This is a genomic window from Gilliamella sp. B2887, from assembly GCF_026537015.1.
Lineage (GTDB): Bacteria > Pseudomonadota > Gammaproteobacteria > Enterobacterales > Orbaceae > Gilliamella.
Genome location: NZ_JAFNMX010000013.1, coordinates 1 through 57,671 on the forward strand (window position 1 = coordinate 1; position 57,671 = coordinate 57,671).

The 57,671-nt window shown below is 35.3% G+C and carries 48 protein-coding genes and 2 pseudogenes (1 of these 50 running past the window's edge); 18 read left to right on the top strand and 32 right to left on the bottom strand.

Annotation, left to right across the window (positions count from 1 at the left end; all coding sequences use genetic code 11):
• The 8 genes and pseudogenes from J3U13_RS09865 to J3U13_RS09900 form a co-directional block, all read left to right on the top strand.
• A pseudogene (locus J3U13_RS09865) lies at positions 1–974 on the top strand (hypothetical protein); the annotation flags it as partial.
• Positions 949–1,704: a hypothetical protein gene (locus J3U13_RS09870; protein ID WP_267341809.1), complete on the top strand. Its 756-nt coding sequence runs from the start codon at positions 949–951 to the stop codon at positions 1,702–1,704. The pseudogene J3U13_RS09865 and the gene J3U13_RS09870, both read left to right, overlap by 26 nt.
• Before the next feature lie 115 nt (positions 1,705–1,819).
• Positions 1,820–2,191 carry a hypothetical protein gene (locus tag J3U13_RS09875; RefSeq protein ID WP_267341811.1) on the top strand — a complete coding sequence of 124 codons (372 nt, stop codon included), beginning with the start codon at positions 1,820–1,822 and terminating at the stop codon, positions 2,189–2,191.
• Between the two features lie 178 nt (positions 2,192–2,369).
• Positions 2,370–2,927 carry a hypothetical protein gene (locus tag J3U13_RS09880; protein WP_267341813.1) on the top strand — a complete coding sequence of 186 codons (558 nt, stop codon included), beginning with the start codon at positions 2,370–2,372 and terminating at the stop codon, positions 2,925–2,927.
• 90 nt (positions 2,928–3,017) lie between these two features.
• Complete coding sequence (locus tag J3U13_RS09885; RefSeq protein WP_267341815.1) at positions 3,018–3,521, top strand: hypothetical protein; 504 nt, start codon at positions 3,018–3,020, stop codon at positions 3,519–3,521.
• A 304-nt stretch (positions 3,522–3,825) separates the two neighbouring features.
• Complete coding sequence (locus J3U13_RS09890) at positions 3,826–4,983, top strand: hypothetical protein (RefSeq protein WP_267341817.1); 1,158 nt, start codon at positions 3,826–3,828, stop codon at positions 4,981–4,983.
• 17 nt (positions 4,984–5,000) lie between these two features.
• Positions 5,001–5,690, top strand: coding sequence for a hypothetical protein (locus J3U13_RS09895; RefSeq protein WP_267341818.1), 690 nt, complete (start codon positions 5,001–5,003; stop codon positions 5,688–5,690).
• Positions 5,691–5,759: 69 nt separating this feature from the next.
• On the top strand, positions 5,760–6,788 hold the full coding sequence (locus tag J3U13_RS09900; protein WP_267341819.1) for a DUF6708 domain-containing protein: 1,029 nt from the start codon (positions 5,760–5,762) through the stop codon (positions 6,786–6,788).
• 505 nt (positions 6,789–7,293) lie between these two features.
• On the opposite strand, the gene J3U13_RS09905 is transcribed toward J3U13_RS09900, so the two are convergent.
• From J3U13_RS09905 to ilvG, 6 genes are all read right to left on the bottom strand, one after another.
• Positions 7,294–8,274 (bottom strand): Gfo/Idh/MocA family protein, encoded by a 981-nt coding sequence (locus J3U13_RS09905; RefSeq protein WP_267341821.1) that lies wholly within the window; start codon positions 8,272–8,274, stop codon positions 7,294–7,296.
• A 461-nt stretch (positions 8,275–8,735) separates the two neighbouring features.
• A complete protein-coding gene (gene ilvA, locus J3U13_RS09910; RefSeq protein WP_267341822.1) occupies positions 8,736–10,277 on the bottom strand; it encodes a threonine ammonia-lyase, biosynthetic in 1,542 nt (513 codons plus the stop codon).
• Positions 10,278–10,279: 2 nt separating this feature from the next.
• Complete coding sequence (ilvD, locus tag J3U13_RS09915; protein ID WP_267341823.1) at positions 10,280–12,130, bottom strand: dihydroxy-acid dehydratase; 1,851 nt, start codon at positions 12,128–12,130, stop codon at positions 10,280–10,282.
• A 128-nt stretch (positions 12,131–12,258) separates the two neighbouring features.
• Entirely contained in the window at positions 12,259–13,188 is a 930-nt protein-coding gene (locus J3U13_RS09920) for a branched-chain amino acid transaminase (RefSeq protein WP_267341825.1), read from the bottom strand.
• 169 nt (positions 13,189–13,357) lie between these two features.
• Complete coding sequence (gene ilvM, locus J3U13_RS09925; RefSeq protein WP_267341827.1) at positions 13,358–13,588, bottom strand: acetolactate synthase 2 small subunit; 231 nt, start codon at positions 13,586–13,588, stop codon at positions 13,358–13,360.
• Between the two features lie 3 nt (positions 13,589–13,591).
• Positions 13,592–15,268 carry an acetolactate synthase 2 catalytic subunit gene (gene ilvG, locus J3U13_RS09930; RefSeq protein ID WP_267341828.1) on the bottom strand — a complete coding sequence of 559 codons (1,677 nt, stop codon included), beginning with the start codon at positions 15,266–15,268 and terminating at the stop codon, positions 13,592–13,594.
• Between the two features lie 919 nt (positions 15,269–16,187).
• Here ilvG and J3U13_RS09935 point away from each other — a divergent pair.
• The 3 genes from J3U13_RS09935 to J3U13_RS09945 all read left to right on the top strand — a co-directional run bounded on the left by J3U13_RS09935 (position 16,188) and on the right by J3U13_RS09945 (position 18,635).
• Positions 16,188–17,075: an SDR family oxidoreductase gene (locus tag J3U13_RS09935; protein WP_267341829.1), complete on the top strand. Its 888-nt coding sequence runs from the start codon at positions 16,188–16,190 to the stop codon at positions 17,073–17,075.
• A 140-nt stretch (positions 17,076–17,215) separates the two neighbouring features.
• Positions 17,216–17,743 (top strand): hypothetical protein, encoded by a 528-nt coding sequence (locus J3U13_RS09940; RefSeq protein ID WP_267341831.1) that lies wholly within the window; start codon positions 17,216–17,218, stop codon positions 17,741–17,743.
• A gap of 469 nt (positions 17,744–18,212) precedes the next feature.
• Complete coding sequence (locus J3U13_RS09945; protein ID WP_267341835.1) at positions 18,213–18,635, top strand: hypothetical protein; 423 nt, start codon at positions 18,213–18,215, stop codon at positions 18,633–18,635.
• A 79-nt stretch (positions 18,636–18,714) separates the two neighbouring features.
• Here J3U13_RS09945 and J3U13_RS09950 read toward each other — a convergent pair whose 3' ends face one another.
• The 6 genes from J3U13_RS09950 to J3U13_RS09975 all read right to left on the bottom strand — a co-directional run bounded on the left by J3U13_RS09950 (position 18,715) and on the right by J3U13_RS09975 (position 24,333).
• On the bottom strand, positions 18,715–19,950 hold the full coding sequence (locus J3U13_RS09950) for an MFS transporter (RefSeq protein WP_267341836.1): 1,236 nt from the start codon (positions 19,948–19,950) through the stop codon (positions 18,715–18,717).
• Positions 19,951–20,135: 185 nt separating this feature from the next.
• Positions 20,136–21,251, bottom strand: coding sequence for a cupin domain-containing protein (locus J3U13_RS09955; RefSeq protein ID WP_267341837.1), 1,116 nt, complete (start codon positions 21,249–21,251; stop codon positions 20,136–20,138).
• A complete protein-coding gene (locus J3U13_RS09960; RefSeq protein ID WP_267341838.1) occupies positions 21,241–22,026 on the bottom strand; it encodes a YchF/TatD family DNA exonuclease in 786 nt (261 codons plus the stop codon). The genes J3U13_RS09955 and J3U13_RS09960 overlap by 11 nt, the downstream gene beginning before the upstream one ends.
• 12 nt (positions 22,027–22,038) lie before the next feature.
• Positions 22,039–23,217, bottom strand: coding sequence for a lipopolysaccharide assembly protein LapB (lapB, locus tag J3U13_RS09965; protein ID WP_267341840.1), 1,179 nt, complete (start codon positions 23,215–23,217; stop codon positions 22,039–22,041).
• 5 nt (positions 23,218–23,222) lie between these two features.
• Entirely contained in the window at positions 23,223–23,534 is a 312-nt protein-coding gene (locus J3U13_RS09970) for a LapA family protein (protein ID WP_267341841.1), read from the bottom strand.
• 79 nt (positions 23,535–23,613) lie between these two features.
• Positions 23,614–24,333, bottom strand: coding sequence for a phosphatase PAP2 family protein (locus J3U13_RS09975; RefSeq protein WP_267341842.1), 720 nt, complete (start codon positions 24,331–24,333; stop codon positions 23,614–23,616).
• Positions 24,334–24,429: 96 nt separating this feature from the next.
• Here J3U13_RS09975 and ribA point away from each other — a divergent pair, with 96 nt between their 5' ends.
• Positions 24,430–25,041: a GTP cyclohydrolase II gene (gene ribA, locus J3U13_RS09980; protein WP_267341843.1), complete on the top strand. Its 612-nt coding sequence runs from the start codon at positions 24,430–24,432 to the stop codon at positions 25,039–25,041.
• A gap of 117 nt (positions 25,042–25,158) precedes the next feature.
• On the opposite strand, the gene J3U13_RS09985 is transcribed toward ribA, so the two are convergent.
• From J3U13_RS09985 to zipA, 4 genes are all read right to left on the bottom strand, one after another.
• A complete protein-coding gene (locus J3U13_RS09985) occupies positions 25,159–25,347 on the bottom strand; it encodes a 2-hydroxymuconate tautomerase (protein ID WP_267341844.1) in 189 nt (62 codons plus the stop codon).
• Between the two features lie 9 nt (positions 25,348–25,356).
• Positions 25,357–25,872, bottom strand: coding sequence for an S-ribosylhomocysteine lyase (gene luxS, locus J3U13_RS09990; RefSeq protein WP_267341845.1), 516 nt, complete (start codon positions 25,870–25,872; stop codon positions 25,357–25,359).
• Positions 25,873–25,933: 61 nt separating this feature from the next.
• A complete protein-coding gene (gene ligA / locus J3U13_RS09995; RefSeq protein ID WP_416380214.1) occupies positions 25,934–27,970 on the bottom strand; it encodes an NAD-dependent DNA ligase LigA in 2,037 nt (678 codons plus the stop codon).
• A 221-nt stretch (positions 27,971–28,191) separates the two neighbouring features.
• On the bottom strand, positions 28,192–29,103 hold the full coding sequence (gene zipA / locus J3U13_RS10000) for a cell division protein ZipA (protein WP_267341847.1): 912 nt from the start codon (positions 29,101–29,103) through the stop codon (positions 28,192–28,194).
• Positions 29,104–29,495: 392 nt separating this feature from the next.
• On the opposite strand from zipA, the gene J3U13_RS10005 reads away from it, so the two are divergent.
• Positions 29,496–30,692 (top strand): efflux RND transporter periplasmic adaptor subunit, encoded by a 1,197-nt coding sequence (locus J3U13_RS10005; protein ID WP_267341848.1) that lies wholly within the window; start codon positions 29,496–29,498, stop codon positions 30,690–30,692.
• Between the two features lie 19 nt (positions 30,693–30,711).
• Positions 30,712–33,924 carry an efflux RND transporter permease subunit gene (locus tag J3U13_RS10010; protein WP_267341849.1) on the top strand — a complete coding sequence of 1,071 codons (3,213 nt, stop codon included), beginning with the start codon at positions 30,712–30,714 and terminating at the stop codon, positions 33,922–33,924.
• Positions 33,925–34,109: 185 nt separating this feature from the next.
• Here J3U13_RS10010 and ruvC read toward each other — a convergent pair whose 3' ends face one another.
• From ruvC to J3U13_RS10045, 7 genes are all read right to left on the bottom strand, one after another.
• Entirely contained in the window at positions 34,110–34,598 is a 489-nt protein-coding gene (gene ruvC / locus J3U13_RS10015; protein WP_267341850.1) for a crossover junction endodeoxyribonuclease RuvC, read from the bottom strand.
• On the bottom strand, positions 34,598–35,341 hold the full coding sequence (locus J3U13_RS10020) for a YebC/PmpR family DNA-binding transcriptional regulator (protein ID WP_267341851.1): 744 nt from the start codon (positions 35,339–35,341) through the stop codon (positions 34,598–34,600). Before J3U13_RS10020 ends, ruvC begins: the two co-directional genes overlap by 1 nt.
• A 624-nt stretch (positions 35,342–35,965) precedes the next feature.
• A complete protein-coding gene (gene fis / locus J3U13_RS10025; protein ID WP_034883623.1) occupies positions 35,966–36,262 on the bottom strand; it encodes a DNA-binding transcriptional regulator Fis in 297 nt (98 codons plus the stop codon).
• Between the two features lie 7 nt (positions 36,263–36,269).
• Complete coding sequence (gene dusB, locus J3U13_RS10030) at positions 36,270–37,277, bottom strand: tRNA dihydrouridine synthase DusB (protein ID WP_267341852.1); 1,008 nt, start codon at positions 37,275–37,277, stop codon at positions 36,270–36,272.
• Between the two features lie 36 nt (positions 37,278–37,313).
• Positions 37,314–38,180 carry a 50S ribosomal protein L11 methyltransferase gene (gene prmA, locus J3U13_RS10035; protein ID WP_267341853.1) on the bottom strand — a complete coding sequence of 289 codons (867 nt, stop codon included), beginning with the start codon at positions 38,178–38,180 and terminating at the stop codon, positions 37,314–37,316.
• Positions 38,155–39,606, bottom strand: a complete 1,452-nt coding sequence (gene panF, locus J3U13_RS10040) for a sodium/pantothenate symporter (RefSeq protein ID WP_267341854.1) — start codon at positions 39,604–39,606, stop codon at positions 38,155–38,157. Before panF ends, prmA begins: the two co-directional genes overlap by 26 nt.
• Positions 39,607–39,613: 7 nt before the next feature.
• Positions 39,614–39,850 carry a YhdT family protein gene (locus J3U13_RS10045; RefSeq protein WP_267341856.1) on the bottom strand — a complete coding sequence of 79 codons (237 nt, stop codon included), beginning with the start codon at positions 39,848–39,850 and terminating at the stop codon, positions 39,614–39,616.
• Between the two features lie 174 nt (positions 39,851–40,024).
• Between J3U13_RS10045 and ilvC the strand changes: the two genes are divergently transcribed.
• Both ilvC and J3U13_RS10055 read left to right on the top strand, forming a co-directional pair.
• Positions 40,025–41,503: a ketol-acid reductoisomerase gene (gene ilvC, locus J3U13_RS10050; protein ID WP_267341858.1), complete on the top strand. Its 1,479-nt coding sequence runs from the start codon at positions 40,025–40,027 to the stop codon at positions 41,501–41,503.
• Positions 41,504–41,801: 298 nt separating this feature from the next.
• A complete protein-coding gene (locus J3U13_RS10055; RefSeq protein WP_267341860.1) occupies positions 41,802–42,383 on the top strand; it encodes a cell division protein ZapC domain-containing protein in 582 nt (193 codons plus the stop codon).
• Positions 42,384–42,804: 421 nt separating this feature from the next.
• Here the strand turns inward: J3U13_RS10055 and J3U13_RS10060 are convergent, their stop codons facing one another.
• The gene (locus tag J3U13_RS10060; RefSeq protein WP_267341861.1) at positions 42,805–43,905 is read right to left on the bottom strand and encodes a YcbX family protein; all 1,101 of its coding nucleotides are present in this window, start codon (positions 43,903–43,905) and stop codon (positions 42,805–42,807) included.
• A gap of 301 nt (positions 43,906–44,206) precedes the next feature.
• Entirely contained in the window at positions 44,207–44,692 is a 486-nt protein-coding gene (gene greB / locus J3U13_RS10065; protein WP_267341862.1) for a transcription elongation factor GreB, read from the bottom strand.
• A 42-nt stretch (positions 44,693–44,734) separates the two neighbouring features.
• Here greB and J3U13_RS10070 point away from each other — a divergent pair.
• Both J3U13_RS10070 and J3U13_RS10075 read left to right on the top strand, forming a co-directional pair.
• Positions 44,735–46,900 (top strand): annotated as a pseudogene (locus J3U13_RS10070) (Tex family protein); the annotation flags it as partial.
• Positions 46,901–47,483: 583 nt separating this feature from the next.
• Positions 47,484–48,950 carry a hypothetical protein gene (locus J3U13_RS10075; RefSeq protein ID WP_267341863.1) on the top strand — a complete coding sequence of 489 codons (1,467 nt, stop codon included), beginning with the start codon at positions 47,484–47,486 and terminating at the stop codon, positions 48,948–48,950.
• A gap of 189 nt (positions 48,951–49,139) precedes the next feature.
• On the opposite strand, the gene J3U13_RS10080 is transcribed toward J3U13_RS10075, so the two are convergent.
• The 7 genes from J3U13_RS10080 to add form a co-directional block, all read right to left on the bottom strand.
• On the bottom strand, positions 49,140–50,006 hold the full coding sequence (locus J3U13_RS10080; RefSeq protein WP_267341864.1) for a YjjW family glycine radical enzyme activase: 867 nt from the start codon (positions 50,004–50,006) through the stop codon (positions 49,140–49,142).
• Complete coding sequence (locus tag J3U13_RS10085; protein WP_267341866.1) at positions 49,981–51,528, bottom strand: YjjI family glycine radical enzyme; 1,548 nt, start codon at positions 51,526–51,528, stop codon at positions 49,981–49,983. Before J3U13_RS10085 ends, J3U13_RS10080 begins: the two co-directional genes overlap by 26 nt.
• 139 nt (positions 51,529–51,667) lie before the next feature.
• A complete protein-coding gene (gene ushA / locus J3U13_RS10090) occupies positions 51,668–53,341 on the bottom strand; it encodes a bifunctional UDP-sugar hydrolase/5'-nucleotidase UshA (protein ID WP_267341868.1) in 1,674 nt (557 codons plus the stop codon).
• Between the two features lie 29 nt (positions 53,342–53,370).
• Positions 53,371–54,672, bottom strand: coding sequence for a pyrimidine-nucleoside phosphorylase (locus J3U13_RS10095; RefSeq protein WP_267341870.1), 1,302 nt, complete (start codon positions 54,670–54,672; stop codon positions 53,371–53,373).
• 171 nt (positions 54,673–54,843) lie between these two features.
• Positions 54,844–55,263: a cytidine deaminase gene (locus tag J3U13_RS10100; RefSeq protein ID WP_416380215.1), complete on the bottom strand. Its 420-nt coding sequence runs from the start codon at positions 55,261–55,263 to the stop codon at positions 54,844–54,846.
• A gap of 4 nt (positions 55,264–55,267) precedes the next feature.
• Positions 55,268–57,244: a bifunctional 2',3'-cyclic-nucleotide 2'-phosphodiesterase/3'-nucleotidase gene (locus tag J3U13_RS10105; protein ID WP_267341874.1), complete on the bottom strand. Its 1,977-nt coding sequence runs from the start codon at positions 57,242–57,244 to the stop codon at positions 55,268–55,270.
• A 33-nt stretch (positions 57,245–57,277) separates the two neighbouring features.
• Positions 57,278–57,671, bottom strand: partial view of an adenosine deaminase gene (gene add, locus J3U13_RS10110; protein WP_267341875.1) — the final stretch only. It continues 770 nt past the right edge of the window; the window shows 394 of its 1,164 coding nt (coding positions 771–1,164); its start codon lies off the right edge, out of view; it ends in the stop codon at positions 57,278–57,280.

The following is a 57,671-nucleotide window of genomic DNA, read 5'->3' on the forward strand; positions in this document are numbered from 1 at the left end:
TATTGGGCATAATAAATGGGTTAGAAGATAAGTATAAATTATGGGAAAAAACCAAAGAAAAAGCGACAAAAATGCTGTGGTGGGATGATGTCGCTAAAGGATTAGCTAAGCAAAGTCAACAGACAGAACAAAGTGACACTGAAACAGAAAAAGATAAAACAGAAGACAGCTCAAAGCAACAAACCGAAACATCATCAACGCCTGCCACTTTAAGTCAAAATGGTAAAGTTTGGTTTATGCACCCGATTGCAATACAGATGTTTAAACGATGTTATTGTAATCGGGATTTTGATGTTAACGATATTGAAATGATAGTTAAACAGTTAAGGCAATCAGCTGGTTTAAATACTTTAGAGTTGTTTTCAAAAAAGAATTGTAAATTAGATAATAAAGATAAAACTTATCAACGTTTTACTGAAGAATTAAATCAAATGATGAAAAAATATAATATTAATACATGTATAAGGAAAATACACTTTATAGCTCAATCTTTTGTAGAGTCTGATAAATTTCAAACTTTAAAAGAATATGGTGAAAGTTTTTCATATGATCCTTGGAGAGGTAGAGGAATAATTCAACTAACCCATGCTGGAAATAAAAATGGTACTATAGGATATAAACAATATTTTAACTTTTTGGGTAAGTTTGATTTTGAAAAAGATTACGAAGTATTAAATAGTGATTTACATATTGCAATAGATGTGGGAGGTTATTTTTGGACAAGAGGAAAATTGCTAGATAAAGGAGAATATCTTAAAAGTAGTACCAAACTAAATGGAGAATGGCAATATTATAAAAAAACCAAAATGGCTAATTATACCACAATAGATATTAATATAGTCGCTGATCGAGATCATGTGGAGCAGGTAACATATTTAGTTAATGGGGGATACAATCATTTAAATGAGCGTATTAAATACACAAACAAATTAAAAGAGATTTTTGATTATGATGAATGTATCAATAAAATTTAAACTAATATTATTTGTCTTTTTGATTGTTTTCTTTAGGTATTCATATGCTGAGAAATTGACATTTAATATTAATCACAATGTGATTAATAAGGCAATTATTGATACAGAAAATAAAAGGAATGTAATTGAACTTTATCATAATAACAATTTGATTACAAAAATCCCTAGTTTTGATGAAGATGGTGGCAATCGTTTTGAGAGATTATTAACTCGTTATGATGAAAATAATTTAATAAGAGTAATTACATCTTTTCCTGATAGAGGGTATTTCAAAATTTATTATGATATAGGTTTAGATAAAAATACTAATTTATATATGCTTAATAAAGTAAGCTATGAAACACAGGAATGGTCATCAAACGGAAAATTCACAGTAAAATATTGTTATAGCCACATTAAAATTAATTTGGATAGTTTCTTCAATAACGATGAGTTATTTGGTGAAGTAAGGCCTACATTTGATGGGTGGAAAAATGGTAAAGAAAAAGGTCATTGTGTTAAGGGTAATATTAAAATTAATTATGAAAATGCTTATAATTTAGTCATGAAGTCTTATTTATTCAATAATCCCAATATGAATAAACAAACAAAAATGTATTTAATTAAAGGTGATGTAGTTCATTTATTGACGAAGAATAATGAATTTTATCATATTGAGTATACTACATCGAAAAATAAAATCATAAAAAAATGGCTTCATTGTTCAGCTATTGATGCTTGTATTTATTGATAAAAATGAAAACCCTTAAATCTTAATTGCTTTACTAGTAAATTATAAAAGTGAATGGTATGAAGAGCTGGATGCAGAAGGAAAGCGACCGGAATGGGAAGCATTAAACAGTGAAATGACCGATGATGCGGAAAACTATTTGGGTTATATAAAAGACGGCGATGAAGCAAAACGTGATGCATATGTTAGTAAGATGGACGCAAGCAAAAAAGAATCAATAAAACAAGGCTTAGAACAACAAAAAAGAGATTATCAACGTTTTCCAGATGGTTATGAAGATGCACCCGAAAAGAAATTGACACAAGGACAATTAGCTTTATATGGCAAAATACAAGCATTAGAAAAGCAGCAGACACAACAAAGTGATGCGACCACTGAAAACAGTAAAACATCACCCCCCTCAACTAAACAAACTGAAACTTCATCAACACCTGCCACTTTAAGTCAAAATGGTAAAGTTTGGTTTATGCATCAGTTGCCCTTATGAATTACTTTAAATTTAAAGCAGGCATTGTGACATATCATATCTATCAAGATGGAAAAATCGAAAAGCATATACATGAAACATACTCCCTGGTTTTGAGCGAAAATATAAATATGTCTATCATGATAAGAATAAAAAAATACATGAGTTAGGTATTTTTACTGTTCATGTGACTAAGGCTATGGCAAGAGGAAATATTCCACAAGCACAAAACGTGGAATTAATTAATGTTAAGGAATTTGAAAATGGTTACATTTCTTCTGATGGTAGTGTTAAAGCAAAATTTGCAACATTTAATAGTGATCATCATAGATGGTATATAAATCCTAGTTGTTTTGCTGGGTTGCTCGGCGCTATGTTAGAACTAAATGCTGATTATTTAGGCTTTAACGGATTTAGCACTCATGACGCTAAATCTGTAGAGAGCAAATCTCATATAAATGGGATTGCAGGCGACCTAAGGTATATATCAGAAAAGAGAAATGGTGAGCCAATGTTGCTATCTTATTCAACTTTTGATTTTGATGAGCAAGAAAAATTTAATACTGCATTATATAAATTTGGTTGGGCTAGAACGTCGTTAATGTATTCGGAATATCTTACATATAAGAAACAATCAAATACTTTACTTAAATATACAAAACATATGAAAAAAGATCCGCCAAATGGATATAGATATCATCATCATTTACATATATGCGGTTTTGATTTTAACTTAATTATAAATGTACAGGATTAAAAATGATCAGATTTCCATTTTTCTATATATGCATTTTATTAGTCTCGTTCTTTTCTTTTGCAGAAGATAAAAATCTTAATAATATCCTTTATGAATTTAAAGGATATTCAAAAAAAAACATCTTCCTATCATTCTTTGAAAGACTTTTTTGCGGATAATAATCAAATATATGATGAAAAAAATCCATTGAATGCGCTTTATGATCCCAATACACCTTTATTAAGCATGGTTGATCATAGAAAACCTTACACAGGTGAAGCTATATTATTTAAAAAGCTTCTGCTTGATAACAAGCTAAATGTGTTCCTTTTTGCTTATTGGGATCGTAATGATCAAGATTCATATTATAACCTTCCAACTCTTGAATTACAGATTTTTGATAAGAGTAATCAACTGATTAGCAAAATGATTGTTGTGGATGGTGCACAAGCAGAGTGCTCAATCAATAAAAGAACACGTATTTATAAAAATAAGAAATTTGAAATAATAGAATCAGAATATTGCATTGATATAGAAACAGACAAGCTTATGACTGAACAACATAAGGTAAGTTATTATTTAATTGATAATATGGGTAATATTAATTTTGAATAACGATTATGACAAAGTTTAAATTAGACTAATCAAAGGCATTTTTCATCACCTTTATTCTTCTATATTAAATAATATTCTAATAAAAATACAATATTAATCAAAGCGTTAAATAAAGCATAAATAACATAGGAGATTGAAAAAATGGTTAGAAGATTACAGCACTGCGATGCAGAAATTTATTTTTAATAAATAATTAGTTGTTAACCCTAATACACCAGATGATGGATATGTTTCTTATATTCCTCACTATAAAAAATTAATCACTCTTGGCGGAGAAAATGGTAAGGATTTACACAATAATCATATGCACTTTGAAAACTTTCTAAAAAAACAGCAAGGGGTTGCCATAGTCGTTAATGATGCCATTGGTATTACCCAAAGTTTAAATAATCGGTATCATCAAGCACTTGAACACCAGATGAAACCATGGATGGAACACAAGGATTCAGAAGGCATATCCAACGAACACCGTTTAATTGTCTACCGCCAGCTATTAGGTTTTAAACAATCTTTTCATAACCATCGAATCAGGCAACTAATCAAGCACAATAAACAGTGGGAAAAGGTTGCAAATTGGGGTAACGACAAAATCCCCCTTCCTGCAATTGGTGATCTATCGAATAATAAAAGTCGGGAAATATTTCAAAATGCCGAAGAAGCCTTAATCAAGCAAAAAACGGAAGAACTGTCTGAAAAAGAGTTTCAAAAATTCTATTGGGATCGCCTATCGCAAGACAAATTTAAACGTTTTGAACAAGAATTCAATGAACGAAGCCAAAGTGCCGAACAACTTGCCGAAAAACGTGCTGATGATTACTTAAAGTGGTTAAAATCGCATCAATTAATCTCGGCACTAGACTTATATGATGATACCATTCCGCTAGACGGAATCATGTTTCAATTACAAATGGGGGTTTGCTTGTGTGGTGCAAGTGGATCATCAAAAGTCAGAAAAGTGTTAGACGAATGGTGGCTTGAACCGCAAGTGACTCTGACCAACTTATGTATGCGAACCTACCTATTTAACAACAAAGCGTTAATCGCCGATATTAACGAATACTTGGATATTCAACAAAACATAGCGATTAATGAGTCTGCTGATAATAATAGCAATCAGCCAAATGTCGATAAAGCGATTAACTTACTCAACAAATTGACTAAACATGTTAATCGGACTGGGTCGGTTATCAATCAGATAGCGGATCGCGGTTTTCCAATAGCATTGTTATCGGTTCCCTTTGCTGATCTTGTCAGAAGTTTTTTAAGAGTCACGACTCAAAAATTTAATCAAACAATTCAAAACCGCCTAGGCAACTTAATTTTTGCTAAAATTAGTGAGAAGGCATTAGAAATGTATGACTCGGGCTATAATATCAACGGGCATTCTTTTACAGCCATCCCGAAACGAGGCGCACGACAAATCACCCGACTTGCCATCAAAATTTCAACCATGCCGATTTAGTCAATACCAAAATCGCCATGATCGTATTTGCATTTAGTAGTTACGAAACACTCAAAAAAATAATAAATGGCAAACGGGAATTAGCCGAATTAACCGCATCCCTAATGGCAAGTGCAGCAGCGGGCACGCAAATCCTGACCAGTGCGATCAAAAGTTGTATCGAAGGTAACCCAACATCAAAAACTGCTACCGTAACCTATAATGCGTTTGGGCGATTATTTTTATGGTCGACGAGTTTTGCGTTGATGACTGGGGGAGTATCTACTGTTTTGGATTTTTTAGATGGTAATAAAGCCGTTAGCCAAGATAATTATAATATTGCAATGGCTTACTATGTAAAATCACTTGCAACTTTTTCCCTTAGTATTTCTCAATTTGTAGCTGCTTTAGGTGCATTAGTGCCATGGTTTGATAATATTATCACAACCAGTATTGAACGGACTTTTTGGGTAAATGTAGCTGAAGTCGGGATAGTCATCGGTCGCTTTGCCATTGGTCGAGCTGCGGCAGTGTGGCTGGCGGCAATTAATTTTTACGCGTCTATGATTATTATTGTGGTCAGTGTCTACCTGATTATTTTTGATGATAATGCCATGCAAAAATGGTTTGATCGCTGCTGTTTTAGTAAGGACCTTGAACGTAAAAAATTTAAAGATTTAGGCGACGAACTCACCGAATGGCATCAAGCACTACAGGAGACTTTTTAATATGTACGCAGGCGAATTTTTATTATGGTTTGGTAACGCCATGAAATCCGAAACCCCAAAAAATTAAAAATGGGCTATAACCATGCCGATATGACACTCAAAGAGGTGCAAAAAGACTATACCCAAGAATCGGTCAGTGATAATCCCAGACCAATAGGACCTTACTACGCTTATAACGATCGCTATTTAGAAATTCGAGGCGGAATGTTTGAAAATTTTCGAGGGATTCTAACTTGGATATCTTTACTTGTTTTTTTTATTCCTTTTAGTTCAGGGTTTTACTGTGTTGATAGCTTTCTAATATTATATTTTGACGAAACAAATAATGCTGTTGGGCATGTTATATCAATAATTTTTTATTCAATTATTTTTTTACCAACATCATATTTATGTTTCCGCTATTTCCGTTATATCTATCGTTTTGAACTCTTCACCATACGCCATATTCGGGTACGCTTTAATCGGGTGACAAGGCAAGTCTATATTCAGCGCCCTAAATATTGCGGTGGCACAGTAGTGTTTAAATGGGAACATATTATGCCATCGAACTTTGGCGAGAGCGGCTCGGATATGGGCGGCACCAATATGGTCAATTTAATGACCTTTCACCCGTATAAAACCGGTTTTCCGATAGCGCACTCAGTGGGCATTGGCAAAAACACCTATAATCCACAAGACTATAAAGACGAATGGGAATTTATCCGCCGTTATATGGAGCATGGACCGGATACTCTACCTAAACCCCGTTTAAGCACCCATTTACCGATGCCTTTCCACGGTTTTAGTGGTCATGTAAGCCCGATGATTCACGCAGCAAAAAATGCGCCTACTTTTTGGATGTATATTTTATTAATCCCGGTATTTTTAATTTTATTGCCGTTTTATACTGTGGGTTACTTTATTTCGGAATGTTTATGCTGGCAACCCCGTTGGTCAAAAGTGATTCGTCAAGCCGGCAAACCAGGCAAACCAATCCCGAAAGAAACCACCTTAGCGGACTACCCCCCAAAAGTACAACAAGCCATATTAGAAAGCCGTTTAGAATGGGGCGTACGTGACGAAAAGACAGGCAAATGGGTAGATTATGGCAATGGTTAAAATCACAATGCGAATGAATCATAATAAAAACACAAGGACATAAGGTAAGGACATAAGAAAAATGTACGTAGGCGAGTTTTGCATTTTGTAGTTGAATGTGATAAGAATAAAAAAACAAACGGTATACACTCCTAAATTTTTTTTACAAACATGCTTTAAACGTTTATGTAAGATTGCAATTCCGCTTTTTAATGAATATGTGATTGATCTTTCGTATTAATTTTAAATTTAATCAAATTCCAAAATTGAAATTTTTGGTGAAGGATTTTTATCCCTTCTATTGTTTATTTGTTTTTTTCTTCTTGTATAAGTATATAAGTGTTAAATGTATTACCATAAAAGCCAGGTTGACCCATTTCTCAAGATTCTTTTAAATGTTCGCTCATCGTTTTCATAATGACTTTTAGTTTTGCCATTGTGCATTACTTAAAAAGGGATAATCCATATTTTGGAGAGCGTAAAGGATAGTGGCAATTTTGTTATTTTGAAATCTATTTTTTAAATTTTAAGTTTTATCAGATGGAAATGTTACGCTAATTTGTTTTCTTATTTCGGTTAGTATTGCTGATGACATTAATGAGTAATGTAAAGCTTTATGATTGATTTGCCTTTGTTGATAAAGTTTGGCAAATGCCAGTGCTTCATAATACATTTCGTTGCTGTTTTGCTTAAGCGTTATTTCTTGTCGTTTCCCTTGTCTTGGTTGATAAAAAACTTCTTCACAGCACGATAAATGGTTGATGATTAATGCACCATCCTCACCTTGTATCTCACTTGGAATATAGGAGTTAGTGACTTTAGAGTGCCAAATAATAATATCAAAATCATCATAGTTTAGTTGAACCGTACCATGGGCATCAACCCCGGTATCAAGCCGTGAACCACTGGCGATTATCCTATTAGGTTTTTTCCATAACCCTATTGCAAAATTAAGTGGATAAACGCCAATATCCATGATCGATCCATTTGAAAATTGAGGATTAAAGGTATTGGGATTTTCACCGTTTAAATAATTAGGATAACGTGATGAATATTGACAATAATTCAAAAATACTTTGTGTATCTTTCCTAATTTGGGTAGAAAGTTTTGGATTAATTGATAATTAGGTAGGTAATAGGTTTTTAACGCTTCGAAAATAATTTGATGATGTTGTCTTGCGATATCTAATAATTTTTGGGTTTGTCGCAAATTTGAGGTTAATGGTTTTTCGCAAATTACATCTTTGTTGTTTTTTAACATCAATTGTGCTTGAGCAAAATGTAGTGAATTGGGACTAGCAATATAAACTACGTCAATATTGCGATCATTAGCTAATTGAGTTAAATCATCATAAAAAGTTTCAACATGATATTTTTGCGCAAACTGCCGCGCTTTATTTATATCTCGTGAATAAATTGCAGTGAGTTGATATTGACCCGTTTGCAGTGCTGCATCAATGAATTTTTCTGTGATCCAGTTGCTACCTATTGTTGCGAATTTAATCATAATGTCCTTGGTTAACCTAAGATTGTTGTGTTGAACATTGTTTTTATACCTACCATCCAAAATTTTTTCGTATGAAGAAGTTTTTTCATACTGAATCATTAAAAAATGATACCCTTTGATGGATTAGTTGTACGCAGTGATTAATTAGGATAAATTTTTTCTTTAATTCACCATGCTTACTAATGATTGTTATAATTTATCAAAATTGATTGTCTTACTATGCGCTCAATTTTTGAGATTATCAATAGTGCCAAAGTGATCGTTTTGTTCTTTTTTTTGTCAGGAAAATCAGTTTGTTATTTTGTACTTATTGGAGTTTTGAACTCGTTACTTACTTAGTTGAAAAACTGGATTTTGCGTTTTATTCATCAACACGATTTTGCTGATTAAATAGAGTCAGATGAATAACATTTTTTAAAAAATGGCTAATCAATATGTCAAATGAATAGCCATGATTCACATTAATGCTGATGTGTTAAAAATAGTTTTAATGATGGGTTTTGCGTTTCATTGTGGAAACCATAACCTAATTTGGTAAGATGTTTGTCAAATTCTTGTGTTGCTGTTTTTGTGATTTCAAATGCCGCAAGCACCCGACCATAATCTGTCCCATGGCTACGGTAGTGGAACATGGAGATATTCCAATTGGTGCCTAATGTTTGTAAAAATTTAAGTAATGCACCTTGAAATTCAGGGAATTCGAAGCTATACATTTGTTCTTGTATTGGTTTACACGGTTTACCTCCAATCATATAGCGAACATGCAGTTTTGCCATTTCGTCTTCCGATAAATCAACAATCGAATATCCGGCAGCCGTTAATTCTTGTAGTATGTCGTCCTTTTCACTGCTTTTAGATATTCTAACACCAACAAAAATACAGGCCGATTTGTCGTCATGATAACGGTAGTTAAATTCCGTTACTGAACGTCCACCTAATAACTGACAAAAAGTTAAAAAACTCCCTTTTTTTTCAGGAATAGTGACGGCTAATAAGGCTTCACGTTTTTCACCAAGTTCACAACGTTCGGAAACGTAACGCAAATTATGGAAGTTTAAATTTGCACCTGACAAAATATGTGCTAGGTTTTCACCACGAATGTTATGTTGTTCAACATATTTTTTTAGCCCAGCTAGTGCTACGGCGCCCGAAGGCTCGGCAATAGCGCGTACGTCATCAAACAGATCTTTGACCGCAGCGCAAATTTCGTCGCTATTAACGATGACAATATCATCGATGTATTGCTGGCAAAGTCTAAATGTTTCATCGCCAATGCGTTTAACCGCTACACCCTCAGCAAACAATCCAACGCGAGTTAAATCAACCGGATGACCTGCATCAAGCGCTGCTTTTAAACAGGCTGCATCAGCAGGTTCTACCGCAATCACTTTGATTGATGGCATAATTTGTTTGATTAATACCGCAATGCCTGCGGCTAACCCACCACCACCAACTGGCACAAAAATGCGATCAAGTTTAGCATTTTGCTGAAGTAATTCCATAGCGATACTGCCTTGCCCAGCAATTACCTGTGGATGATCAAAAGGTGGTATAAAAATGCGATTTTGTTCCTTGGCAAGTAGCATTGCTTTGGCTTTGGCTTCGTCAAAATTAGCACCATATAAGAGCACTTCACCACCAAATCCTTTGACTGCTTCAACTTTAATGTCTGCTGTGGTTAACGGCATGACAATCAGTGAATTGATACCTAATTTGGTTGCTGAAAAAGCCACACCTTGTGCATGATTACCCGCAGATGCAGCAATTACGCCGCATTTGCGTTGATCTTCGCTCAGACTGGCAATCATTGCTTGCGCGCCACGGATTTTGAAACTGTGGACTAATTGTCTATCTTCGCGTTTTACAAAAATGTGGTTTTCTATTCTCGACGAAAGTTTTTCCATCTTTTCAAGAGGTGTGACATCTGCCACATCATACACAGCGCTACAAAGGGTTGCCTTTAAATAATCAGCACCAGTAAGTTTGTCATGTTTTTGTTTCACAGTTAGCCACCTAATTTGTTTTTATCACGAACTGCACCTTTGTCTGCGCTTGTTGCTAAACTGGCGTAGGCTTTTAGTGCATATGACACATAACGGTTTCGATTATGTGGTGTATAGGCTTTATCGCCACGTGTGAGTTCTGCAACGCGTCGACGTTCAAGCTCATCATCCGGTACATCTAAAACTAATTTACGGTTAGGAATGTCAATGTCAATAATATCACCATCACGTACGAGTCCAATTACGCCACCATTGGCGGCCTCTGGTGAGATATGCCCAATAGATAAACCGGATGATCCACCGGAAAAACGACCATCTGTAATCAGTGCGCAAGCTTTGCCAAGTCCCATTGATTTTAAGTAACTGGTAGGGTAAAGCATTTCTTGCATACCAGGACCACCTTTTGGACCTTCGTAAATAATCACTACAACATCGCCAGCAATCACTTTACCACTTAAGATTGCATCGACCGCATCTTCTTGACTCTCAAATACTTTGGCTGGTCCGCGGAACACTAAGTTTTCGGCTGCGACACTGGCGGTTTTAACAATAGCGCCATCTTGAGCGACATTTCCATACAGTGTGGCTAGTCCACCATCTTGGCTATAAGCGTGTTCTTTATCGCGGATACAGCCGTTTTCGCGGTCATCATCAAGCGTATCCCAATAGCAATCCTGTGAAAATGCTTGGGTAGTACGAATGCCAGCAGGTCCACTGCGATACATTTTTTTTACTGCTTCATCTGTAGTTTGAGTTATGTCATATTTTTCGAACGTTTCTTGAAGTGTAAGACCAAGTACGTTACGAACATTACGGTTAAGCAATCCAGCTTTATCCAGTTCAGACATAATTGATACAACACCACCGGCTCGATGGACATCTTCCATATGATATTTGGCGGTACTTGGTGCAACTTTACATAAATGCGGCACTTTACGTGATAATCTGTCAATATCCGACATGGTAAAGTCGATTTCACCTTCTTGTGCGGTGGCGAGTAAATGCAATACGGTGTTGGTTGAACCGCCCATGGCAATATCTAATGACATAGCATTTTCATAAGCCGCTTTGGTGGCAATTGAGCGGGGCAGATAAGAGGCATCATCGTGTTCATAATAACGCTTAGTGATTTCAACAATTCGTTTAGCAGCCTTTAGAAAAAGTTGTTCACGTTGTTTGTGAGTTGCAACAAGTGATCCGTTGCCTGGAAGTGATAGCCCTAACGCCTCAGTCAAACAGTTCATGGAATTGGCTGTGAACATGCCAGAGCAAGAACCGCAGGTTGGACAAGCGGATTGTTCAATGGCTTCGCTATCAGCATCACTGACATTTGGGTTAGCACTTTGAATCATGGCATCAACCAGATCAAGTTTGATGATCTGATCAGATAATTTTGTTTTACCTGCTTCCATTGGTCCCCCCGATACAAATACGGTTGGAATGTTCAGACGAAGCGATGCCATTAACATACCAGGGGTGATCTTGTCACAATTTGAAATACAAATCATAGCATCAGCACAGTGAGCATTGATCATATACTCAACAGAGTCAGCAATTAATTCACGTGATGGTAATGAGTAGAGCATACCGCCATGACCCATAGCAATACCGTCATCTACTGCAATAGTGTTAAATTCTTTGGCAATGCCGCCCGATGCTTCAATTTGTTTGGCGACCAGTTGTCCTATGTCTTTTAAGTGGACATGACCTGGTACAAATTGTGTAAATGAGTTGACCACCGCAATGATGGGTTTACCAAAGTCTTCATTTTTAACGCCCGTTGCACGCCATAATGCACGGGCTCCAGCCATATTCCGACCTTCGACGGAGGTTGCTGAACGATATTTAGGCATTTCTTGCTCCCAAGTTTTTTATTATGCAAGTTACGATACTATCCAGTTTTTGTTTTGTATAACGCGAAAAAGTAAATGTCGTTTAAAAAAAGATCCACCGAACTAACCGGCGGACTTTAGTTGTTTGATTATTTAACTGGATCTAACCAACCATATTTATCTTCAGTTTCACCATTGAATAAGCCAAAGAATGTTTGTTGAATTTGTTTGGTGATTGGACCACAGCGGCCAATACCAATTTTAATACGATCAACACTGCGAACAGGAGTAATTTCAGCTGCGGTCCCTGTCATAAAGACTTCGTCAGCTAAATAGAGTGATTCACGAGACAGTGTTTGTTCACGTACTTCGATTCCTAGATCGCGTGCAAGGGTTATGATCGCATCGCGGGTGATCCCTGGGAGCGCTGAGGATGATAGTACCGGTGTAAATAATATACCATCTTTAACGATAAATAAGTTTTCGCCAGAACCTTCAGAAAGTTGACCATTTACGTCTAACGCAATGCCTTCCTGAAAGCCATTAGCGCGCGCTTCTGAACCGATGAGCAGTGATGATAAGTAGTTACCACCGGCTTTTGCTGCGGCTGGAATGGTGTTTGGTGCAAAACGATGCCATGATGATACCATAGCATCAATACCTTGTTCTAAGGCATCTTCACCAAGATAGGCACCCCATGGAAATGCTGCAATCATGACATCACTTTTATAACCTGCTGGTGGAATAACACCCATGCCAACATCGCCAATAAAAACTAATGGACGAATATATGCACTTTCTAAATTATTCTTTTTGATTATTTGGCGGGTAGCTTCCATAATTTCTTCAAGAGAATAAGGGACAGGAAAACGATAAATTTTGGCTGAGTTTAATAATCTTTGTGCATGTTCTTTATGGCGAAATATCGCTGGTCCTTTATGTGTATTATAGCAACGTACACCTTCAAACACAGATGTCCCATAATGCAGTACATGTGACATTACATGCACTTTAGCATTTGCCCATGGAACCATTTCCCCATTAAACCAAATATAATCCGATTTTGCTGTAGTACCCATTTTTTGTTTTCCTCTTAAATTTTACTTTTGTTTAGCATGTATCTTGCTTTATGCTTTTATCAATGAAACGTCAAACATTATACAATACTTTGTTGTTTGTTTAATAACTAAAATATCGACATATTTTAATTTAACTTTTTGTTTTAACGATAAATTATCGGTAAGGATTTCATTCAATTGAAAGCACATCTGCTAATTTTGCAACTTGGTTTTGTAACATTGAAAGTTCTCTTTCAATAGTTAATCTGAGTGTCAAAATCAGTAAATTATTTTCAATAGTTTGCATTTGCATGGATTCAATGTGCCCACCGCGATGACGTACAACACGTAAAATACGTTCTAATGTACCCAAGTTATCGTAAGCCTTTATCGTTAATTGGTGTTGTATTTGTTGATTCATTCCTTACTCCTTGCAACTTTTATCGAGCATATTTTCGTTGGCAGCGCCAGGTGGTACTAGTGGCCATACGTTTTCTAGTTCATCGATGCGTACGTGCAATAAATATGCACCAGACGCATTAAACATATTATTCAGTGCAGCATTGATTTGAGATTTTTTTGTGATTGTTTCACTAGGAATATCAAATGCTTTGGCTAAAATTAAAAAGTCAGGGTTATCCGATAAGTTGGTTTCACTGTATCTTTCGTTAAAAAAGAGTTCTTGCCATTGACGAACCATGCCTAAGCGTTGATTATCAATTAAGACTATTTTTATCGGTAATTTTTTACGCTTTATAGTGGTTAATTCTTGTACGTTCATCATAAATGACCCGTCACCTGAAATACAGATTACACAATCGTTGGGGCGAGCCATTTGTGCCCCAATCGCTGCCGGTAAACCAAATCCCATCGTACCTAGTCCACTTGAGGTAATAAAGTTTTGTGGATGATTAAAACACATATGTTGGGCGGTCCACATTTGATGTTGACCCACATCGGTAGTGATAATGGTGTTGGCTGACTTACGATCAGAAATGATTTTTAATAATGCTGGTGCGTAAATGGCTTCACCTGGGTGATCATAACGAGTTGGATGTTGTACTTTTAAATCATTTACTCTTTTATGCCATGCCTCGATTGATACAGTTTGAGTAAGTAACGGTAAAACCTGCTTAATATCAGCCTGTAAACCTAAATGTGTTTGGCGTAATTTGTTAATTTCGGCTTGATCAATATCGACATGGATCACTTTTGCGTGACGGGCAAATTCATTCAGTTTACCTGTAACTCTGTCATCAAATCGTACACCTAATGCAATCAGTAAATCACACTCTTGTACGGCTAAATTGGCCGCTTTAGCACCATGCATACCAATTAAACCTAAATAATAAGGGTTATTGGCATCAGCAACGCCCAATCCTTTTAAAGTTGAAACACTCGGAATGTGAGTCAATGACATAAAATCTTTTAATTCTGATATGGCGCCTGAAAGTCCAACACCACCACCAATATAAAGCATTGGCTTTTGGGCTTGAGCGATCATTTGTTTGGCGAGTTTTATTGCTTCAGGAGAGACAGTAAATAATGTTGATTTATCAGGAGTGTTGTTTAGTGAAGAAGTCGTTAAATATTGTTGATAATCTAAATTGGCAAGCTGTACATCTTTCGGAACGTCAATTAAAATTGGTCCAGGCCTGCCGGAGTTGGCTAAATTAAATGCCTCTTCTAATGTATTGGGCAATTGTTTCGCATCATTTATTAAATAGCTATGTTTGGTGCAAGCTAAGGATAATCCTAAAACATCAACTTCTTGAAAAGCATCTGTACCAATTAGATTCGTTGGCACTTGACCGGTTATGGCAACAATAGGTACAGAATCAATTAATGCATCAGCAAGCCCAGTTATGATGTTGGTCGCACCAGGACCTGATGTGGCAATGCATACCCCTGTTTTCCCTGTTGAACGAGCATAACCAATTGCCGCCATCGCCGCACCTTGTTCATGGCGACATAATACATGTTCAATACCTCCATCATACAAGGCATCATAAAGAGGCATAATTTGTCCACCAGGATATCCAAAAACGGTGGTAACGCCTTTTTCTTTTAAGGTTTTTACTATCCACTGTGTTCCTAACATTTATTCCTCACTTGTTCTTTTTTGCCCAATTATTGTTATAAAAAAAACCCCGCTATTTGGAGCGGGGTTTTTGATTTTATGTATAAACATATTTTTGATTCAAAAACGCCCCCGCGTTGGAATAATGACCACGCTGACAATGTTGATAAGGACGTTTTTGAGTGAAAATTTCATAATAGGTATTGATTAACTTTTTTGTTATTTTAAAAAATTTATTCTAAACAAAATACTCGTTTTAAAAAAAAATTCAACTTTTTTTTTCGTTTTTATAACGTGTTAGAAATGAATTGTGAAAAAGTTTGAGGTTAACTATACGTTTCAGTATAAAAAGAGATTTGATAGATTGCTCAGACCAGTTAATGGATATGCGCATTTTATCATTGTTTAAGGATAGGATTGACAATTAAGTATGCAATTATGGTTGAGTAAGAAAATACAAATATCAATAATGAAGCTAGCTCGGCAACCCATGATTAAAGCCGTTTTAATTGTTGTAAAAATAGTTACTCGTATTCATGTTTATCCTAAATCAAATTATGAATACAAAATTTGTTATAACTAGCTTAGTTAAAATTAATTTGTTAAACTGGGTCAGGTGCGAGATTAAGAAACACTCATGGCTTTGGTAATACTACTTTCAGTGACCGCTCCAAGCCAATCAAGGAATGCCACCTTTAATGATACATTACCTCTTTTTATTAATTTGGTTAAATAGAAGGAGGATGACATTAAGCAACACAATTAAGCTTTAAGAAACAAATATTCAAACTTTATAGTCATTAAATATAATTTATTGAATTAATTGGTTATTTTAAAGATATAAAATAGGCTTAACAATAGGATTTTGTAATTACTAATTGATTTTATTTAAGTTATATTGAATTTGTGTACAAATGCATAGCTAACTTAGGAGAAAATAATGAGTAAACAAATTTGTAATCCTCTTACTAAATACCATCATGGTAAATTCCCAAAACAAAAACAAGCAGCACCAGCCCTACAGTGTGAAATGGATCCGATTCCTGATTGTGGTGAAAAAACTTACCAAGGTCATGGTCGTTTAGAAGGTCGCAAAATGTTAGTGACGGGGGGGGATTCAGGTATTGGACGGGCTGCCGCTATTGCTTATGCAAAAGAAGGTGCCGATGTGGCAATAAATTATCTTCCTTATGAACAAAAAGATGCCGAAGATGTTGCTAAAATTATTGAAGCCGTTGGTCGTAAAGCGGTATTAATTCCTGGTGATTTAAGTGATGAAGCGTTTTGTAAAAAATTAGTTGACCAAGCACATCAAAAATTAGGGGGGTTAGATAATTTAACGCTCGTTGCAGGTAAGCAAACCGCTGTGGAAGATATTATGGAACTTACCACAGAGCAAATTAAAAAAACGTTTGAAATTAATGTTTTTTCACTTTTCTGGGTCACTAAAGCTGCTTTAGGTTATTTAAAACCTGGTTCAACGATTATTACCACCTCCTCTGTTCAAGCTTATCAACCAAGTGGCAATTTATTAGACTATGCCGCAACTAAAACAGCCATTATTGCTTTTACTCGTGGTTTAGCTAACCAATTAAGTAGCAAAGGCATTCGTGTCAACTGTGTAGCACCAGGACCGGTTTGGACCCCATTACAAATCTGTGGTGGCCAACCGAGTGAAGTTATCCCTGAATTCGGTAAACAAACACCATTACAACGTGCTGGACAACCGGTTGAACTTGCCGGAGTATATGTACATTTAGCCTCTGAAGAGTCTAGTTATACTACAGCTGAAACGTATGGCGTTACAGGTGGTATGCACATTAATTAATCAATATTGATTACAGTAAAAAGGCTTGAAAAAGTCTTTTTACTGGTTAGATAAGTAATCATTTATGTTAAATTAACCTACTATTATGCAAAATTTTAATAGTAACTATTATGGAACTTATAACCAATAAGGGCAAAATAATGAGAACTTTTAAAGTAATAACTTTGGCAATGATGGGATTTTTTTTAGTAAATTGTGATAATTCAAAACCAACAGCCGATAATATCAAAGAACAAGTTACGCAAACGAGTTCAAAGGTTAGTGATAAAGTATCAGAATTATATGAACAAACAAAATCTGCAACTCAAGATGCACTTAATAATCTAAAAGATGGTAATTATAGCCTTGCTCAAGATGCCATAATAAAAGGTATAAATTTAAAATTACCTTTAGATGTTGATCAACATTCAACTTTGGTCGATGTAACAAAAATGAACGATATTATTAGTTATCAATATGATTTAAAAGGCATAACGAAAGATGAGTTACAAACAGAAGGCAATCAAAGAAATATTTTAAATAGTTTGCGTACGCTTTATTGCAGTAAGGATGCGACGATGAATGCTATAAAATTAGTCTTTCCAAATGGTGCAAGTCATAATTATTACCTAAATGGGGAAAAAGTTTTGACCCTTGATTTAAAACCTAGTGATTGTGATGCTAAGTAATTTTTCAGCTATTAATCATGGTTAATAAAAGGGCCTTTTAAAGCCCTTTTATTTCAATTAGTAACGATAATGACATTGTTTTGTTCAAAATCGAATCATTATGATAAGCAAATAATTTTTTCAATGCGTTATAGGTAAAATTCCATTTAAATTTGTCTTTAAATAAGGTACAAAGTGCGTGCAATTTTTATTTTTAGCCTATCGTCAATACTGATTGAGTTTTAGCCACTGTTTTGTACAATAAGGTAAACATTTTTTAAAAAATTGGGATGTTTTTTTGTGATCCTTCTAATTTAAAACAATTTTTAGCTGGTTATGGTTTATTGATTGAAGTTAACCCGTACTATAATAATATGTTGCTTTTCGCGTAGGATTTTTAGTGAAATGAATAAAAACTATGTTGTATCTACCTAAATATAATGAATAAAATATTTGATAGCATTGGAATATGAATCATTGAGGAATGAATATGACAGTTATAAAAATAACAGCGTGCGTTTTTATAAGCTTAGGATTGTTTGGTTGTGATAACAGTGAAAAAACAAAAGAAAATGAAGAAGAAAAGCTTACTCAAACACAAGATATGATCATTAGTGAGGCGAAGAAATCTCTTCCTTATCAAGTTGATTTAGTCACTACTTTGGTTGATGTATTTAAAGATGATAATTCGATTAATTATCGATATAGTATTAAAGTATCTAAAAACCAATTGCACATGTCTGAAACAGAAAAATTGACGACCGAAAATTTGAAAAATATTTATTGCACGGATAATCAGCAAATTAAAGAGTTTCGAGATGCTTTTCCAAATGGTGCTGTCCATAATTATTATATTAACAACGAAAAAATATTTAGCATCAAATTAACGCCTGATTCATGTAATGTTAACTAAAATGGGTGTTTATTTATTTTAAACGATTATCAATATTGTGGGTTTTAACAGGGCAGTAGCCCTGTTTAGATTGATTATCTTATTCTAAAGCCTTACCTTTCGTTTCTGGTATTAAAAATACGAAAGCAGCAGCAGACAATAGATAGGTAGCTGATAATAGGGCTAGTGCGTAGCTAATTGAATACACAGTAGCAAAATAAGCAATGAGAACTTGCGATATACCCGCAATTCCTCGTCCTACATTAAAAATAATATTTTCAGCACTTGAACGGGCATCGGTTGGGTAATGTTCGGCCAGTAAGGCTCCGTATCCTCCCATCATCCCATTAACAAAAAAGCCAATTGCTGAACCAAAGATAATTAATATCAGCATATCCGTTTGTTGGAAATAGAACCATATAGAAATTGCTGATATTAAAAGGAAGGTAATATAAGAAGGGCGACGTCCAAATTTATCGCAAAGCCAACCAAAAATTAAAATACCTAATGACATACCAATGGTGGTTGAAATTGTCCAATACACTGTATCTTTAAAAGGTAATTTTAGTTCAGAAGCAATCATATTTGGCATCCAAACCATCAAACCATAAAACCCAAAATTTTGTACAGCACATGCAATAGTTAAACCAATCGTGGTTGCAGTGGTTTTTGGTGTTTTAAATAATTTACCAATTGCAATTTCATTTTTATTTTGATCTTTTAAATTTTGCCAAATTTCGGGCTCTTTTAAACCTTTTCGAGTCCAAGCAACAAACAGGGCTGGTAACACTCCAACAGCAAAAGCCCAGCGCCAACCATAAGCTTCACCCACAAAGTTGACGGTTAACGTGGAAAGGATAATACCTGCTTGAAAACCTAACGCAACAATTGATGTTGCTCGTGAGCGCTTGTTCTTTGGCCAACTTTCTGATACTAAGGTCATACCAATCCCAAATTCACCACCAAGACCTAAACCACTTAAAAAGCGGAAAATCAAGAAGCATTCATAATTAGGTGATATGGCACATAATCCGGTAAATAAAGAGAAGATTAATATAGTCCATGAAAAGACGCGTACTCGACCATATTTATCCGCTAATACGCCAAATAAAATGCCACCTAACACCGCACCAAGCAGGGTTACAGATGTTAACGTTCCTAGATCGGTTTTGGATAAATTAAAGGTAACCGAAATAAGGCTAAAACAGACACCTAAAATCATCATATCCATGCCATCTAATGCATAACCGACAGTCGATGCGAAAAGTGTTTTCTTTTGATAGAGTGTTATTTGTTCACTTTCAACTTGCTTGACTGAGTTTGATTCAGTTTTCATGTATACCTCTAGTAATTGAAAATAGATTTTTGCTAAAATTTAACATTTTGTGATGTTTAATATGCCATTAAACGGAGGGTACTCTAAAGCGGGGCAAGTATATACTCAAAACTTATAAAAAGCCAAGTCTAAAGCTTAAAAAGGTTGTTTTATCCACCGATTTTATTATCGGCGGATAAATGATGTTATGATTCATCAATGAAATACCAATAACCTTTATTGACAAAATTAAGTAATACTTGTTGTGTTTCTTCACTTTGTAAATGTTCATAACCGAGTATTTCGTTTTGACAAAGCATATCAATAACGGACATAGGTAAATTTATTTTTTCACCATGAATGTAGCCAAAATCGCCAATTTTGAGAATTCGGATACTTGGCACACGAGATAATTGTGCACCTGTTTGTAAAATTGATTTGAATTCCTCATATTCATAAGGCGGTTCAACAGTAACAATATTGAGTTCCTGCATCGGTAAGGTAATGTGTTTACCAAACCAATCATTAAAAAGCTCAGGTGTCTTGATTAAATCAATGATTTGATTTTGTAATTTGGTTAATTCATACGGTTGTACTCGGTAGGGATCTTCAGGTAACTTTAAATTTGGATCTTGATAAAAAATACCCTTTGGTAAATTATCAATGATGTAATCAGCAAAGCCACTTAGCATTTCTTGTGAAGTTTGCGTTCTAAAACCAACAGAATAACTTAATGATTCACCTATTGATATCCCATTATGCGGAAAACCTATTGGAATATATAAAATATCGCCAGAAGTGATCTGTTCATCAATAATTGGATGATAATCTTCAACATGTAATAATGCTTTATGAGCACTGAATTGTCGATAATTAGAATTGCGATCGCCAACTTGCCAACGTCGGCATCCCATACCTTGAATAATAAAAACATCGTAATTATCGATATGTGGACCTACGCCAGCGCCTTGCGTAGCATAAGAAATCATGAGATCTTCAAACTGCCATTGTGGGATGCATTTAAATGGTTGAACTAAAGCTGCTGCTTGTTCGTGCCAGTGATCAACTGCTTGAACTAATAAACTCCAATGCTCCTCACCTAAGTGGCTAAAATCATCAAAAGGACCAAATTTTGCCTCCCATTTACCATTTTTGTTGGTCACAATACGGCTTTCGATCTCTTCTTCCATTGCCAATCCAGCAAGTTCATCAGGGGTGATGGGATCCAGAAAGTGACTGAATACTTGACGTAATATCACCGGTTTTTTTTGCCAATAGTTTGTTAAAAAATCGTCCCAATCAATATTCAATTTATTGTTCATTTAACACCCCTTGTAAGTTGAATAATTGACAAAAATTGTCGGTTGTTTGTTTGGCTATCACTTCTAAACTTACACCTTTTAATGCCGATAAATAAGAAGCGACTTTTCGCACATATGCTGGTTGGTTTTCTTTTCCTCGATAAGGGACAGGAGCAAGATAAGGCGAATCTGTTTCAACTAAAATACGGTCGAGCGGTACATATTTTGCTACTTCACGTAATGCTTCGGCATTTTTGAAGGTAATGATACCTGAAAATGAGATGTAAAAACCAATATCCAATAGCTGCTTTGCTGTCTCGATATCTTCTGTGAAACAGTGTAATACACCAGAATGGGCATGTTCCTCTTTTAGTATTCTTAACGTGTCTTGTTTTGCATTACGTGTATGAACAATCACAGGCTTATTGAGTTTTCGACCTAACCGAATGTGTTCTTTAAAATTTTCTTGTTGTAGTTCTAAATTGTCTTGCTGATAATAGTAATCAAGACCTGTCTCACCTAAAGCGACGACATTATCTTCTTGAGCTAAGCGTTGAAAGCGATTTGCGTCATATTTTTCATCCTCTAGATTGAGAGGATGAATGCCACATGAAAAGGAACATTGATTTTTAAATGGCATAAGTAGATGTTTCATTGCTTCATAGCCAGACAGTGTTGTTGCCACGCTTAAGCAATGTTTAACATCATTATTCATCGCTTGCTGTAAGACATCTTCAATGGTTTTATTTTTCAAATCTAAACTATCTAAATGACAATGAGAATCAATTAAAAACATAATAATCTCTTTTTATTTTTGGGAATGTTGTTCAAAATCACGGACGGGTTTTATTGTGGACCAGGAACGGCAAGCAGGGCATAACCAATAGATAGTATTCACGGTAAAACCACATTTTTGGCATCGATAATTCGGTACAGCTTTTATTTGCTCACCAACCATATTACGTAACAATAACAGGCTTTCTTTAGCTTTCCCTTGCTCTGCATCAGCTACATGGTAATCCATTAGACGGTAAAATCCTTTTAAATTAGGATGTTTTAATAACTCTCGATACATATAATATTGGGCTGAATCAAGACCTTTTTGTTTTTCAATAATGTCAGCTAACATGAGTTCAGCAACATTACCCGTGTCTTTATCAACACACAATTGTAAAAATTTTTGAAATTCGTCTTGTTTATTTAACTTGTGATAGCACTCATTTAAAAGAGGTAATGCTTCACCAATGAAGGCTTTATCTTGTTGTAAAATCTGTTTAAGTGATTCAATCGCTTCTTCTGTTTTATTTTGAACTAATAATATTCGACCTAACATTAATGATGTGCGTGCACAATTTGGATCTGTTATTGAAGATTTTTGTAATAAGTTGAACGCTTTATCAAGGTCATCATTGGCAATTGCAAGGGATGCTAACTCGCAATAAAATTGAGCTATGTATGTTTTGTATTTTTCGTTACCTAGCTTGACCAGTTTTGTTGCTGCATTAATTGCGTTAATCCATTCACTGGTGGATTGATAAATAATGATGAGTTGCTGTAGAGCATGTTGTTGAAAGTCTTCTTCATCGATAAGTTGTAAAAACATCTCTTCTGCACGATCGTAAAGTCCTGCTCCCATATAATCCCGACCCAATTGCTGAATGGCTAAAAGTCGTTGTTCAAATGTCAACGAAGAACTTTCCATTAATGCTTGATGAATTCGAATGGCTCTATCTATTTCACCTCGTGAGCGAAATAGGTTACCTAAGGTTAGATGAGCTTCAAGCGTGCCTTCATCTTCTTTAAGCATATCTAAAAATAGATCAACTGCCTTATCTTGCTGGTTAGACAAAAGAAAATTAAGACCATCTACATATTCGCGTGACAATCGATTAGATTGATTGATGTATTTTTGCTTTGCATTTCTGTCGCCCATATACCAGCCATAGGCGGCTGCAATAGGTAACAACAGAAATAACAGTTCAAACATAATATTTATTCTTGAGTATTTTTAGTTAAATTTAATTTTTGATGATCAGTTAGATTATCATCCATTTTTTTTTGTAACTTATTTAATTTTCGCTTAGTGGATGAATGTTGTAGCTTAGAAATTATGACAAAAATTCCTGTTAATATTGTACCTACAATAAAACCTGATCCAAAAAATATGGCCAAAAGAACCGATAACCGGAGTTCGGTTTTAGCAAACAAATAATTAAATGACACTACTTCACCATTAAATGAACCTAATGCAATAGAGATAGTGAAAATAATAGTTATTAATACAATGGATAGAACAAATTTCATAATAATGACCTTTATATTTTTTAATTTTACTTAAACGTCTATATCACTTGAAACATCTTTATCAAATGTCAGTTAAAAATTATCTCTCTACTATATGCCATTTTTGTGAATAAAAATAGCATATTAATGAAATGGCCCAAGCGAGTAAAATACCTAATAATAAATCAATTGGGCTATGCATACCTAGTGCGAGTCGACTGATCTCAATTAGTAATGCCCATACAATAATTGCAGTAACAATAATATAATGCCGTCTAAATCCTAATAAAGTGATTGCAAGAAATGCCCATGTTGCTGAAAATAAAGTATGTCCAGAAGGTAGGGAATAACCTGTTTCACTTTGCCAATGCTTGCTTAACCAATTTGGAATGATTTTTGAATTATTCAACTTTTCAGAAATAAATTGTTGTTTTTCTGATTTAGGTAACAAATAAAATTGCTTATCGCTAAGATGAAATTCTTTTGTCATCCAAAGTACATAAGGTCGTGATTCTGCTGTTTGAGATTTTATAATGGTTTTGACTATTTGCCCACCTAATATTGCACAAACAAGACAAAACCATAATGCAATCATCTTTTTTATTGTTTTATTTGTTAATAAACAACAAAATATTATAAAAAAAACAGTCGATGTCATCATCGCCCAAGGAAAACTGGCAGTTTCTGTTATATAGAAAAAATATTTTGATGTATCATTTAATGATTCTGGTTGCCAATGCCAATTTATGGCTATAATAACTAATGGTATTATTAACATAATGGCAAGAGTAGCCATTGTTTTTTTTATTACAAACCCCATTTATAGACTCAATTTAACACTCATTGCTAAATAGTTTAGCATGGAAGATGGCTTTTTTTAAAAGTCTATTTATGTTTTATTTAAACGGAGATGATAATGCAATTAAAACATGTTGCACAAGCAAAATTACCAACACCATGGGGATGTTTTACTATCGTTGGATTTGAAGAAATTGCAACAGGGAAAGATCATGCGGCTTTAGTGTTTGGTGAAATTTCCGGCAATACTCCAGTTCTTACTAGAATTCATTCAGAGTGTTTAACTGGGGATGCTTTATTCAGTTTGCGTTGTGATTGTGGTTTTCAGTTAGAATCAGCTTTAAAGCAAATAGCTAAAGAAGGTCGCGGAATTTTAATTTATCATCGTCAAGAAGGTCGGAATATAGGTTTACTCAATAAAATCAGAGCATATGCACTGCAAGATAAAGGTTTTGATACGGTTGAAGCCAATGAGCAATTGGGTTTCGCCGCTGATGAACGTGATTTTACCCTTTGTGCCGATATATTAACTTTGCTTGGAGTTTCGCAAATTCGTTTATTAACTAATAATCCTGAAAAAATAAAAGTGCTTGAACAGTCAGGTATTAAAATTGTTCAAAGAGTGCCATTAGAAGTTGGAGAAAACCCAAATAATGAACACTATTTAGAAACAAAAGTGAATAAAATGGGGCATTTATTGCATTTACATCATGGCAACTGCAATCATTAGCCAAATCAGACTGAAAAAATATCAATTTAGTTTAGCTAAACCTCAAAAATCATGATGTTTTGAGGTTTTAATATTTAACAAACGAAAAAATAAAGATTTATTCAATCATCGTTATGATTAATCGTTATCACAGCGCAATATACCACCATTAGCGATCTGATCTTTTGATAGTTCATGCATAATGATTTGTACTGCTTCTGGTTTACAGTTAAGCGTTTCAGAGATAGCTGCGGTTACACGTTTTGCCATTTCTCTTTTTTGTTCTACTGTGCGACCTTCCAAAAAGTCGATAACTACATTTGGCATAAAATTCTCCTAGTCATTCATTTTGGCAAGCTGTTCATCGGTTAATGCGATTGCCTCATTATGGCATATACCGATACCTGATTGGATAATTTTTTCTGCAATGGCTTTGGCTTCATCTAATGAATGCATTTTGTAGGTGCCACATTGGTACTCATTCAGTTCAGGAATTTGATTTTGCGATGTCACCTTTAAAACATCTTGCATAGATTTTAACCATGCATCGACAACGAACAATTCATCCGGTTTACCTATGAGACTCATGTAAAATCCAGTACGACATCCCATTGGTGAAATGTCGATAATTTCAATGTATTCACTGTTAAGATGATCACGCATAAATCCGGCAAATAAATGCTCTAAAGTATGAATTCCCTTTTCAGGTAACAATTCTTTATTGGGAATGGTAAAACGCAGATCAAACACTGTTATGCTATCGCCTTTGGGCGTTGCCATAGTTTTGGCTACTCGAACAAAAGGTGCTTTCATTTTCGTGTGATCCACTTTAAAACTATCTAGTAATGGCATAATTTTTTCCTTCATTGGTTTTCGGTATTTTAATCAAATTAATCTCGACAACCAATATTTTTTATGATAATTGAGTAAGTAAATTTAACATTTCTTGCTCATCGATGACTTTAATACCAAGTTCTTGGGCTTTATCTAACTTAGAACCGGCTGCTTCTCCGGCTATAACAAGGTCGGTATTTTTAGATACACTTCCTGTTACTTTCGCGCCCAGTTGTTTTAGTTTATTTTTTGCTTCATCTCGGGTTAACACTGATAGCGTACCGGTCAATACTATTGTTTTACCTGCAAATGGCGAATCAACAATAGTTGTCTGTGCGTCAGGAGTAATATCTTGCCAGTGTACATTGATGTCGTCACTGGTTAATTGCTCAATTACTTTTCGGTTATGGGGTTCTTGAAAGAAATCTATGATACTTTCCGCAATCACAATTCCAATATCATTTACAGTCTGCAGTTGCTCAAGAGAGGCATTTTCGATTGCGGATAAACTGCCAAGTTGGTTGGCTAAATTTTCCGCAGTCACTTCACCAACATTAGGAATACCAAGAGCAAAGATAAATCGGCTTAATGTGGTGTTTTTAGATGCATTTAGCGCATTCAATAAGTTATTCGCCGATTTTTCACCAATTTTTTCTAATGAACATAGGGTAGGAATATTAAGTTTATACAGGTCCGCTGGGGTTCTAACGTAATCTTTATCGACTAATTGTTCAATAATCTTGTCACCCATCCCATCTACATTCATTGCTCGTCGAGAGACAAAATGTTTTAAAGCTTCTTTGCGTTGTGCTGGGCAAATTAATCCACCTGCACAGCGTGAAATTGCTTGTCCTTCGTCTCGAACAATTAGTGAACCACAAATAGGGCAGTGAGTTGGGAAAACAATTTCTTTTGTCTCTTTAGGTCTTCGATCTAATAAGACGGCGACAATTTTAGGAATCACATCACCAGCTCGGCGCACTGTCACATAATCACCTTCGCGTATACCTAATCGGGCTATTTCATCACTATTATGTAGTGTAGCGTTACTGACAATAACGCCAGCAACAGAAACAGGCTCAAGTCTTGCAACTGGTGTAATTGCTCCTGTGCGCCCGACTTGAAAGTCTACTTTATTTAATTGCGTCACTTCTTCTTGTGCTGGAAATTTAAATGCCGTTGCCCAGCGTGGTGCACGTGCAACAAAGCCCAGTTCATTTTGTAATTCAATGTTATTAACTTTAATGACAACACCATCAATATCAAAACCCAATGACATGCGCTGTTCGCCAATTTGTTTAAAATAGCTTAAAGCGGCTTGGGCGCCTTGTCGTTTTTCTACTTTTTCACTCACAGGCAATCCCCAAGCTTTGAATTGCATTAAACGATCATAATGGGTATCAGGTAGTGAAGATCCTTCAACAATACCAACACCATAACAATAGAATGATAATGGTCTTTTAGCAGTAATTTTAGGATCTAATTGCCTTAATGAACCTGCGGCGGCATTACGAGGATTGGCAAATACTTTTTCGTTTCGTTTTTCTGCATCAGCATTAAGTTTGGTAAAACCTTTATGAGTCATAAAGACTTCACCCCGTACTTCTAAGCGCCTAGGAATATTTTCACCCATTAACACCAGAGGAATGGTTTTAATTGTCCGTACATTTGCGGTGATGTCTTCTCCAGTTGTGCCGTCGCCACGCGTTGCAGCCTTTGAGAACTTTCCATTTTCATACAATATACTTACCGCTAAGCCATCAAGTTTTAATTCACAGCAATATTCAACTTGTTCATTTTCACTTAAATGAAGACGATCCTTAACTCTCTTATTAAAGGCGATAAAACTCGATTCATCAAAAACATTATCAAGTGAAAGCATCGGCAGTTCATGTTTAATCGAGTCGAATTGAGCTAAAGGAGCGCCGCCAACTCGTTGAGTGGGAGAGTCAGTTGTGATCAGATTTGGATGCTGTTGCTCTATCGTTTGCAGTTGTTTTATTAATTTATCGTATTCAGAGTCAGGAATTTCAGGCGCATCAAGTACGTAATAGCAATACTCATGATGTCTGATTAGATTGCGTAATGAAGTCAATTGTTCTGTGACATCTTTAATCGATTCAGGTTTCTTGGCTGAATGTTCTGTTTTAGTTGATAGTGGCATGATAATAGGCTCTTAAATTAAAAGATAGCTTTTAGGGAAATCATCAAAATTGCTTAATTAATGAAACATGCAGTTATTAAGTCAATTAATCATTGCATTATATAAATTTTTGTTTATAGCCACCAAATGGAGTTGGTGGCATTTTGTTAAAGAATAGTAGAAAGTTTTTGCGATTAAATTTCGTTGCAGGCTTTTTTAATGCGATTTTTGTAACTATCAATTTTTTGTGGCGTTAACATACGATGTTCATCATCTAAAACCACACCATTAACATCATCAGCGACACGCTGGGCTGTTTGTAGCATTAATTTAAAATTTTGTTGATTGTTGCCTTCGGTAGGTGCAACCATGAAAATAGATACACCAGGCGTTGTAAATTCATGCATTGTTTCAGGATCTAAGTATCCAGGAGTGACCATATTGGCTAAACTGAACAGTACCGGACCATTACCTGCGGGATCAACATGACGATGAAATATTCTCATATCACCAAACTGGAAACCTGATTGCATAATACTTGCTAGGAGTACATCACCTTGTAATAATTTACCATTAATCCCTTTTATATTGAGAATAATAATTTCGGTATTGTCTTCGTCAAATTTATTTAAACTACCTTTCTGTGTCTTAGTGTCTTTTGCTCGTGATTGCTGATTATCTGTTTTTTCTTCGTTATGTTGAGTAGTTTGCTGTGGTTGTTTTTTTTCTTGTAATTTTTTATCGTCGAAAGAATCGTTGTTTATTTTGATGATTGGTTTCGGATCATCGTTGGTTTCATCCATAGCTTGTTCTTCATCTTCATTTACAAATAACTCTTCTTGCTGAGGTGGTACTTCCTCAACCGGCTCTTTAGGTGTATGATCTTCGTGCCCACTAATTTTTTTATTTCGAGTGATTAGAATTACGTCATCTTCGATTGTATCAATGAAGTTATTTTCATTTTGTTGGACATTTTTTTGATTTTTTTTCTGTTTTTCCGAACCAAAAGAATAAAGTTCTCTTTTATTGATCCAAAACCCATGAATCAATAGAGCTATAATGACTAAGGACGCAACAACAATTAGAACAATACGTAAATTATCCATAATAACCATCTCAGAATTAAATTGAATATAGAGTCAAATCATTCAATCTTAAGAAAAATTGAATAAAATGATTACGGAGTACAACAAATGTAAATTGAAACCACTTGAACGATACTTCCTTTACAGATTGCTAGTATAGCATTTTATTTTGGCTTTTTTATAGCACAAAAACCCAATTAGCCTATAATACTTTATTTCTTAAAAGAATCATATTTAACAGTATCGTTTATTTCTTTATCATATTCCTGTTTTGTTATTTTTAGAACTCTGTGCTATTAACCTGTAAAGATACTTACATTTTTTGTATTTTTTTTGTAAAATCGCCCGTTATTTTTTAAAAATTTAATTCATTGTTATCTAAATAATTATTAAGTTACCGAGGTCTTTCTTATATGAGATTTAATAAGTTGTTACTTACTCTGCCAATGGCATTAACTAGTCTATTGTTATTAACCAGTTGTGATAATCATCAGTCACAAAATGGTAATGGCCAATTACCCAAGGTAACTGTGTTTAAAGTAGAGCCTTTAAATTACACACTGAAAATCAATTTACCAGGGCGGGTTGTTGCATCACAAATAGCAGAAATAAGACCACAAGTTGGTGGAATTGTTTTGAATCGAGAATTTGAAGAAAGTTCAAATGTTAAAGCCGGTCAATCACTTTATCAAATTGATCCTGCTATTTATCAAGCAAATTATGATAGTGCCGTTGCTAGTGTAGCAAGTGCAAAGGCTAATGCTAATATCGCACAACTTACTTTAAAACGTTATGCTGGATTATTAAAAACAAAATCGATAAGCCAACAAGAATACGATAAAGCGGCCGCTGATGCTAAACAAGCTGATGCCAGCGTATTGGTTGCGCAAGCGGCAGAACATACTGCTAAAGTTAATTTAGATTATACTAAAGTATACTCACCAATTGATGGCTATATTGGTAAATCAAGTGTGACTGAAGGGGCTTTAGTATCAGCAGGACAAGCAACACCACTTGCATTAGTGCAAAAACTCGATCCCATTTATGTTGATATGACGGAAGCAGCGACACGTTATAATAAATATCTTCAAGATGAAAACATCATTTATGAGCCAGCCACAGGGGATAATGTAGAACTGTTTTTTAATGATGGTTCAAAATACGCATTACCTGGTAATGTTAAATTTTCAGATATGACTGTGAACGAAACAACTGGAACAGTAACGTTACGATCTCAATTTTCAAACAGTGAAGGTAAAATTTTACCGGGTATGTTTGTTAAACCTCAATTGACATTAGGAACCATTAAAAATGCCGTATTAGTTCCTCAACAAGGTGTTACGAGTAATCAAAAAGGTCAATATACTGCCAAAATATTAAAACCAGATAATACGGTTGAGTATCGTCAAGATATTAAAGTTTATACTGGAATCAGTGGTTATTGGATTGTAACCAGTGGTATTAATATTGGTGAACAAATTATTACTACAGGTCTACTTAATTTAACTGCTGTTGAATCTGGTATGCCTATGAAAGCAGAAGTTGTTGGTGAGCCTGCTACTCTTTCTCAAGAACAGTTAGATAACATCATCAAAAACAATGTGAAATAAAACAGGGGTAGATTTAATTATGGCTAAGTTTTTTATTGATAGACCTGTTTTTGCATGGGTAATTGCTATCATGATGATGCTGGGCGGTGCTTTATGTATTAAGCTACTAGCTGTTGAGCAGTATCCTGATATAGCGCCTCCTGCTGTGACTGTTTCTGCGGTTTATCCGGGTGCCGATGCGCAAACTATTGAAAACACTGTTACGCAATTAATTGAACAAAACTTGACGGGTTTGGATAATTTGATTTATATGAAATCAACCAGTAGTGCTCAAGGTGTGGTACAAACTACGTTAACCTTTGCCCCTGGTACGAGTCCAGATTTTGCACAAGTACAGGTTTTAAATAAAGTAGAAAGTATAAAATCACGTTTACCCGAAAGCGTTCAAAAAAATGGGGTGTCGGTTGCTAAAAATAACACTAACTTCCTGAAAGTTATCGGTTTCTATTCTACTAACCCTCAAAAAACGCAGGCGGATATTGCCGACTTCATTTATTCAACGGTACAAGATCCTATTCGTCGTGTTCAAGGGGTTGGAGACACTCAGTTATTTGGTTCGGAATATGCAATGCGTGTTTGGTTAGATCCAAACAAACTGACTTATTTCAATCTATCTATTGAAGAAATCGTTGCTGCTATTCAAGCGCAAAATGCGCAGGTAACAGCAGGGCAACTCGGTGCTTTACCTGTAACGAAAGGGCAAGAGCTCAATGCCACTATTACGGCTCAATCACGTTTAAAAACACCCGAGCAATTTCAAAATATTTTAGTCCGTGTTAATACTGACGGGTCAAATGTTTTATTAAAAGATGTGGCAACGGTTGAAATTGGTGCCGCTGATTATAACTTTCTTTCGCGTTATGATGGTAAACCATCCGCTGGTTTAGGTATTTATTTGGCAACCGGTGCGAACCAATTAGATACGTCAGCACAAGTTGATAAAAAGATTCAGGAACTGTCTCAGATTTTTCCTGAAGACATTAAATTTGCGTATCCTTACGATACAACACCGTTTGTTAAATTATCCATTAATAACGTAATTCATACATTGATCGAAGCAATTCTTTTGGTTGTTATCGTAATGTATGTATTTTTACAAAACCTTCGTTCTACACTCATTCCAACTATTACAGTACCTGTTGTATTGTTAGGTACCTTTGCAGTTTTATACATTTGTGGATTTACTATCAATACGTTATCTATGTTTGCAATGGTCCTTGCTATCGGTCTTTTAGTCGATGATGCCATAGTAGTTATTGAAAACGTCGAACGTATTATGCATGAAGAAGGCCTATCCCCTTATGATGCAACCGTTAAATCAATGGAACAAATCACTTCTGCATTAGTAGGGATAGCCGTTGTACTTTCAGCTGTATTTGTACCAATGGCATTTTATGGTGGTGCTGCTGGGGGAATTTATCGCCAGTTCTCTATTACCATTGTAACTTCGATGTCTCTATCTGTGTTGGTGGCAATTGTATTAACACCTGCACTTTGCGCACAAATTTTAAAAGCGCCATCAAAAAATAAAGTTAAGAAAAAAACGTTTGGTGAAAAACTTGTCACTATCGCTCCATTTTGTTGGTGCTCAGCTGGGACAAAATGGTTTTTTAATAAATTTAATAATTTATACAACAAAAGTTTGCATGCCTATGAAAAAGGTGTGATTCAGTTTATACGTTACCCAGTTATTTCATTTGTTTGCTATGTCTTGATTGTTGTGGGCTTAGTATTTGGATTCAACCGATTACCAACGGGTTTCTTGCCAAATGAAGATCAGGGTGTATTGATTGTGCTGGTTGAATTACCACCAGGCTCAACATTAGAACAAACGATGGGAGTGCTGGATAAAACTTCTAACTTCTATATGACACAAAAAGCCGATTCAGTAAAAGAAATCTTCACCGTTGCTGGTTTTAGTATGGTTGGTCGTGGACAAAACATGGGGCTTGGCTTTATCCGATTAAAAGATTGGGATGAGCGTAAACGTCCTGATCAAAAAGTGGATGCATTAGTTGGCAGTGGTTGGGGATTTGCATCAACGATAACTGAAGGTCGTGTAATTATCGCCAATGTACCAGCAGTACCATCACTTGGTATGGCTAATGGTTTCTCTTATATGTTAAAAGATTCTGCTGGTCTTGGTCATGATGCTTTGATGGGTGCTTTTTTCCAACTATTAGGTATGGCCGCGCATGAACCTCAATTACAGCAAGTTCGTCCAGGCAGTATGTTAGATGTTCCACAATATAAAATTAATGTGGATTTTGAAACTGCTCAAGCTCTTGGTGTGGCGGTAAGTAGTGTTAATACGGTACTTTCAACCGCATTAGGTTCTGCTTATATTGATGATTTTGTTTATAATAACCGTGTTAAAAAAGTTTATTTACAATCTGATGCGGCTTATCGAATGCTACCTGATGATTTCAGTTTTTGGCATGTAAAAAATCAAAAAGGTGAAATGGTCCCTTATGATGCTTTTGCAACCACAACCAAAAGTTATGGTTCACCTTCGCTTGTTCGTTATGATGGTGTAGCTGCAATGGGAGTGAGTGGTTCAGCTGCGCCAGGCATGAGTTCTGGTCAAGCTATGGCTGTAATGGAAGAATTATCTAAAAAGTTACCTAAAGGTTTCTCATTTGACTGGACAGATATTTCTTATCAAGAACGTCAAACAGGCTCTCAAACGACAACACTTTATATTATTTCAATCATTGTTGTATTCTTGTCATTAGCGGCTTTATATGAAAGCTGGACTGTGCCGATTTCAATCCTATTTGTTATCCCATTAGGCATTATTGGTACCGTATATGCCACTATGTTTAGAGGCCTTGATAATGATATTTACTTTATCGTAGGTCTATTAACTACAATGGGATTATCTGCTAAAAATGCTATTTTGATTGTAGAATTTGCCAAAGATGCACTTGAAAAAGAAGGTAAATCATTAATTGATGCAACGTTAGAAGCTTGTCGTTTACGTTTACGTCCAATTTTAATGACATCATTTGCATTCATTTTAGGTGTGTTACCATTAGCGCTAAATAGCGGGGCTGGATCTGCAAGCCAAAATGCGGTAGGTACTGGGGTAATCGGTGGTATGATAACGGCAACATTTTTAGCAATATTCTATGTTCCATTGTTCTTCTTGTTTGTAACAAAACTGTTTACTAAACATAAGAATAAAGTCGTTTTACCTACTAACTATAGCGGTAACACCGATAAAAGTTGATAATAGATAACATATTATCCATGTATTTTAAAAGCACCAATAGTATTGGTGCTTTTTTTATGCACGTTATCAGTCAGGATTGAATTAATTATTGAGTTTAATAATATGTTAGGAGTGATTAAGCTTAAGAATGGTTTTTTTTATTATTGTTAAGGTCATACGCAGTGAACGATGTAAGAACTGATTTATTGATAAGATTTGATTGATTGTTGACACATATGGGCATGTGTAATGGCTATAGCTAATGCATCTGCTGCATCGGCCTGAGGACTGGCAGGTAACTTGAGTAATAATTTTACCATATGCTGTACTTGCTTTTTGTCGGCTGCACCCGTTCCAACCACACTTTGTTTGACTAAGCGTGCTGCATATTCGAAAACGGGTAAGTTATTATTTACTGCTGCGACAATGGCTGAACCTCTAGCCTGGCCTAATTTTAAGGCTGAATCAGCATTACGTGCCATAAAGACTTGTTCAATAGCAAACATATCAGGTTGAAATTGTAGTATAATTTCACTTACACCTGCATATATGCGTTTTAAACGGTTGGGAAGATCATCAACTGCAGTACGAATGCATCCGCTGCCAAGGTAGGTAAGTTGTCGTCCCGTTTGACGAATTACGCCGTAACCTGTCAAACGAGAACCGGGATCGATGCCAAGAATAATGGCCATTAGAGCGTTGCTGCCACCTCGTCAGAAACTTCACCATTATGATAAACTTCCTGAACATCATCACAATCTTCAAGCATATCAATAAGACGAAGTAATTTAGGCGCAGATTCAATATCAAGATCAACTTTAGTTGATGGGATCATTGATACTTCTGCTGCTTCAGACACTAAACCTGTTGCATCAAGGGCATCTTTAACTTCACCAAATGATTCTGGGGTTGTGAACACATCAATTGCACCATCATCATAGGTAACAACATCCTCTGCTCCAGCTTCAAGAGCTGCATCCATTACTTGATCTTCATCCGTCCCTGCTGGGTATGAGATAACGCCTTTTTTCGTGAATAAATACGAAACAGAACCATCAGTACCTAAATTACCCCCAGTTTTGGTAAAAGCATGGCGAACTTCAGATACAGTACGATTACGATTGTCACTTAAGCATTCAACCATTACCGCAGTACCTGCTGGTCCATAACCTTCATAGATGATCGTTTCCATATTAGTATCATCTTCGCCACCAACACCACGAGCAACAGCTCTATTCATGGTGTCTCGTGTCATATTGTTAGATAATGCTTTGTCCATAGCAGCACGTAGACGAGGGTTAGACGCTGGATCGCCACCACCGATTTTAGCTGCAGTTACAAGTTCGCGAATAATTTTGGTAAAGATTTTACCGCGTTTTGCATCTTGTGCTGCTTTGCGGTGTTTGGTATTGGCCCATTTACTATGACCTGCCATAAAATTCTCCAGATAAATAATTTAAAATCGGTGTATTTTAGCAAACTTTAACTAAAAATTCATTATCAATATGATGATAAGTTATACTAATAAGTGAGTTGAAATTCTGAATCAATGACAACATTATTGTTATAATGACCAATCTTTTAAGAAATATTTTATTTTCTAAAAATCAAAATATTAACTTATATGAATCATATAATTGGTTAATTAAAGGAATTTTTTCAATGCATTAATAATGATTGAGAGCACCATTTGGATTGATAAGCATTGCATGAAATTCTTATCAGTTGGAAGAAGGCTCATCAAAACGTATAGATGGTTTGTTAGTGAAATGTATGAAACGCCATTCAAATCCACAATAGATATTTACCTATCATTCTAAATGCCCATCGCTTTGATGAATTTGATATCATTTATTGGTATGTGTGATCTTATTCAGGATAATTCTTTTTATGGTGTGTCCACAGTGACTTAATATCGTTTTTGAAAAAAAGAAAGGATAGTGTCAATATTACTGTTTAAAAAATAGCATTTTGCTTGATTTTAAATTGTTTTATCGCAATAAAAAACGCCCAACATATAGGCGTTTTCAAAATATTGCAAATCTATCAAATAGAACGATTAACTCATTCCATATTGTTTTAATTTTTTACGAAGCGTGCCTCGGTTGATGCCAAGCATATTTGCTGCACGAGTTTGATTACCGCGTGTATATTGCATAACCATATCAAGGAATGGGTGTTCAACTTCAGCTAACACTAATTCATATAGATCTGTAGGATCTTCACCATTTAACTGAGATAAATAGTTTTTCAAAGCTTGCTTAACAGAATCTCGCAATGGCTTTTGTGTTATTTGATCCTGCGAATTTACAGTTGTAAATTTAAGTGCTGCAGCTGTAACGCGTTGTTCTGACATAGTATTCTTAACTCTTTTGGTTGTTTCTAATTTGACTAAAAAATGCTATTAGTGTTTTAACTTGCTCACTTGTATTGCTAAGTACACTAAATAAGCGCCTGAATTGATCGCTATCAGCATAATCCTTGGTATACCAATTTACATGCTTTCTGGCAATCCTTAATCCTTTATATTCTCCGTAAAGTTGATAAAGCTCATCAAGGTGTGATAAAACAACTTGTTCTACCTCATCAATACTTTTACTTTTTTTTAACTGTCCATGTGATAGATAGAATGCAATTTCTTCAAATATCCAAGGTCGACCCTGTGCCGCTCGGCCGATCATTATAGCATCAGCTTGCGTATATTGAAAAACTTCTTTTGCTTGTTCTGGTGTACGAATATCGCCATTAGCAATAACCGGAATCGTAACCTTTTCCTTTACTGCCTTGATTGATTCATATTCTGCCACGCCATTGAATAAGCAAGCACGGGTTCTTCCATGAATAGTAATAGCCTTTATGCCACAATCTTGAGCTATTTGTGCTATTTCAATGCAATTTCTATGATCTTTATTCCATCCAGTCCGCGTTTTCAATGTTACCGGTACATCAACTGCACCGACAACTTTCTGCAAAATTTTTTTTATTAGTTCTGGATACTGCATTAATGCAGAACCGGCTAACTTTTTATTAACTTTTTTAGCTGGACAACCCATATTGATATCAATCAACTGAGCGCCATGTTTGACATTAAATTCCGCAGCTTTTGCCATTTCATCAGGATCAGACCCAACAATTTGTACTGCACGAATACCAACATCATCATTTGAGATCATTCTCAAAGTGGATTTATCAGTATGCCAAACATCTGAATTTGCTAAAAACATTTCTGAAACTGTCATTCCTGCACCATATCGATAACATAATTTCCGAAATGGTTTATCGCTGATTCCAGCCATTGGTGCAGCAATTAAATTATTTTTTAATTTAATTTCACCAATTTTTAGCAAATTAAGGGCGGCTATATTACGCATTTTTTCACAAACTTAAAAGGGGGTAATGTTAATTTTTTACTTTTTTTTACCAGTAATTCGGCACCATTCTTCTTGTTCAACGACAGGATCTAAATCAAAATGTGGTTGATAAGCGCTCCAAACGCTTGATGATTGAGAGGCCAAAATACCAGACAAGCCGAGTTCACCATGAGATTTTACAAGTTTATTTATTTGGGGTTCGAGTTCTTTTAAAGGACCTGCCAAAATATTAGCTACAATGACATCTGCTTGTAAATTATCAGGAATATCTTTAGCTAAATAGAGTTCAAGTTTGTCATCCACACGATTACGTTGTGCGTTGTCATGGCTAGCTTGAATTGCTTGAGGATCGATATCAATACCAATTACACGTTTTGCGCCTAATTTTAGTGCTGCGATAGCTAAAATACCAGAACCACAACCATAATCGATAACTAATTTATTTTTCAGATCTAAACTTTCAAGCCATGTTAAGCATAATGCAGTCGTTGGGTGCGTACCAGTACCAAATGCTAAACCTGGATCTAACATGACGTTAACCGCATTGGGATCAGGAACATCACGCCAACTTGGGCAAATCCAAAGTCGCTCACCAAACTGCATAGGATGAAAGTTATCCATCCATTCACGTTCCCAATCTTTATCTTCTAATGGTTCAATTTTATAGGAATATTGCTCAAGATTTAATACAGCCTTTAATTCATCTGTATTGGTTTGAGCATCATAAAGACCCACTACATCCGTATTTCCCCAAAGTTTTGTTTCACCAGGTAATGGCTCAAAAACAGGGTTATCATAGGTATCTTGAAATGTGACTGATACCGCGCCAGATTGTTCTAGTCGTTCGCTAATTTCTTCTGCAAATTCGTTAGTCGTATTAATTCTGAGTTGAATCCAAGGCATAATTTTTCCCCGAGTTGCCAAACATATTGGCAATGATAAAAACAAATAATCCAATAATCAGTGAAGGTACAATTGGATGGAAAGAGTAAATTTTAATGTTATAAACTGCTAATAAAATATAGCTAATAGCACCAGCAAACATGGAGCATAATGCACCTGTTGCATTGGCATTTTTCCAGTATAAACCTAACACCAAGGGCCATAAAAATACAGCTTCAAGTCCCCCAAATGCCAGTAAATTTAACCAAATAATCATATCGGGAGGATTCCAGGCTGCTAAAATAAGCAATCCACCAAAAATAATAGTAATGATAACTGATACACGGGTTAACATCTTATCAGTGTAATGAGTGTCCGGTTTTATGCTTAAAAACAGATCTTTTATTAACACCGATGAAACCTGTAATAATTGAGCATTAATTGTTGACATGATTGCAGCCAATGGTGCCGCTAAAAAGATGCCAGCAGCCAATGGCGGCATTACATTAATGATTAAAGTTGGGACGATTTGATCAGGAATGGTTAAATCGTCAATAATAGCACGCCCAAGTACGCCTGATAGGTGCATTGTTAACATAATAATGGTTACAACAACCGTACCAATTATAATACCTTGATGCACAGCTTTACTATCTTTATATGCCATACAACGCACAGCAGTATGCGGTAATCCAACCACACCAAAACAAACTAGTATCCAAAAAGAGGCCATGAAAGGAAAGTCCATAAAGTTATCAGGGCCTTGTGGTGTTAAAAGCGCTGGATTAATTTCATTTAAACGATGAATAATCGCTGGTACTCCTCCTCCTGAATAAATAATAGCAGTTAACAGCAAAATTGCACCTATAATCATTACTAAACCTTGGAAAGCATCATTTAAAATGCTTGCTCTAAAGCCTCCAAAAGCGGTGTAGATGACGGTACCAACACCAAAAATTAGTAATCCGATGTCATATGGAATGCCGACTGAGGATTCCAATAAACGGGCGCCACCAACAAACTGCACAGTCATTGCCCCAACAAAAGCAACCACTAATGCGATACTGGCAAACCAAACGATGATTTTACTTTTGTAATGTGCATAAAGCATGTCACTTAAGGTTATCGCATTATATTTACGCGCCAAAATAGCGAATTTTTTACCTAAAATTCCTAAAGAAAGTAAGACCGTTGGCACTTGAATCATCGACAACAATACCCATCCAAGTCCATATTTATAGGCCGCTCCCGGACCACCGATAAATGAACTTGCACTAATATAAGTGGCAGCTAAGGTCATAGCGAGTAAAAAACCGCCCATGGTTCGATTACCAATAAAATAATCAGTAAATTGATTAACTTTTTTTCGTTTTGCATAAGCGTAAATGGATAATGCAAAGACAAAAATAAGATAAATAACTAGAGGTAAAATAATATCTAAATGCATTTTTTAATCACTTAGTTTGCTCTAATGAGATGTTTTTGAATAGAAATTTCACAATGATCCAGCACAATAAAATAAAACCTAAAGGGACCATCATGCAAGATAGTTCAAACCATAAAGGCAACCCTAAAAAGCCAATGCTATCACCGACGCAATAAGCACAAACCATCCACCCAATAAGGTAAAGAATAGTTAATAACAGCGATAGTTTAGCTTCTTTATTTGCTTGCTTGTAACGTGGATCCATAATGATTTATAGGTGAGTTGAAAGTGGCTTAGAGTAAAAGAAAGTGTGTAACTTAGCAAGTATGTTGCAATTTATGCAACATAGTATTGTAAATATATCAATTTTCGCAATAATAAAAGTACTATATAGTGTTTCATAATTCGAATATAAACAATCCAACTCATGGAGAGAATGATGTCAAATTATTTTAATACCCTAAATTTACGTGAAAAATTAGAACAACTAGGACAATGCCGTTTTATGGATCGTGATGAATTTGCTTCAGAAGCAAATTTTTTAAAAGGTAAAAAAATTGTTATTGTAGGTTGTGGTGCACAAGGTCTGAATCAAGGACTTAATATGCGTGATTCAGGATTGGACATCTCTTACGCATTACGTAAAGAAGCCATTGCTGAAAAACGCGCATCATGGAAAAAAGCAACTGAAAATGGTTTTAAAGTTGGTTGTTATGAAGAACTTATTCCTACCGCGGATCTTGTTATTAATTTAACGCCAGACAAACAACATTCTGCTGTGGTTAAAGCTGTGCAACCATTAATGAAACAAGGTGCTGCACTGGGTTATTCTCATGGGTTTAATATTGTTGAAGTAGGCGAAAAAATTCGTTCTGATATTACCGTTGTCATGGTTGCACCAAAATGTCCAGGTACTGAAGTGCGTGAAGAGTACAAACGTGGATTTGGTGTGCCGACACTTATTGCTGTTCATCCAGAAAACGATCCAAAAGGTGAAGGTTTAGCAATCGCTAAAGCATGGGCTGCTGCTACTGGTGGACATCGTGCTGGTGTTTTACAATCATCATTTGTTGCCGAAGTTAAATCCGATCTAATGGGCGAACAAACCATTCTTTGCGGTATGTTACAAACCGGTTCATTGCTTTGTTTTGATAAACTTGTTGCAGATGGTGTAGATCCTGCTTATGCCTGTAAATTATTACAATTTGGTTGGGAAACTATCACCGAAGCATTAAAACAAGGTGGTATTACGTTAATGATGGATCGTTTATCAAATCCTGCTAAATTGCGTGCTAATGCATTAGCTAAAGAATTAAAAGTGATCATGACCGATCTTTACCGTAAACATATGGATGACATTATCTCTGGGGAATTTTCTTCAACGATGATGAAAGACTGGGCAAATGATGATGCTAACTTATTAAAATGGCGTAAAGAAACGGGTGAAACAGCATTTGAAAAAGCAGCAGAATACCAAGGCAAAATTGATGAGCAAGCCTACTTTGATCAAGGTGTTGTGATGGTTGCTATGGTTAAAGCGGGTGTTGAACTTGCTTTTGAAACCATGCTTGAATCAGGAATCTTACCTGAATCTGCTTACTATGAATCCTTACACGAATTACCATTGATTGCTAATACAATTGCCCGTAAACGTTTATATGAAATGAATGTAGTCATTTCTGATACCGCTGAATATGGAAATTATCTTTTTGCTAATGCGGCTGTACCACTTTTAAAAGAAAAATTTATGCCGATGTTGCAAGCGGGTGACCTTGGTAAAGCCATACCTGAAGGTAGTGTCGATAATGCCCAATTACGTGATGTAAATGAAGAGATCCGCAATCATCCAATTGAAAAAGTAGGTCGCAAACTACGCAGCTACATGACGGATATGAAACGTATTAATGTAGCCAGTTAATTACTGAGTCAATTTGATTGGAATGAAAACAAAAGGTGCCAAATGGCACCTTTTTTGTTGGTTAATGTTGTAAAAAAGTTTGAGATTACACCTACGTTTCAATAAAAAAAGTATTTAATACATTTAGATCTAAAAATAGTCAAAACAGCGTATTGAAATCATTTTTATTGATCAAATATGAGTATAAAGTTTTTAAAAATTAGATAATTAAAATTTTTTTATTATAATTTTTTATTTATTTCTTATTCAAATTATGTTATATTCCATCATTTACTTATATTGCGGAGGTAATATATCAATGAAGATGGCTTTTCGACCAACTGATGGTTGGCGTTGGTATTTTGATCGTGAATACGATAGTTTAATGCTGGAAGTTTCATCTGATATGTTGTTCCGTTCTTGCTACCCAAGTAAAATGTTAATTCCTGATGTTTTCAGTGAGTTTTCATTTTCTGTTAGTGATGCTGCATCTTATTACCAATTTCACAATAGTTGTCATTCATTAAATTTGACAGAATCACAAAAAATTCAATTATCGATTAACGGCATTGTCGCAGCTAATTTTTTAAAACCTCAAATGCCAAAAAGTTGGTACTTTTCTCAACAATCCGTTTCATATATACCAAAAGTGGCTGATATTGTTAAAGTTCATATGCAAGAAGATGGATTTGAAGTTTGTATGTTGGTTGTTGAGGTTGGTGAACTTGCATCACTGTGTATCATTGCTCAACCAACTTTTTTCTCAATGAATAAAACGTTTTATTTTTCAGAGGCGATTAAAGTAATGAATGATCGACTTATTTTAGCGCAACAACATTCCCATCCTGAAAATTCAATGGTTTTAGATGAGGAACAAATAGCATTGAAGGCGATTTCTTAATCATATTTAATTAAAATGAGTAGCTATATTCTACTCATTACTGTTTAATCCATTTCTCTATTTATACTGTAATCTAGATTTCAATTCACATGGAACAGAAACAAAATAATGCTTTACCTGGATTTTAAATCAAGTACATTACTGCATTGATTAAAATCTGCCTTACTCAAGGTATGAGCCAATTGAATATAACTTATAGGTAAGTGAGATTGGTTAAATGAGTCTGTGTTAATTGTTAAAAAATTTTTTCCTTTCTTAAATCGTTAAATACAACTTTATCGTGATCCAAATAAAAGACAGAAGTAGAGATAAAACTGAATAAAATCAAGAAATACTTAAACGTTGATGCTAACTTCATATTAATATTGCACGAATAATCTATTCGTTACATTGATTAAAAATATCATTGATTCTTATGTAATTATTTTAATAATTGTATGACGATATCACTCATAGGTATACAACTGCACGCTAAAATGGTGTTATTTTGTTTAACTCCAGATTGCGTTAAGGATTTAACTTGTCCTTTTTTTAATAACACTGAGCATCGACCGCATACACCAGCCCGACACGAATAGGGAAGTGAAATAGACTGTTGTTCAAGTTGCTCTAATAGCGTTTGTTGATTATTACCTTCAAATTTTGTATTTTCAAAAGTAATAATGCAAGATTGATGGTTACTTGGTTGTTCTTTAGGAAAATTTTTAATATAACGGGTAGCGGGTTGGCGTTCAAGTATTTCAACTTTATCACCGACAGATACTGTTCCATGATTTCGAGCAATCATATTCATGCCAAAATTAATATTTCCTTCCAAATTCGATCTAAAGTAACCTAATGTTTTTAAAGGTTCATTATTAGGTAATGGTTCTGTTGAATTGATATTGAATGTGGTTAATGCACAACGAGTACAAGGTTTTATGATATCAAACAGGACTTCACCAATTTTAATTGTTTTCCAACCATCTTCGGCAAAAGGTAATGCACCATCAATAATAATATTGCCTCGAAATTGTTGGATATCAAGCTTAACAGGGCACTGTTGCTGCAAATAATTAAAGGAAGCTTGATTTAATAATAAATAAGGGTAACCATCAGCAAAACTTACCGCTGTTTGTGGATAGCGTTTGATTCGTCTTGTTAGATTAGAACCAACCCAGCGTAATTGCACATCTTTTTGAAGAAAATGACTAAAAAATTGATTCACTCTAATTGGCGCAATTTGCGCAGTAAAATGGTTACCCCACACTTCGGTTGGTTCAACATTTTTCGAAAATTCATCCAAATTAAAACAAATTTTTTCTAATGAAGGCAACGAAACAGATACCTCATTACCCACAACCGATGTTCGAAGCTTTAACAATTGGGGAAATTCTCTGGCGGTTATAAATGTTCCATCAGGTTCACTTATCATCATGATTCGATCATGTTCAAAACCTCCATCAACGGTATTGGAGGTTTGCAAGGAGAGACCTGAAAGTGATTTAATTGGAAATATGTATAAATGATTGACTGAAATCATAATTTTGATGATACATAATAAAAAATTATTGTAATTGTAACCTTAATAATTCATAATTTGTAGCTAACATCTTCTATTTACATGCATATTGTTGATCACTACTTAAGTAAATTTGTAAAAGTATGGAATAGTATTTATTGGATTTGAAACATGTTCATTATCCCAGTAAAAAATGATCTCAATTAATTTTTTATTCTTTCAAGTCGGTAACCTCAAATCAATATGGTTGCTTATTTTTTATTGAAAAAATCAGTACATGATATGAATATTCTTCTTTTTTATCATGAGGTGGTTAAAATCATTATTCATTTAATTGAGAATAACTGATCTCTAAAATATAAAAAAAAGTGTTACCATTTGGTGTTAGGACCAATATTTCATCATCCACTTTATGACCAATTAACGCTCGGGCAACGGGGCTATTGATGGAAATCCAATTTTTTTTGGGATCAAATTCGTCAGCACCAACAATACGATAAATATGCGATTTGCCAGCATCATCTTCTAATTTCACCCAAGCGCCAAAAAAGACTTTGCCTTCTTGTTTTGGATCTGGATCAACAATGGTTAATATTTCTAATCTTTTTGTTAAAAACCGAACACGTCTATCGATTTCTCGCAATCTTCGCTTACCGTAAATGTATTCTGCGTTTTCACTGCGATCACCTAGTGCTGCGGCATCGGATACGGCTTGAGTAACGCGAGGTCTCTCTTCCCGCCATAAATATTTCAATTCACGATCAAGTGCCAAATAACCTTCTCTTGTTATATAATTAGCTTTTTGCATGATTAAATTAAATTCCGTTAATCGATAATATACTGAGATACTATGATAAATACTCAAATTAGCCATATTATAGCTGGTGAACTCACCGTAAAACCAGAACAAGTTTTAGCGGCCATACAATTATTAGACGAAGGCAGTACTGTTCCTTTTATTGCCCGTTATCGTAAAGAAGTTACAGGTGGTCTTGATGATACCCAGTTACGTACTTTAGACAACCGATTAAGTTATTTACGCGAACTCGAAGATCGTAAACAAACCATCTTAAAGTCAATTGATGAACAAGGTAAATTGACGTCAGATCTTAGCCAAAGTATTAGCCAAACTTTAAGTAAAACGGAACTTGAAGATCTCTATTTACCTTACAAACCAAAACGCCGTACTCGAGGTCAAATTGCGATCGAGGCTGGATTAGAGCCATTGGCTGATAGTTTGTGGCAAAATCCAACGTTGGATCCTGAGAATGAAGCTAAACAATATCTTAATAAAGATAAAGGTATAGCTGATACTAAATCCGCATTGGATGGTGCTCGTTATATTTTAATGGAACGATTTGCAGAAGATGCGAGTTTACTCGCTAAAGTGCGTCATTATCTGTGGAATAATGCCAACTTGGTTTCGCAAGTTGTAGCTGGTAAAGAAGAAGAGGGCGCTAAATTTCGTGATTATTTTGCGCAAAGTGAACTTATTTCTAGAGTCCCGTCTCACCGTGCGTTAGCGATGTTTCGAGGACGCAACGAAGGTATTTTACACCTGTCGTTAAACGCTGATCCTCAATTTGACGAAACGCCAAAGGAGAGCTATTGCGAGCAGCTTATTTCTGAACATTTAGGCATTCGATTGAATGATGAGCCTGCCGATAAATGGCGCAAAGCCGTGATCAGCTGGACCTGGCGTATTAAAATTTTAATGCACATGGAAACCGAATTGATGACCACTTTACGCGAACGTGCGGAAGAGGAAGCAATTAATGTATTTGCAGCTAATTTACATGATATGTTAATGGCTGCGCCTGCTGGTATGAGAGTCACCATGGGTATGGATCCAGGCTTACGAACAGGTGTAAAAATTGCTGTTGTGGATTCTACAGGTAAACTAATTGCTACCGAAACGATTTATCCTCACACTGGACAAGCTGATAAAGCAGCAATGATGGTTGCTGCACTTTGCACTAAATATCAAGTGGAATTAGTGGCTATTGGTAATGGTACGGCATCTCGTGAGACTGAACGATTCTATCTGGATGTTCAGAAAAAGTATCCAGAAGTTAAAGGACAAAAAGTCATTGTCAGCGAAGCAGGAGCATCGGTTTATTCCGCATCGGAACTTGCTGCCCAAGAGTTCCCGGATTTGGATGTATCAATCCGAGGTGCGGTATCCATTGCTCGTCGTTTGCAAGATCCATTAGCGGAACTGGTAAAAATCGATCCAAAATCCATTGGTGTAGGACAATATCAACATGATGTGAGTCAGACTCAGTTAGCCAAAAAGCTTGATGCCGTAGTTGAAGATGGGGTGAATGCGGTAGGGGTTAATTTAAATACGGCATCAATGATGTTACTTGCGCGTATTGCTGGACTAAATAAAGTTATTGCCAAAAATATTGTTGATTGGCGCAATGAAAACGGTCAATTTACCGATCGTAAACAGTTGTTAAAAGTTAGTCGTTTAGGTCCAAAAGCGTTTGAGCAATGTGCTGGTTTTTTACGTATTATGAATGGTAAAAATCCACTTGATGCATCGGCGGTTCATCCGGAAGCATATCCTGTTGTTGAACGCATTTTAGAGAAAAATCATAAAACTTTAAAAGAGATTTTAGGTGATTCAAATTATCTAAAATCATTAAAAGCGGTTGATTACGTTGATGACCATTTTGGTGTTCCAACCGTAACGGACATTATTAAAGAATTAGATAAACCAGGACGCGATCCTAGACCTGAATTTAAAACTGCACAGTTTGCCGATAATATCGAAACAATGGAAGATTTAAAAATAGGCATGATTATGGAAGGGGCTGTAACGAATGTGACTAATTTTGGGGCTTTTGTTGATATTGGCGTACATCAAGATGGTCTAGTTCATATCTCGGCGTTATCCAATAAATTTGTTGATGATCCTCGAACCATAGTAAAAGCTGGCGATATTGTTAAAGTGAAAGTGATGGAAGTGGACATTGCTCGTAAACGTATTGCTTTATCAATGCGTTTAGATGAAGCAGCAACTTCTAAAGTGGAGAATAATAAATCTTTAAGTGCGTCATCTAATAATAAACATCGCCCAATTGCAACACAGGCTAATAGCGCAATGGGCAACGCCTTTGCTGTAGCATTCAACAAAAATAAGTAATATATTGTTAATTAAGGGATTTATATCCCTTAATTAATAGCATATTGACAACTTAACTAAGTTATATTATAAAATAATCACATCTGTATTCTTAACGTATATTTACAAACTAAGTTAAATTAGCAAAGTTAAGCTTCTATTTTTTTAGTTAACACTAACTGTTTTTATTTTGCTTTTCGATTATTTGTCTAAAGTTTATATTTTTCTAATGTTATTAACATTATGATTTTATAAAATAATATTAAGCAACACATAATATCAAATCTAAGTTCTACTCAGTTTAATTTTTACCTTCTCATGGATAAATTTAGTTATTAGTATCGGCATTTAATATTGTCTTTTGATAGATAATAAATGTAATAAGTCATATTTATCATTTAATTAAAACTGAGTTTTTCATTCTATAAATTTTGAATTCATCAATTTATTAAAATTTATGAGGAAATTTATGAGTAAAGAAAAAGTAATGAATCCTTCTATTCGTTTGTATAGAAACTTTATTTTTCCCAGACTGTTAAAACGTATTACTTTTTTCTTTATGATGCTGTTTAGTTGGGTTAATGAATCGTCCGCTATTCTTTCTGCCCAGACCGTAAATAAAATCATTGGAAATGCACCCGAAATACGTCAGACCGCTGATGAAAAAGTATTAAATGGAATTCAGTTTAAATTAAAAATTGATGGTCTAGATCCTGCGATTATTTCTCCTGGTACGGCAAATAAGATTTCTGTTGCCTATAATACTTCACCTAGCCTTTATTCATTTGGTATTGATACTTCAAGTTTAAATGATAGTGATATTTATGATGTGGATGGTGATAAAATTGCTAATGTCGATAGTTTCATCATTCAATCGATTAATGCAGAATGGCGCGATCAAAACGATAACATCATTCCTTCTGATTCCACTGCACCACTCGGTAGTGATGTGTGTAATTCGTCTACCGTTAAGGCAAATCTTTCGGTAAAATTGACCATTCAATTTATTGCTAAAACTCAGTACGGTGATCCTGACACTTCACAACCAAAAGAAGTGTCTAAAACATTTCAAGTGAGTGCTGATGATGGTATCTGTTACATTAGACCCGGTGTACTCGCCTTGATTACAAATAATGGATGGAACGAAGGGGATAACTATGCACCTTATGGTGCGGATACAATAAGTGTGGATCCTCCTTATAACAGTGATCAATTTACTATTCATAAAGGCTTTATAGCTACAGCAAAAGATCAAAATGGTAATTACTTTCCAACCTATGCTTTTCCAGAGGCTCGTTTCAGAATTGTACCTGTAAATCCAATATCAGACTATAGTTACACATTGGTAAAAAATCCTAATAATTCATTAGTTAATACTTTTCGTGCTTCAAACTCTGATTCTAAAAGTGAATTTAAATTTACTGACAATGTTCCCGATCAAGGTGATAAATTTGTGATATTAGTTACGAATAATCGAACGTTAGCCCAGTTTTATTACACTTTTTCTATCAAACATTGGTTATATTTCTTAAATAACCCGATTGGTAATTGGCAAGACTCAAATAAATTATGTAAAAAAAATAATGATAGATTGCCAACACGAGCTGAGATAACAAATTCTCCTTTAGCTTACATTCCTACAACGAACGATAACTATTATGTAAAAGGCAATGGATACAGAAGAGCAATTGGTGAGGGATTAACTGCGGAATGGGGTAAAACCTATTTTTATGCACCTTTAGATATTATAGGTCGAGATATGTTGTCTGGTGTACTCAATTTAAAAAACTTTATCTATTATGAATTCTACTTTACAAATGAAGTATCTTCTATGAAAGATGTATTAGGTAATTATAAATACTACAGTGTTGGTATTGTAGAAGGAAACGTTATTGTAGAGCCGGATGTTGCTTACACAATGTGTACAAAATATTAATCTAATTGAATTTTTAATTGATCAAATCGAAAAGTGAATATTTTGAAACGTTAATAAGAATTTTTAGGCTAAATAAGCCATGAGTAATCATTTAATGTATTGATTATTTAATGGATCTTTAGTAATAACTCTTTGGGCTTAATGATGTGTAAAATATCATTCATTATTTTACGTTTATAAGCATAGCAGTTATAAATATACGCTAGGAAGAGTAATATTATATAAACCGTGATTTTTTAATTGCTTGGCAAACAATTCGATTTGATCTTGAGTGGCCGATTGCCAGTTTTTCGCTATACCCTGTACCCCATGATGATGAAATGCATTGATTCTAATTTTTATATTTTCATCCAATTGCTTTAAAAAATGAGCTATGTGTTCGGCCTTATCCTGTAAATCGGTATGCTTAGGAATGATTAGAAATCGGACTTCATATAATTTATTTATTTTTGCAAGATATTCAATTGATTTTTTAACTCTTAAATTACCCTTGCCAGTTAATGCTTCATGTACTTGATTATCCCATGCTTTAAGATCAATCATTGCGCCATCCATTACTTTGGCTATTTTTTGCCAGCCCAATTGAGGTAAATATCCATTACTGTCAATAAAACAGCTTAGGTGTTTTAAATCCTGAGCGCCTTTAATTGCACTAAACAGTTTTTCAATAAAGGCTAATTGCAGTGTTGCCTCACCACCACTGAGGGTTATACCATTTAAAAAAGGCAAATATTTGCGTATGAGTTTTAAAATATCTTCAATACTGTATCGGTAAGTCATCGGTGTTGAATGGTGGTTACAAGTGTTTATACAAGTATCACATTGTTGGCAAGTTGAGCTTTGCCAAATAACTTTGTTATTGATAAATGTTAACGCCTGATGAGGACAAGTAGCAACACATTCACCACAATCCTTACACCGTGAAATAGTATAAGGATTGTGGCAATTTAAACACTTGAAATTACATCCTTGTAAAAAGATGACTAAACGGTTTCCCGGACCATCTACACAAGAAAAAGGTAACAGTTTATTAACGATTGCCCATGGCTTGTTCATGACTGATGACTCGTGGAGTACGGCATAGATAACTATTATTTATGGTATCTTCGGCTGCTTCACTACCTAGGAATGTTGTGTTAGTGCGAGAGCCTTCTTTTTTATATTTAGCAATATCCGAAAGTCTAACCATATAGCCTGTCACACGCACTAAATCGTTACCACTGATGTTAGCCGTAAATTCTCTAAAACCAAACTCAAATGCGGCTTTACAGATTTGAAGTAGGGCTGATGGATTACTTTTAATGGTCTTATCAATCGTTAAAATATCGCTGATACCCGATGTATAATATTGATGATGTTTGAACAGTGCCATAATATGGGTAACTGGATCTGGTTCATGACCATACGGGATGCGTAAACCAGGTGTTGCTCCTCTATCAGTACTAATGCCTGATTGGGCATGCAACATCGCTTTGCCTTGCCAGGCATACTTAATTGGATGACGATGTATAAAGTCGGCTAATTGTTTAGAAATGGTGGTAGCCAGTTCAGTAGCTTCTTCATCCACACCATATCGACCAGCTAGGTTAGATTTCTCTTGTAGAATATTCACCGCCTCAGCCATGGCATAGATACCAAACATAGGTGCAAATCGTGTCGCGTCAATTAATCCTTCTTTGACTAAAAAGCTATTTGTAAAGAAATTCGATTTCGCATAAAGAAATTCCGATCTTGCTTTGATTAAATTTAATTGTAAAAAGCAATAATAAGGCAAGGTATTTTCTAGAAAATCGTCAATATTTTTACTGCGTAATGCCACCTCTTTCAGATTAATTCGAGATAAAGTACTGCCACCACCTGCAAGAGGTAAAGAGTTGTAACAACTCACCACTCCATAACCTTTATCATCAAAATCTTTTTTGATCATCTTATTGTTGGCGATATGTGGTTTAGCCGTTTCACAGATATTTTCTATGGCAACGGATAGCAATGATTCCGGAGTAATATTTTCATCATAAATAAAAGTTAAATTAGGGGCGACTTGTTTAAGTTCTCTATCAACGCGTAAAATAGTACGGCAGATAACATTGTCAGTTGGTCCAATATTGGCATGCATAAACGCATCAGGTAAATTGCGATCAAGCATTATCCAAAAATGTCTTAGGCGTTGATAAAGATCTTCTTCGCTAAGATTACCGACATAAGGTAATAAGATTTGATCTAAACATCCTAAATAAACAGGCATACCTGTCACCGATGGAACATGATGATAAGCAATAGTTAGCATAGTTAATGCATCATCAAACGTTTTTGCCGGCTCGAGTTCTAAGTATTCCGATCCTTGCTGAAGAAATTTTGCATAATCAGGCAATACATAACGAGGTTTATAAGGTGCATGACCTTCGAACATGTCACAAATCACACGTTCATCTAAAGCTTTCTTGGTATCTTTATCCAAATTAACATAAGGTAAATGATTTTCAGCAGCTAAGGCAAGTAGGTTAGATTTTTGTTTCGGTGACAAATTAGGATCGGTCACAATATTATAACAGTTTTGTTGAAATTCGGTCATGTTCATAAATACCTCTGTATTACCTATATGCTGAGAGCAACATTAAATCTCTATGACTAATTACGTAATGATAAGCACTGAATATCATCGTTATCAGTGCTGTTTATTGTCTATCTTAATAATTTTAATCCATAAAACCATAAGATTATTTTTCTAAAATAACATTTAAAGGCTCATAATCTTTTGCCTTGATGGGGGAATGTGACTCAAAATATTGTTTTATTGCATCGGCGTCTCGATAACCGGTATCCACATAAGAGGGTGAAGTATTGGTTATTGGGTAGCCATCGCCTCCTGCAGCTAGAAAGTCAAGAGTCGCAATGCGATACGTTTTTTTCAGATCCAATGGTTGATGATTAATTTTTACATCTTCAATATTGTTGCCCACTTTAGTTAACGTAATATTTTTTAAATGAGCATAACCGCCTGAACCCTGTTTTTTGCTAAGCGCAACGTTAAGGTAATCGATTAATTCGCTTCCAGTTAATTCAAAATAGACTACGCTGTTACCAAAAGGTTCAACCTTGAGAATATCGCGATAAGTAATATCACCTTCAATTAGTGAATCACGAATCATTCCCCCCGACATAATGCCAACATCAGCTTTCGTTTTTTCAACAAAAGCACTGAGTAAGAATTGACCCATATTACTTTGTTGGAATCTAACTACATCACGATCGCCTTCAAGCCGCCCTGATAATGCACCAGTTTTTACTAATAATTGCTGTTTACCTTGTTCTTGATAAGGTTTTAGGGTTTCCAACAAATTTTGGTTCTGTTGGATTTCACTAGTGTAATATTCAAGACGCTTGGTTCCATTACCGTTATCCACTTCTTTTTTTAGATTGATTGGAATTAATTGGTAATTTTCTAGAGTAATTTTACCGTTTAAAAAGATAAAATCGGCACGACCAACGTATTTTCCCCATTCATGGGCTTGAACAATCCAAGTGCCATTTTGTTGATCAGGTGCACAAGGTGTACCCGGTACGTACTCGGTAATTCGTTTGTTAGGACTTGCCATACAAACTGGGTTTTGTGAATGTCCCCCAACAATCATATCTAATTCGCCAGTTGGCAGTCCTCGAGCTAATTCAACATCGCCAGGGGCCATTGAACCGTGTTCACCATTTTCATAATGTCCCATATGAGTGACAGCAATAATCATATCAGGGTGTTCAGTTTTCTTGATTTGAGCAATGACTTTTTGTGCTTCGGGTAAGGTTTTACGAAATTCAATACCGTCAATATTTTTAGGAGAAGCTAAAAAGATGGTATCGTCTGTAGTCAATCCAAATACGGCTACTTTAATACCATTTAAGTTAAACATTTTATAGGCATCAAAAACACGATTATCGCTGTTTTTAAAGTAAGTATTGGCCGATAAAAATGGGAATTGAGCCCATTTTTGTTGTTCACGAATGATTGGCAGTGGATGATCAAATTCATGATTGCCCACCGCCATAGCATCATACCCAATTTCGTTCATACCAATAAAATCGGGTTTCGCGTGCTGCACATCAGATTCAGGGACACCAGTATTAATATCACCACCAGACAGTAACAGTAATTTACCACCTTTTGCTGCAACTTCTTTGCGGATTTGATCTACAACTGTTTTTTGAGCGGCAAGTCCATATTCACCAATATCATTTTGCCAAAAACGACCATGGTGATCGTTGGTATGTAAAATTGTAAATCGGTAAGGCTTGTCTTTTTGCCAAGTTTGATCGGTTGATTGATCAGCCAAAGCATGAACAGAAAATAACCCTAAAATGGCAATCAGTGACAGTTTTTTATATAATTGTAAATGATACATGGTGCCTCCTAACTCCTTTGGCGTTATAATTATTCCGTAATGACTTTATAAATCAATTGCGGTTCTATCGCATTATCACTAATAGTAATGTTATCATAGAGTTTTTGTTTGATTGCATCAATTTTATCGGTATTCGCATGTATAGTGAGCAATGCTTCACCTTCGGCAACTTTATCACCTACTTTTTTATGTAACATAATTCCAACAGCTGGATCGATAATATCTTCTTTTGTTGCTCGACCTGCGCCAAGTTGCATCGCTGCAATCCCTATTTGATCAGCAATAATTTTTGAAACGTAACCTGATTTAAGTGCAGGGAGGGCAATTTGATATGGCGCACTGGCTAATTTTTCCGGATGGTCAACTACAGAACTGTCTCCACCTTGAGCTTCGATTAAGGTTTTAAATTTTTCTACAGCTTTGCCATTTTTGATGACCTCTTGCAGTTTTTCCCGTGCTTCATCAAGTGTTTTGGCTTTATTTGCTAATACGACCATTTGACTGCCAAGTGTTAACACCAATTCAGTTAAGTCAGCAGGACCATGTCCTTTTAAAGTGTCAATAGCTTCTTTAACTTCTAATGCATTACCAATTGCATAACCAAGTGGTTGAGACATGTCTGAAATAATCGCCATAGTTCTACGACCAATTTGATTGCCAATGTTGACCATTTCTTGAGCTAATTTTTCGGAATCCGCCATGTTTTTCATTAGCGCACCGTCACCAGTTTTCACATCTAGCACAATAGCATCTGCACCTGCGGCTAATTTTTTACTCATAATTGAGCTTGCAATCAATGGAATTGAATTAACCGTAGCTGTCACATCTCGAAGAGAGTACAGTTTTTTGTCTGCTGGAGTTAGATTTCCTGACTGTCCGATTACCGCGACACCTTTTTGATTGACTTGATTGATAAAGTCTTGTTTAGCTAATTCAATTTTAAATCCTGGAATGGATTCGAATTTGTCATTTGTTCCGCCAGTATGGCCAAGGCCACGCCCTGACATTTTTGCAACGGGAATATCCAATGCTGCAACGAGTGGAGCAAGTACTAAAGTTGTGGTATCACCTACACCTCCAGTTGAATGTTTATCAACTTTAATGCCGTTGATTGAAGATAAATCAACCGTATCACCTGAATGCATCATGGCACTGGTTAAATCTGCACACTCTTTTGATGTCATACCTTGATAATAAATGGCCATTAATAATGCACTAACTTGATAATCTGGAATGGTGCCATTGGTGTAGTTAGTGATAAAAAATTGAATTTCTTCTGTGCTTAAAGCATTGCCATCACGTTTTTTTTCAATAATATCTACAAATCTCATTATCTCTCTCACTTAAAACAATAAATCAAATTAGTTTATCAACTTGATCATATAAAAATTACATAAACGTTCAGTTGCGTTTATGTATGAAAATATAGTCAAAAAAGTTTTAACTACGGTAAGGGGCTTTTTATATCTAATTTTATCCATTTTACTTGCAATTGATTCTAACTAATCCAGATCATTTGGCGAAAAAGACCAAGGTAATAATTCACCTACGGTTGTCTCTTGGATTTTTCCTTGAAGATTGGTCAAAATTACTGGCATATCTTTAGCACAAAATTCACTGATGACTTGTCTACAAGCACCACAAGGTGAAATAGGACCATCCGTATCACCAATAACCACTAATTTTTTAAATTTGCGTTTGCCCTCTGACACGGCTTTAAAAATGGCGGTGCGTTCTGCACAGTTGGCTAATCCGTAAGACGCATTTTCGACATTACAGCCTAAAATTGCTTCGTCATCTTCAGTAATGAGCACAGCGCCAACCTGAAATTTAGAATAAGGCACATAGGCTCTTGAGCGCGCAGATTTAGCAAGTTCGATTAACTTTTCAATTTTCATATCGATAATCCTTTGAGTCTTAATGGTACTATTTATGATTTCTAGTATTTGGGTTTGATGACTGTAAATCAAGTCGATAAACACCGAAGCCTAATGCATCTTTTTCAATAAATTTAATCGGATAAAGCGAATGTTTTTCTATATAAGCTTTTGCCTCATCCGTTGCCGAAGATTCAAAGCGAATATCCAATGGTTTATCGCTCATAATTGGTGCAATTCGCCAATTGTTATCTACCTTGACATTCACCATACCCGCTTTTTTCGTAGTATTGGTAATATAAGCAGATAAAATCACCCTTAAATCGTCAGGTGAATTAAACTTAACATTTTTTTCGCCTGTTCCCGGAAAGATACCGCTGTAAGCACGATAATTATTGGTCGCAATTAAAAATGTTTGATTAGGATCAATAGGCTGTTGCTGATAAGTTAGATTTTTAATTCTTTCAGATTTTGGATTAATTAACTGGCAATTGCCATCGTAACGTGGTGGTGCTGTCACATCAATTTGATAACTGACGCCATCAATTGCATCAAAATTATAAGTTCTAAACTTATCCCAATTAATGAGATATTGTGGTTGAGTAGAGTTAACATCTATTTGATTATATACACCAGCAGCGCATTCCAGCCATTGTTTAACATCTTTACCAGTAATTTTAACCGCACTTAAAATGTTTGGATAAAGGTAGATGTCGGCAGCGTTTCTAAACGATAAATCGCCTTTTTTAACATCAACATATGCATCAGGATCGTTCTTTCGACCACCCACTTTAAATGGAGCAATGGCGGATAAAATGGGTAATCCATCCAAATCTGGATCGCCTTGAATAAACTGTTTTACATAGTCTATTTGTGCATCACTGATAATTTGTAATGCGGATGTATCTTCTACTAGTGCAAGATAACTGTTGATATCGCTCGAAACTTTGCCAATGGGTTTGCCTACAAATTCTCGAGTACCTTGATGATCTTGTTTTAAAATTTCAGTTATCTGTTGATCAGCCTGTACTAATGCTTTTTTATTTTTTATATCATAAATAGGGCGAGCTTCTGATTTTCCCGACGTTACTTGCCAATTAGTGCTGTCGCCTTCAAGCACTAAATCAACGACACCTAAATGGCTACCCCATTGACCTGGCATTACGGAAGGGACGTGATTGATATTGCCTGTTTTAATATCGGTATTGGGTAAAGATTTAAAATCGTCACTTGGGAAAACACCATGCGAATGACCAAACATAATTGCATTAATTCCCTCAACTTGACTCAAATAATAAACAGAATTTTCCGCTAACGCTTTATATGGTTCAGAAGATACACCTGAGTGTGGAATAGCAATTATAACGTTAGCACCTTGCTTTTTCATTTCAGGGACTAATTTTTTTGCAGTTTCAGTGATATCTTTTACTACTACTTTTCCATTTAAGTTAAGTTTATCCCATTGCATAATTTGCGGAGGAACAAATCCAATATAACCAATTTTAATAATATGTTGATTGCCATCTCGATCAATAACGGGGGTATCAATAATAATATATTGTTGAAAGTAGGGTTTGCCGGTTTTTGCATCATAAACATTGGCATTGACATAGGGGAATTTAGCCCCTGAAAGGCTTTTTTGTAAATAATCTAAGCCAAAATTGAATTCGTGATTACCAATATTGCCTACAACATAATTAAGCGTATTCATTGCTTTATAAACAGGATGAATCTCGCCATCTTTTAATCCTTTATTTAGGGCATAATCGGCCATTGGACTACCTTGAATCAGATCACCATTATCAACAAGGACGCAATTTTTTACTTCACTTCTTGTTTGATGGATAAGATTGGCTGTTTTCACTAATCCAAATGTATCAACAGGCTGATCTTTAAAATAATCATAATTCATCATGTTGCCATGTAAATCAGTGGTTTCAATTATTCTAAGATCAACAGTAGCGGCTTGAAGAGTGCCAGAAATGAATAGGGTTAAAAGGGATAACGTTAATTTGTTTTTGTTCATATAAATCTCCTATTTCTCTGACATGGTTATCCACTAACTCGTTATTGGTAGTGACTTTTGATATTTAATGAATCGTTCTATAATTGCAGGATGATAATTTGTGTCATGGATTGCTGCTTGGAGTGTTTGTTTGTCATCTAATGTAAAACATGACAAAACATCGTTAGTTAATTGCTCTTTTACTGAATCTTCAACAAAAGCGGCATCAATACCACATAAAGTAATATCCAATAATTCTAATCTTGAAAAACCAAATATTGATGAGGCAAGGTGATACTCTTTTTCGATGTCTGTACCAAAAATTCCGGCATCATCTGTATTTAATGTTATACGTACACCGTAATCATAAAGTTGGCGAACAGGGTGATTTCGAATATCGCCATGAAGTTCATTAACCAGTATACGATTGCTGGTTAAAGCAATTTCT

Coding starts and splice junctions, on each gene's coding strand:
- J3U13_RS09905 (WP_267341821.1), bottom strand. CDS start 8,274: ATGATTAAATTCGCAACAATAGGTAGCAACTGGATCACAGAAAAATTC.
- J3U13_RS09920 (WP_267341825.1), bottom strand. CDS start 13,188: ATGGGTACTACAGCAAAATCGGATTATATTTGGTTTAATGGGGAAATG.
- J3U13_RS09960 (WP_267341838.1), bottom strand. CDS start 22,026: ATGTTTTTAATTGATTCTCATTGTCATTTAGATAGTTTAGATTTGAAA.
- dusB (WP_267341852.1), bottom strand. CDS start 37,277: ATGCGTAATATAGCCGCCCTTAATTTGCTAAAAATTGGTGAAATTAAA.
- J3U13_RS09940 (WP_267341831.1), top strand. CDS start 17,216: ATGAGAACTTTTAAAGTAATAACTTTGGCAATGATGGGATTTTTTTTA.
- J3U13_RS09870 (WP_267341809.1), top strand. CDS start 949: ATGATGAATGTATCAATAAAATTTAAACTAATATTATTTGTCTTTTTG.
- J3U13_RS09890 (WP_267341817.1), top strand. CDS start 3,826: ATGCACTTTGAAAACTTTCTAAAAAAACAGCAAGGGGTTGCCATAGTC.
- ushA (WP_267341868.1), bottom strand. CDS start 53,341: ATGTATCATTTACAATTATATAAAAAACTGTCACTGATTGCCATTTTA.
- J3U13_RS09885 (WP_267341815.1), top strand. CDS start 3,018: ATGAATTTAAAGGATATTCAAAAAAAAACATCTTCCTATCATTCTTTG.
- J3U13_RS10080 (WP_267341864.1), bottom strand. CDS start 50,006: ATGAACAAGCCATGGGCAATCGTTAATAAACTGTTACCTTTTTCTTGT.
- J3U13_RS09875 (WP_267341811.1), top strand. CDS start 1,820: ATGACCGATGATGCGGAAAACTATTTGGGTTATATAAAAGACGGCGAT.
- J3U13_RS09895 (WP_267341818.1), top strand. CDS start 5,001: ATGATCGTATTTGCATTTAGTAGTTACGAAACACTCAAAAAAATAATA.
- ilvC (WP_267341858.1), top strand. CDS start 40,025: ATGTCAAATTATTTTAATACCCTAAATTTACGTGAAAAATTAGAACAA.
- J3U13_RS10010 (WP_267341849.1), top strand. CDS start 30,712: ATGGCTAAGTTTTTTATTGATAGACCTGTTTTTGCATGGGTAATTGCT.
- ilvG (WP_267341828.1), bottom strand. CDS start 15,268: ATGTTAGGAACACAGTGGATAGTAAAAACCTTAAAAGAAAAAGGCGTT.
- J3U13_RS10020 (WP_267341851.1), bottom strand. CDS start 35,341: ATGGCAGGTCATAGTAAATGGGCCAATACCAAACACCGCAAAGCAGCA.
- J3U13_RS10045 (WP_267341856.1), bottom strand. CDS start 39,850: ATGGATCCACGTTACAAGCAAGCAAATAAAGAAGCTAAACTATCGCTG.
- J3U13_RS10085 (WP_267341866.1), bottom strand. CDS start 51,528: ATGAACATGACCGAATTTCAACAAAACTGTTATAATATTGTGACCGAT.
- J3U13_RS10060 (WP_267341861.1), bottom strand. CDS start 43,905: ATGATTTCAGTCAATCATTTATACATATTTCCAATTAAATCACTTTCA.
- J3U13_RS09880 (WP_267341813.1), top strand. CDS start 2,370: ATGGCAAGAGGAAATATTCCACAAGCACAAAACGTGGAATTAATTAAT.
- luxS (WP_267341845.1), bottom strand. CDS start 25,872: ATGCCATTACTAGATAGTTTTAAAGTGGATCACACGAAAATGAAAGCA.
- ribA (WP_267341843.1), top strand. CDS start 24,430: ATGCAATTAAAACATGTTGCACAAGCAAAATTACCAACACCATGGGGA.
- J3U13_RS10105 (WP_267341874.1), bottom strand. CDS start 57,244: ATGAACAAAAACAAATTAACGTTATCCCTTTTAACCCTATTCATTTCT.
- J3U13_RS10095 (WP_267341870.1), bottom strand. CDS start 54,672: ATGAGATTTGTAGATATTATTGAAAAAAAACGTGATGGCAATGCTTTA.
- J3U13_RS10075 (WP_267341863.1), top strand. CDS start 47,484: ATGAGTAAAGAAAAAGTAATGAATCCTTCTATTCGTTTGTATAGAAAC.
- zipA (WP_267341847.1), bottom strand. CDS start 29,103: ATGGATAATTTACGTATTGTTCTAATTGTTGTTGCGTCCTTAGTCATT.
- ilvM (WP_267341827.1), bottom strand. CDS start 13,588: ATGAATCAACAAATACAACACCAATTAACGATAAAGGCTTACGATAAC.
- J3U13_RS09950 (WP_267341836.1), bottom strand. CDS start 19,950: ATGAAAACTGAATCAAACTCAGTCAAGCAAGTTGAAAGTGAACAAATA.
- J3U13_RS09900 (WP_267341819.1), top strand. CDS start 5,760: ATGGGCTATAACCATGCCGATATGACACTCAAAGAGGTGCAAAAAGAC.
- J3U13_RS10055 (WP_267341860.1), top strand. CDS start 41,802: ATGAAGATGGCTTTTCGACCAACTGATGGTTGGCGTTGGTATTTTGAT.
- panF (WP_267341854.1), bottom strand. CDS start 39,606: ATGCATTTAGATATTATTTTACCTCTAGTTATTTATCTTATTTTTGTC.
- J3U13_RS09955 (WP_267341837.1), bottom strand. CDS start 21,251: ATGAACAATAAATTGAATATTGATTGGGACGATTTTTTAACAAACTAT.
- ruvC (WP_267341850.1), bottom strand. CDS start 34,598: ATGGCCATTATTCTTGGCATCGATCCCGGTTCTCGTTTGACAGGTTAC.
- J3U13_RS09975 (WP_267341842.1), bottom strand. CDS start 24,333: ATGGGGTTTGTAATAAAAAAAACAATGGCTACTCTTGCCATTATGTTA.
- J3U13_RS09945 (WP_267341835.1), top strand. CDS start 18,213: ATGACAGTTATAAAAATAACAGCGTGCGTTTTTATAAGCTTAGGATTG.
- greB (WP_267341862.1), bottom strand. CDS start 44,692: ATGCAAAAAGCTAATTATATAACAAGAGAAGGTTATTTGGCACTTGAT.
- J3U13_RS10005 (WP_267341848.1), top strand. CDS start 29,496: ATGAGATTTAATAAGTTGTTACTTACTCTGCCAATGGCATTAACTAGT.
- lapB (WP_267341840.1), bottom strand. CDS start 23,217: ATGTTTGAACTGTTATTTCTGTTGTTACCTATTGCAGCCGCCTATGGC.
- fis (WP_034883623.1), bottom strand. CDS start 36,262: ATGTCAGAACAACGCGTTACAGCTGCAGCACTTAAATTTACAACTGTA.
- J3U13_RS09935 (WP_267341829.1), top strand. CDS start 16,188: ATGAGTAAACAAATTTGTAATCCTCTTACTAAATACCATCATGGTAAA.
- prmA (WP_267341853.1), bottom strand. CDS start 38,180: ATGCCTTGGATTCAACTCAGAATTAATACGACTAACGAATTTGCAGAA.
- ilvD (WP_267341823.1), bottom strand. CDS start 12,130: ATGCCTAAATATCGTTCAGCAACCTCCGTCGAAGGTCGGAATATGGCT.
- J3U13_RS09985 (WP_267341844.1), bottom strand. CDS start 25,347: ATGCCAAATGTAGTTATCGACTTTTTGGAAGGTCGCACAGTAGAACAA.
- J3U13_RS09970 (WP_267341841.1), bottom strand. CDS start 23,534: ATGAAATTTGTTCTATCCATTGTATTAATAACTATTATTTTCACTATC.